Origin of the sequence: Rhizorhapis sp. (assembly GCF_035276005.1) — a bacterium.
Taxonomy (GTDB): Bacteria; Pseudomonadota; Alphaproteobacteria; order Sphingomonadales; family Sphingomonadaceae; genus Rhizorhapis.
Window position 1 is genome coordinate 1 of record NZ_DATEMB010000052.1, and the last position, 53,042, is coordinate 53,042.

Genomic DNA, 53,042 nt, shown 5'->3' on the forward strand with positions numbered 1-53,042 from the left:
CTGCTTGATGCCCGCCATTGCCGCCTCCGCGCTGTGCAGCGCCAGTTCCGGGCTGCCGCTCATCTGATAGCGCTCCGCCGTTGCCAGCGCCGCCCGCGCCGTATCGCCGCGCCGCTCATAGACCACGCCTAGCTGATACCAGGCAAAGGGATTGTCGCGGTCGCGGACCACGGCGGATTTCAGCACCCTTTCGGCCTCAGGCAGATTAACGTCGTCCTCCGTCGCGATCAGTGCGTGCCCTAGCAATGCTGCGATAAGCGGCTGGCTGCCGGTCTCCGCAACGGCGCGGCGGAGCGGCGCAATAGCCTCTTTGGGCCGCCCCGACTCCAGCAATATCTGTCCCTCAAGTTCCAGGAAATAGGGATCGTCCGGCGCTTGGCCGAGCAAGCCCTTCACCTCCTCCATCGCCTTGTCGGGATAGGCCGACTTGTGCCAGGCATAGGCGCGGGCATAGCGGGCGGGGATGCTCCCATCGCCCTCAGGATAGCTGCGCAGCGTCTGCGCCGGATCGGAGACAAAGCCCACCAGCTTCGCCTTCACCCGCTCAAATCGCGCCTCCAGCTTCGGGTCCATGGGTTTGTCCCAGGCCGGGTCCTTGTGATAAACCTCGTTCAGCACCGCAATGCGCTCCCCGCTCAGCGGGTGCGTGCGGGCATAGCTGTCGGTCTGCGGAATGGCGAGGCGGAACTCCTGGTTCTGCAGCTTCTTGAAAAAGGCGATGCTGCCCCGCCCGCTGACCCCAGCCTTGCTGAGGTAACGCGCGCCGGCCAGATCGGCGGAGCTTTCCTGATTGCGCGAAAAGGCAAGATATTTGCCCATCGCCGCCTGCTGTCCCGCCGCCATGATGCCCATGCCGGCCTCGCCCCCGCCCGCCGCCATCGCCGCGGCGCCTAGCAAAAGGCTGAGCAGCGTGATGCCGGTCGCCGCCTTCATCCCTTCGCTGGCGCGGACGACATGCCCGCCCTCGATATGGCCCAGCTCATGCGCGATCACGCCTTGCAACTGGTTGACATTGTCGGCCTTGGCCAGAAGCCCGCTGTGGATCCAGACGATCTGTCCGCCCGCGACAAAGGCGTTGATCTCAGGATCGTTGATCAGCAGCACCTGCACATTATGCGGGTCTAGCCCCGCCGCCTGGATCAGCGGCGCCGAAATATCGTTGAGCAGCGCCTCCGTCTCGGCATCCCGAAGGATCTGCTGCGCCATCGCCTGCGGCACGAACAGCAGAAAGGAAAGCACCAGAACAAGAAAGCCGCGCAGCATCCGCCCCCTATCGGACAAAAGCCGCCGCCGATCAACGGAAAGGGACCAGGCCATCCGCGCTTCATCGCAGGCATGGGGTGAATGGGGGATGAAAGGGGTGGCTTTATGGGTCTTGTGTGCCGCGCAGCGGTGTCATCCGCGTGCTGCCTAAAGCGGGAGAAGGAGAGTCCTCACCGCTTTCTCACAAACTCCGCCCGCAGCACCAGGCCCTTGATGCCTTCATATTTGCAGTCGATCTCCTGCGGGTCACCTGTCAGGCGGATCGACTTGATGAGTGTGCCGCGCTTCAATGTCTGGCCAGCGCCCTTGACGGTGAGGTCCTTGATCAGCGTCACCTGATCGCCATCGGAAAGCAGGTTGCCCACCGCATCGCGGACTTCGACTGTTCCCGCCGCCGCACTCTTCGCCGCCAGTTCGGACGCCGGAACCCATTCGCCCGACTCTTCGTCGAACACATAATCCTCGTCGCCGCTCATCCCTCATCCCCCATTCTGAGCGCTGCGATGAACGCCTCCTGCGGGATGCTCACGCTGCCATATTCCCGCATCCGCTTCTTGCCTTCCTTCTGCTTCTCCAGCAGTTTCTTCTTGCGGGTGATGTCGCCGCCATAGCATTTCGCGGTCACGTCCTTGCGCAACGCCGCGATGGTTTCGCGGGCGATCACCTTGCCGCCGATCGCCGCCTGGATGGGGATCTTGAACAGGTGGCGGGGGATGAGGTCCTTGAGGCGCTCGCACATATGCCGCCCGCGCGCTTCGGCCGCGCCCCGGTGCACGATCATCGAAAGCGCGTCGACGGGCTCATTGTTCACCAGGATGTTCATCTTGACGAGGTCGCCCTCGCGCATGCCGATCTGGTGATAATCGAAGCTCGCATAGCCGCGGCTGATCGACTTGAGGCGGTCGTAAAAGTCGAACACCACCTCATTGAGCGGCAGTTCATAGGTCACCTGCGCGCGGCCGCCGACATAGGTCAGGTTCTTTTGAATGCCCCGCCGGTCCTGGCAGAGCTTCAGGATCGAGCCCAGATATTCGTCGGGCACATAGATCACCGCCTCGATCCACGGCTCCTCGATAGTGTCGATATGGTTCGCCTCGGGCATGTCGGCGGGGTTGTGAAGCTGCTTCAACGACCCGTCGTTCAGGTGAATGTCATAGACCACCGAAGGCGCGGTGGTGATGAGGTCGAGGTCATATTCGCGGGTGAGGCGCTCCTGAATGATCTCAAGATGGAGCAGGCCCAGGAAACCGCAGCGGAAGCCGAAGCCAAGCGCGGCGCTGGTTTCCATCTCGAAGCTGAAGGATGCGTCATTGAGGCGCAGCTTGGCGATGCTGTCGCGCAGCTTCTCGAAATCATTGGCGTCGACCGGAAAGAGGCCGCAGAAGACCACCGGCTGCACTTCCTTGAAGCCCGCAAGCGGCTTGGGCGCGGGGTTCTTGACGGTGGTGACCGTGTCGCCGACCATCGCCTGCGCCACTTCCTTGATCTGCGCGGTGATGAAGCCGATCTCGCCCGGCCCAAGCTCCGCCACCTGCTCGATCTTCGGCCGGAAGCAGCCGACGCGGTCGATCAGATGCTCGGTGCCGCCCTGCATGAACTTTACCGGCAGCCCCTTCTTGATGACGCCGTCCATCACGCGGACCAGGATGACGACGCCGAGATAAGGATCATACCAACTGTCGACCAGCATGGCTTTGAGCGGCGCGTTGCGGTCGCCCTTTGGGGCAGGAATTTTTACGACGATCTGCTCCAATATGTCGTCGATGCCGATCCCGGATTTGGCGGACGCGAGCACGGCTTCGGAAGCGTCGAGGCCGATAATGTCCTCGATCTCGTGCCGGACCTTTTCGGGTTCCGCGGCGGGAAGGTCTATCTTGTTGATAACAGGTACAATTTCATGGTCATGCTCGATCGACTGATAGACATTGGCGAGCGTCTGCGCCTCCACCCCCTGCGCGGCGTCGACGACCAGCAGCGCGCCCTCGCACGCGGCGAGGCTACGGCTTACCTCATAGGCGAAGTCCACATGCCCCGGCGTGTCCATGAGGTTGAGCTCATAGGTCGCGCCGTCCTTCGCCGTATAGTTGAGGCGCACCGTCTGCGCCTTGATGGTGATGCCGCGCTCCTTTTCAATGTCCATATTATCAAGCACTTGAGCCGACATTTCCCGGTCCGAAAGGCCGCCGCAGCGCTGGATCAGCCGGTCGGCAAGGGTCGACTTGCCATGGTCGATATGGGCAATGATTGAAAAGTTGCGAATGGCATCAAGGTCGGTCATCCGCGCCCGATAGCAGCAAGGTCCGCTCATGTCAGCATTTCCCTTGCACGGCCCGCGCACCGCGTTAGCATCCTGCAAAAGGCAAGCGGGAGAGCTTCATGCGGCATGTGGCGGTGATCGGATCGGGACCAGCGGGCTATTACACCGCGGAAGCATGCCAGAAGATATTCGGGGAAGAGGTAAGGGTCGACATCTTGGACCGGTTGCCTGTCCCCTATGGCCTCATCCGCTTCGGCGTCGCGCCGGACCATCAATCGATCAAGGCGGTGTCCCGCCGTTATGAGGCGGTCGCGCTTTCCGATAATGTCCGCTTTGTGGGCAATGTCTGCGTCGGGCGGGATGTTACCATCGGGGAGCTGCAGGACCTGTATGACGCGGTGGTGCTGGCGACCGGCGCGCCCAAGGACCGGCCGCTCGAAATCCCGGGAGGCAACCTTCCGGGCGTGGTGGGCAGCGCGGAATTTGTCGGCTGGTATAATGGCCATCCCGAATTTGCGGGGCTGGAGCCGCGCCTCAATGGGCCGGGTGCGGTCATTGTGGGGAACGGCAATGTCGCATTGGACGTCGCGCGCATCCTTGCCAAGACGCAGCAGGAATTTGCCGGCAGCGATATTGTCGCCCATGCGCTGGAGCAACTGAACCGCTCGGCGATCCGGCATATCACGATATTGGGCCGCCGCGGGCCGCACGAGATCGCCATGACGCCCAAGGAACTGGGGGAGCTTGGCCATCTGGAACGGGCTGCCCCCCGCGTCGATCCGGTCGATCTGCCGGAGGACGGCGCCGACGCACTGCTGGAGCCGGGAATGCGCAAGTCCGTGGGGCACCTCCGCGACTTCGCCGCCAACCCGGTGGCCAAGCCCGTCATCATTGAGTTCGACTTCTTTGCAATGCCGGTGGCGATAGAAGGCGACGGCAAGGTCGATCGGGTGATCGTGGAGCGCACCGTCCTCGACGATCAGTTGCGCAGCCATGGCACGGGCGAGCGCTACAGCGTGGATTGCAGCCTGGTGGTGAGCTGCATCGGCTATTCAACGCCGCCGATCGAAGGCGTACCCTATGAACATGGCCGGGGCCGCTTCGCGAGCGACGAGGGACGGATCCTGCCCGGCCTTTATTGCGTCGGCTGGGCGCGGCGGGGACCGACCGGCACCATCGGCACCAACCGCCCAGACGGCTATATGATCGCGGAGAAAATCGCCGAGGATATCGGCGCGGACAGCGGCAAGGCAGGACGTCCGGGCCTTGATGCGCTGCTGGCCGAGCGCGGGGTAGAGATCGTGACGTTCCGCGACTGGCAGAAGATCGAACAGGCCGAGGTGCTGCGGGCGCGGGAAGGTGCGCCGCGCGAGAAGTTCATTGCGATTGAGGAGATGATCCGGGCGAAGGGGTGAACCGTATGTTGAATTTCTGGAAATATTTGCTATATTCGATGCAAGGATTGGGCTTTTCCTGGTCGACGTAGGGGTTTCGGTTTGCGCCGAGACCCCTTCGTTTTCAGGGAAACACCTTCCAATCCTGCACCTTCCCCCAAACCACATCCGACGCACGATTGGGCTGTTCGGGACGCAATGCGCGGAGGGCCAGTGGGCGAGCTATCAGATCGGAAATTTGATGGCCAGCATGGTTGGCGGCTTTGGGCACAAAGATTGGCTCAAAGCCGCAGCGTGTAAAATCTACTTTTCTATAACCCCAATGCGCATTGTTCTGAGTGATTTTGCGAAATTCCAATTCAAGCGATGCATCTTCAACTTTTCCGCGCCCCTCGAATAATACGTGCATGAGCTTCCCACGTTGCCCTTCTGTGATCATTCGATCGCATAGTTTCTCCATACAAAAGTGCATGGCTACCTGATAAGGATTCCATGGATTTGCATAGCGATCCCGATGTTTATTTTTGTCGATCACAGACACGATTACTTGCATGGGGATCGATGAGATTAAATTATTCAAATCATCGTAGAATTTTTCTCTAAGATCAGGTCGGTGGCGCAAAAAACCGAACGGCGGCAACTGTTTTCGCACTTCCCGTTCTGGAGAATTGCGACGTCATGTCCAAAATATTTGAATTTCAGTTCGCGGACTCCAGGCTCGACATTTCTGCTGTAATCATTTTTTGAAAAGACACAGAAAACGAGAGCGAATACAGGAAATTCGGTATCAATGTTCTCCATACCGTGATCGCCACTTTCGTCAGCGAAAATGATGAAATCGGAAAAATCGTCCAATTGGGGCTCCTTTGGATTATGCTATTGCGGCGCAAAGTAGCGAGGCAAATATCAATCGGGCCTCACCGCTCACCATGCCCCAGCGCGAGATAATCGTCCGACTGCATTTCCATCAGGCGTGATACTGTCCGCTCGAACTCGAACGCGCCATCGCCCTCCGCATAAAGCCCCGCCGGTTCTGCGTCCGCTCCGGCCAGCAGTTTCACCTTATACTCGTAAAGCGCATCGATCAGCGTCTTGAACCGCGCCGCTTCGTTGCGCATGTCGGGGCCGAGTTTTGGAATGCCGACGATGATGACCGTGTGATATTTGCGAGCGATCGCAAGGTAATCGGGGGCGCCGCGCGCATCGGCGCAGAGGCGCTTGAAGGAGAAGACGGCGACCCCTTTAAGCGATTTGGGAACGAACAGCTTGCGGCCGCCATGGACGTCGATCTCTTCGGCGGGCACATGGGCGCGGTCTTCCGGGGGATAGTCGGTGAGGCGGAAGAAGGCGCTGGCGAGCGCCGCGGTCGTTTCAGGGCCATTGGGGACATACCAGGTGTCGACGCCGCCCAAACGCTCCAGCCGGTAGTCGGTGGGGCCATTCAGCGTCATCACGTCCAGCCGGTCCTCGAGAAGGTCGATGAAGGGCAGGAACAGCTCGCGGTTAAGGCCATCCTTGTAAAGGTCGCGCGGCGGGCGGTTGGAGGTCGTCACCACTGTCACCCGCGCATCGAGCAGCGCGGTGAACAGCCGGGAGAGGATCGCGGCGTCCGCCATGTTGTTGACGACCATCTCGTCAAAAGCGAGCAGCCGCGCCTCATCGGCGATGGCGGCGGCCACTGGCGGAATGGGATCGCCATTTTCGGATTTCCGCGCGTCGCGCAGCCGCTCATGCACTTCGAGCATGAATTCATGGAAATGGACGCGGCGCTTGCGGTGGATCTTCAGGCTATCGAAGAACAGGTCCATCAGCATGGACTTGCCGCGCCCGACGCCGCCCCACATGTAGAGCCCGCGCGGCGGCGGCGGTGTCTTGCCCAGCATGCGCCAGAGCACCGAGCCGCGGGGCGGGACCGCTTCAAGCTCCTGCTGAAGTGCGTTCAGCCGCTCCGCCGCCGCCTGCTGATCCCGGTCAGGCCGCAACTCTCCGGCGGCGACAAGGGCGTGATAGCGTTCGAGCGTGGATGGCACCGGCGAATCAGATCTGCCGCTCGACCACCATTTTCTTGACCTCCGCAATGGCGCGCGCGGGGCTCAATCCCTTGGGGCACACATTGGAGCAGTTCATGATGGTGTGGCAGCGATAGAGGCGGAAGGGGTCTTCCAGCTCATCCAGGCGCTCGCCGGTCATCTCGTCGCGGCTGTCGGCCAGCCAGCGATAGGCCTGCAGCAGGATTGCGGGGCCAAGGAACTTGTCGCTGTTCCACCAATAGCTGGGGCAGCTTGTGGAGCAGCAGGCGCACAGGATGCACTCATAAAGACCGTCCAGCTTTGCGCGGTCCTCCGGCGACTGCAGCCGTTCCTTGCCCGAGGGCGCGGGCGTGACGGTCTTCAGCCAGGGCTGGATCGAACTGTACTGCGCGTAGAAATGGGTGAAATCGGGAACCAGGTCCTTGATGACGTCCATATGCGGCAGCGGGGTGATGCGGACGTCGCCCTTGCAATCCTCGATGGCGGTCGTGCAGGCAAGGCCGTTCTTGCCGTTGATGTTCATCGAGCAGGAACCGCAAATGCCCTCGCGGCAGGAACGGCGGAAGGTGAGCGAAGGGTCCTGCTCGCTCTTCATCTTGATGAGCGCGTCGAGCACCATCGGCCCGCATTCGTCCAGATCGATCTCGAACGTGTCGTAGCGGGGGTTTTCACCCGAGTCGGGATCGTAGCGATACACCTTGAACTTTTTGACCCGCGATGCGCCATCGGCCTTATGCACCGCGCCCTTACCGGTGATCCTGCTGTTCTTCGGCAATCTGAATTCGGCCATGTCCTGTCCTCGTCTGCTGTAGGTGCCGATAATCAAACAGACGGCGAAGGCAAGCCTTTCTTTGGCCTGGGCACGGAATCGGCGCGTCGCCGTCTGAAGAGAACGCAAGCTTTGCTTCCCATGTCGAGGCTAATTGCCTATGGCGCGTTATCGAGCGGCGGCAGCTTTGGCCGCGGAGAATGACTCGTGCCGAAGGGCGCAACTCGGGGGATAGGAACGGACGTGGCAGCCAACGGCGCCATAGCGATCGGCAATTATGACTTCCGCTCCAGCGGCACTGTAGCGAAGTCGATCGAAATCGCGACAGCCGCTGTGGAAGCTGGCCTGCCGGCGGAACTCTGGGTGATGCGCGCCAGCGGGCCGCTGCGGGAACGAGTTCCCTTGAATGTTCCTGTCGTGGAGGTAGGAAGCGGCTGGAAAGCGAAGAGCCGTGCTGCCGACCTGGCTCTTTCTGTGCTGTCCCTGGGCAAGGCGTTGCGGCAGCGCCGACCGTCTCTGTTTCTCAGCGGCGGCAATCATTTGCATCTGCCTGCCCGGTTCGCACTGGGCATCAGCGGGCAGCGCGGGCGGATTCGCTACGGTGTGCGGGCCAGCAATTCCTCGGCCCGCCCTGGTCGGCGCGCGCACCATGCAGAGATGCTCTTCTGGGACCGCATCAAATATCAAGGCACTGATTTTGTGGTGGCGGTGTCGAGGGACTTGGCGGAGGAAGTAAGATGCTCGCTTCCCGCGATGGACGTCGAGTTTATTCCCAATGGGGTGGATATCGGCCGGGTCCGGCAACTCGCCTCCGAACCTTTCCAGCATCCCTTTCTTGCGGAGCGGCAAGGAAACCGTCCGGTCATTGCGGCCATGGGGCGTATTTGCCAACAAAAGGGCTTCGACATATTGATCAAGGCCCTGGCATGCCTGCATCCAGATGTTCGTGCCCGCCTCCTGGTTATTGGGGACGGCAAGGAGTCGGATATCGACAAATTACGCGGCCTTGCCAAAGAACAGAATGTAGCCGAAGATGTTGATTTCATCGGCTATCTGCCTAATCCCTTTGCAGCGATGAGCAAGGCCGATCTTTTTGTAAGCGCTTCAAGGTGGGAGGGAGCCAGCAATGCGCTGAACGAGGCGCTGGTTTGCGGCTTGCCAATCGTTGCGACTGATTGCCCGACCGGTAATCGCGAAGCGTTGAAGGACGGCGAATATGGCACCCTCGTGCCCATTGAAAATCCGCCAGCACTGGCGAAAGGGGTGCTGACGGAGCTTTCCATCGGGAAACGGAAGGGCGTGAAGGAGAAGGTAAGCGTGGAACTGGACCTGCGTTCCCGCCTGAACGACTGGGTGAAGCTGCTGGCTTATGAGCAGGCTGTTGCGGGGAAATAATGCCTTGAAACCGCGCTTTGGCTGGCATGCCAAAAGCTATAATCCGAAGATGGCCAGCATCCGGCTCCGCATGCTGATGCCGATCAGCTTCCTGCGGGGATGCGGCATGGATGTGGAGCCTTATAGCAGCGAGGTCGGCCCTCAAGGCTATGATGTTCTTCTATTCTCGAAATCCTTTTCGGACGAAGCCGTGCAGATTGCCCGGGAGGCGCGGCGGCTGGGCAAGCCAGTCGTCTATGACATTTGCGACAATCTTTTCGAGGCCAGGGTTCGGCTGGACACGCCCGGACGGTTGGACCGTGTCCGGGAGATGATGATGCTCGCGACGCATATCACCTTTTCCACAGATGTTCTGGCACGGCAGGTTCAGTCGGTTGTGCCCGGCATCGTGGGCAAGAGTCACGTGGTCCCCGACCTCATCGAGGATCTGTCCGATCAGAGGCAGATTGAGAACAGTTCCGGTGAACAGCGGCAACTGGCGCAGCTTGAGCGGTTTCTTTCCAGCCACAAGGGCGCTCTGCACTGCGTCTGGTTCGGCAAAAGCCAGGGCAAACTTTCGGGCTTCGCACATATTGATGCAGCCGTCCGTCAACTGGAGATCTTCGCGCGGTCGTATCCGGTAACGCTGACCATTATCAGCAATGCCCGCTGGCGTTACTGGAAAGCCGCTTTGGGGTGGAAGCTGCCAACCCATTATATGCCCTGGTCGCTTGGCACTTTCCAGCGATCGCTGAAATCGCATGATGTAGCGATCGTGCCGGTCGAACGAAATCAATATACCGTCGGAAAGACCATCAACCGCCCCGCCACGGCCATCGCTGCCGGATTGGGCGTGGTAGCCGATTCGATCGATGCCTATGAGGAATTGAGGCCTTTCATCGCGCTCGATGACTGGCAGGAAGGGCTCCGCCGCTATGTGGAGAAAAGCCCGAGGGAAGACGCGCGGCTGGAAGCGGCGCGGCAGCACCTCTACCGGCAATATGGGACCGAAACCGTCGGGCAGATGTGGAAGGCCCTGCTCGAGCAGATAAGTGGCCAATGGCAGGATGTCGCCCCGGCTGCGTCGCGGGCTGCTTTTTGACACATCCACGTCCTCTGATATGAGGGCAGCCGCCAGTCCGGCCTTGCGGACGATCGATGACGGAAGCCATTTTGTGACCCAAGCCATCCAGCTTCATTTCGCCGGATTTAATGACACGCGCATCTGGGGCATGGAGAATGCGGAGCGGGTGCGGCGGCTTTTCCGGGCGGCGAAGCTGCGGCCCGGTGAAGCGGGCGATCCGGTGCTTTGGGTGAACCTGGAATTCGCGTTCGACCCGCTCTGGTTCCAATATCTATTGCAGCGGCCCGGTACGCTCTTGATGGCGAAGGCACGGCCCGTGCTGGCGCTGCTGCCATCGGAGAGCGAGGCGATGGCGCTCGACGCGGTGCTGGCCGGGGAAGGGGACGTTCCGCCCTCTCTCACAATCATCGATCATGATGAGCGGCCGGAAATCTACAATGATTCACTGCGGAAGCTGGAGTGTCCCTTCGTGGAGCTGCTGACCCCCGCGACCGTGCGCTCCATCGAGCGGCAGAGCTATTATGGCGCCTATAAGGGCGTCACCGACATCCTGACCAAATATCTCTGGCCCGAACTGGCGCTGGTGCTGACGCGTCTTGCCGCGCGGATCGGCATGACTCCCAATATGGTGACGCTGATCGGGGCGGCGCTGTGCGTCTGGGCGACGGTGCTGTTCTGGCAGGGCAATTATTGGCAAGGGGTGGCGGCCGGGTTCGTCTTCATGGTGCTGGACACGGTCGATGGAAAGCTCGCCCGCTGTACCATTACATCGTCGGGCTGGGGCAATGCCTTTGACCATGGGATCGACCTCGTCCATCCGCCCTTCTGGTGGTATGCCTGGGGGGCGGGGCTCACCAAGGTCGGCCTGGGCCTCGGCCACAAGCATTTCCTGGCGATGATGGCCGTCATCGTCGCGGGCTATGTTGTTCAGCGGCTGATTGAAGGCGCATTCATCAAGTCCTTCGGGATTCATATCCATGTGTGGCGCAAATTCGATTCCGACTTCCGCCTCATCACCGCCCGGCGTAATCCCAATATGATCATCCTGGTAATCGCGCTGCTGCTCGGCCGGCCCGATGTGGGGCTGGAACTGGTGGCATGGTGGACGGCGCTTTCCTGTCTGGTTCACGCCGTCCGTCTGGCGCAGGCCTATGCCGCGCGGGCGAGGGGGGGCAGGGTCACAAGCTGGCTGGAGCAGGGCGCATGAACGAGACCATCCGGAAGTTCGGCTATCCGGCAACGCTGATCCGGGAATATGCCCATTGGGCCGTGCTGCTGCGGCCCGCGCAATTGACGCTCGGTTCGTTGGTGCTGGCGGCCAAGAGCGAAGTGACGGCGTTCGACGAACTGCCGCCCAAGGCTTTTGCGGAGCTGAAGCAGGTCACGGGCGATATCGCGACGGTGCTTGGCAGGGCGGTATCGCATACCAGGCTTAACTATCTGATGCTGATGATGGTGGACCCGCACGTCCATTTCCATGTTTTCCCCCGCTATGAAGCGGAGCGCAGCGGCGGCGGGCTGACGCTCGCCGACCCAAGCTGGCCGGGGCCGCCCGACCTTGGGAAGGCTCTGAAGCTGGATGATGAGCAGATCGCGGCGCTGGTTGAGTGGCTGCAGGGGTTTTGGGTGGGGTGACGGTGTGATGGTCATCTGAGCTTGTTTCCGTCGTCCCTGCGCAGGCAGGGACCCCGCTTTTTCTTCAACTATGCCAAAGAGAAACAGGTCCCGGCTGCGCACGGACGACGGTTCAGCTTTTCCTGAACGACCGCAAAAACCCCAATGTCGTTTTCACCCCTGGGCCAGCCGGTAACGCCCTTCGTCCACCCATTTGGCGGTCAGCGCCTTGGCGATCTCCACATCCTGCGGGAAATCCACTTCGGCCCATTCAAGACCATGGATGGAGACGGTGCCGATCTCCTGCTCCATGGCCAGCATGTCGATGGCGCGCAGGTACCAGCGCTCGACGCCTTCGGGAGTGCGCATCATCTTTTCGACCTGCGCCCGGAATGTCGCCGGACCTTCGCCCCGGAACGCCAGCATGCCGATGGACTCGGCATTGGCGACGTCCGCGCCAAGCCGCTTGCCGATCGACATCAGCTTTTCGCCCTCGCGATGGACTTTCATGTCGTCCTCGTCATAGGCGGCTTTGACGTCGACGGTGACGGTGATCGGCCAGCGTGAACCGTCGATCAGCTTTGCTACGATCTCGTCCGATATGATGGTATCGCCGTTCAGGATGATGAAGTCCTGATCCATCGCCTCGCGAGCGATCCAGCAGGTGCCGAGATTGTCGGCGACCTGGAAGAAGGGATTGAAGATAGTTTCGATCTCCACTCCGTTCACGCGGGCCAGGTGCGATTCCACGCGCTGGGTGCGAAAGCCCGTGACGACGGAAATATGTCGGACGCCATTGGCTCTCAACGCCTCGATCTGCCATTCGATAAGCGTGCGGCCGTTAAAGTCGATCATGCATTTGGGCATATCGGAAGTAAGGGGCAGCAGGCGTGATCCCTGTCCGGCGCTTAGAATGATGGCTTTGCTGATCGTCATTGCAATTCCCGAGCAGAATGGACGCCGTCAGAGGGCTTTGCAGGGGCTCCTAATGGCGGTCAATGGCGAAAATACGGCGACAAGCGGCACATCCTCCACTATGTCGGCTGGCGTCATCCATCCTTTCCGCAGACGGCCTGCAAAGACGAACACACGAATGCCATCCCCGATAAAACGGCCCTGGATCAAAAGCGAAAGCCCGCTCGGCCGCATCTTGCAGAACACGGCATGGCTGCTGGGCGGCAAGGGCGTGGGCGCCATTTTGAGCCTTGGCTATCTGGCGATTGTGACAAGGACATTGGGCCCCTCCGGCTTTGGGCATTTCGCACTGATCCTCAGCACCGCGCAGGCGATAAGCACGATCGTCAGCTTCGAAAGCTGGCAAGTCATCGTCAAATATGGGCAGGAGCATCTTCGCGAGGGCGACGGCGGCAAGTTGGGCCGCCTTGTCGGCTTTTGCATCGCAATCGATATTGCCGGCGCGCTGACGGGCTGCGCCATCGCAGCGGCAGCGGCCTTGCTGCTGGGACCGCATTTCGGCTGGTCGAGCGCCATGTCTATGCAGGCGGTCGCTTATTGCGCGGTCATCCTGCTCACGATCCGTTCGACGCCCACAGGCCTGCTGCGTCTTTTCGACCGTTTCGATGCGGGCGCCCTTGCCGAAACCATGATCCCGATCGCCCGCATGGCGGGAGCGGTGATCGCCTGGCTGGCATCACCCGGCATCACCGCGTTCCTCATCGCCTGGGCGGCGGCAGAACTGGTCTGCGCGGTCACCTATTGGAGCCTGGCGCTCAAAACTGCCAAGGACCGGCTGGGCCGCTGGAGTCGGGCGAGCTTCCTTCAGGCGCGGCATGAAAATGCGGGGATAATGAGTTTTCTCACCGCCACCAATCTCAGCACGACCGTCAGTTCCCTCAGCAAGCAGCTTTCCGTCCTGCTGGTTGGTTTTTTCGTGGGCGCTGCGGGGGCTGGGCTTTACCGGCTGGCGCATCAGCTCAGCAATTCGCTGACCAAGATCTCGGGGCTGTTGTCCCGCGCCATTTTTGCGGAACTGGCGAAGGTGCATGCTGGTCAGAACGAAAAGGATGTTCGAAAGCTCTTCCGGCGAACCAACCGGCTGGCGATCATTGCGGGAGCGATCATTATCATGCTGATACTGACGCTCGGCAAACCGCTTTTGCTGCTGATGGCGGGGCCGGCGTTCGGCGGGGCCTATCCCCTGCTTTTGTTGCTGGGCATCGCTGCGTCGATCGACCTGGTGGGCGTCAGCTTCGAACCGCTGCTGATGGCGACCGGCCACCCGCGCAGTATAGTCGCCATAAGGCTGCTCAATGCGCTGTTTCTGCTGGCGGCGCTCGCGGTCCTGCTGCCACGGCTTGGCGCTACGGGCGCTGCGACCTCCAATATGATCGTGGCGGTCACCGGCTTCCTGATGATGGGAGCGGCGGCGCGGCATTATTCGCGAAAGAAGCGGGGGGCAGCTTAGCTATCGGGGTCATTATCATTGTTGCCTTCCCACAAGAAAGCGTGGTCCCTGTCTGCGCAGGGACGGCGGCATCCTAAACCGGCAGTCGCTCCCGCAATATCGCTTCGGCCAGTTCCAAATCCCCGGGCTTGTCCACGTCAATACATGCCTCCGCCTGTGGCATGGCCACGATCCTTGCCGAAAGGCCAAAGCGCCTGCCTGCCATCGCTACCGCCTGATATATGGTCAGCAGCCTCAAGACAGCGCCGATCAGCAGCAGGGGGCCAAAAGCGCCCACGATCTTCATGCCTTTCTTGCGGTCCTGCTCGACGCTTTGCCAGAGTGCAAGCAGCGGCTTGACCTTGTTATTGGCAAACCAGAAAAGATTGGCCCCCGACCACCAGCCGCCCCGGAATTTAAGCCAGGTCCGCCTTGACTGTGGATAGCTGGCAAGCAGCACGCGCCTTTCGACCATTGCCACGGCGACGTCGGCGCCGGACGTTCCGGTGATGAAGCTGTCGATCATGGCGGACGTCAGCAGCGCATTGTCGGCTGTCGTCACCAGAACGGGGTAGTTGCCGCCCGCCAGCACAGCAGCAATGGAACTGCTGATGCCCGAGCCGCTGGTGACAAAGGCAATGCGCGGATCGGCGGCCATCCAACCGCTGTCTTCATGCTGCTTCAGCAGGTCCGTGTCCTGCGCCAATACCAATAGCCGTCCGATGCGCGGATGGGAGGAAAGCGTCCGCGCGACGCGGGAGAGCATGGTCTCTCCCCCCACGCGAACAAGCGCCTTCAATGCAACCCCCGCCGCCTTTGCCATGGGATCGCCACCGGGCCTGCTTCCCGCCAGTATGACCGCGGTGATTGTGTCAGGCGGGGTTTGGCCCGGCTCAAAATACATTGGACCTCATGATCGACTCCTTTTGTTCCATGCACTCGCCTGCACCTGCGCCTTGACTTGGGCGCCGTCGGCAGACAAGGCGTATCGTCAACCAAAAGTGGACATCACACCAAGAAGTTGAAAGTCAACTGTGACGCAGATGCTGAAAATCCGCCTTCCCGATGGTAGCGTGCGCGAAGTCGCGCCTGGCACTACCCCGGCGGATATTGCCGCGGCCATCGGACCAGGTCTTGCCAAGGCGGCCATCGCGGCGAAGGTCGACGGCGAATTGCGCGACCTTGGCCGCCCGCTTGAGAGCGATGCCGATCTTGCGCTGGTGACCGCGCGGGACGAGGCGGATGCGCTGGAACTGGCGCGGCACGATTTCGCCCATGTGCTGGCAGAGGCTGTCCAAAGGCTGTTTCCGGCTACGCAGATCACCTTCGGTCCGGCGACCGACGACGGTTTCTATTATGACTTCGCGCCCAAGGAGCGGCCCTTTACCGAAGAGGACCTGCCCGCCATCGAGGAAGAGATGCGGCGGATCATTGCCGCCGACAAGCCGCTTCGCCGCGAAGTGTGGGCGCGGGAGGACCTGATCGCCCGCTGGAAGGCGGCAGGCGAGACGTTCAAGGCGGAATGGGCGGCGGAGCTTCCCGAGGGCGAGGAGATTTCCGTTTACTGGTCGGGCGGGGACTGGTTCGACATGTGCCGGGGGCCGCATCTGGCCTCTACGGGCAAGCTCGACCCGCAAGCCTTCAGGCTGACGCGGGTCTCGGGGGCTTATTGGCGCGGCGACCAGAAGAATGCGATGCTCTCGCGCATCTATGGCACGGGCTGGCTAAACCGGAAGCAGCTTGAAGCGCATCTGACTCGGCTCGAGGAAGCGGCCAGGCGCGACCATCGCAAGCTCGGGCAGGAGATGGATCTGTTCCACCTTCAGCAGGAGGCGCATGGCAGCGTTTTCTGGCACCCCAAGGGCTATATGGTCTGGCGTGAGCTGGAGGCCTATATGCGCCGGGCGATCGACGGAGCGGGCTATCGCGAAGTGAAGACGCCCCAGATCATGGACGCGCGCCAGTGGGAGCAGTCTGGCCACTGGGGCAAATATCGCGAAAATATGTTCGTTATCCCCGACGAAGTGCCGAATGTCGAGGACGAAGGGCCGGTCATTTCGGGCGAGGCCGACTGGATGGCGCTGAAGCCGATGAACTGCCCGGCGCATGTTCTGATCTTCAAGCAGGGTATCAAGAGCTATCGCGACCTGCCGTTGCGCATCTATGAAAATGGCTGTTGCCATCGCAATGAGCCGCATGGCGCGCTGCACGGCCTGATGCGGGTGCGCCAGTTCACGCAGGACGATGCCCATATCTTTTGCCGCGAAGACCAGATCGTCGACGAAGTGCGGAAATTCTGCGCGCTCGCTGATCGCATCTATCAGCAGCTCGGCTTTGAAGGCTATTCGATCAAGCTGGCGCTGCGGCCGGACAAGCGATTCGGCTCGGATGAAATGTGGGACCAAGCCGAGGCGGAACTGCGCGATGCGGTGGCCGCGGCGGGGCTCAATACGGCCGAATATGGCTGGGAGGAACTGCCAGGCGAGGGCGCCTTCTATGCGCCCAAGCTGGAATGGCATCTGACCGACGCGATCGGCCGCACCTGGCAGGTCGGCACGATCCAGTCGGACCGCGTGCTGCCCGAAAGGCTGGACGCCCACTATATTGCCGAGGATGGTGAGAAGCACCGGCCGGTAATGCTGCACCGGGCGATTTTCGGGTCCTATGAGCGCTTCATCGGCATCCTCATCGAGCATTATGCAGGCAAGTTCCCGCTCTGGCTGGCGCCGGTGCAGGCCGTGGTTGCCACCATCGTGTCCGAGGCCGATGGCTACGCGCTTGCGGTGGTGGAGAAGCTCAAGTCCGCCGGTCTCCGGGTGGAGGCCGATCTTCGCAATGAAAAGATCAACTATAAGGTGCGGGAACATAGCCTTGCCAAGGTTCCGAACCTGCTGGTGGTCGGCAAGCGGGAAGCGGAGGAGGGCAAGGTCGCGCTCCGCACGCTGGGGGTCGAGGGCGGGCAGTCCATCCTGACCCTCGAAGAAGTGGTCGCGCGCCTTGTACAAGAGGCCTTGCCACCCGATATGAGGGCCGCCGGTTGACAGGAAGAGTTGCACAGTGGCAACGGAAGGCCGATTTCCGCCAGCACGGAGGCGGCTTTCTCTTTCGCCATTGCCGCAAAGATTGTAAATTTCGCCGAGTCATCAATTTTCGATAGGAGATACTGCTATACGTCCCCCGATGATCCGCCGCCCTCTGGCGCCGCCGCCTCCCAAAAATGGTCCGCGTTACAATGAGTTCATCGCTTCGCCCAAAGTCCGGGTGATCGATGAGAACGGCGAAAATCTGGGCGTGATGTTTACGCAGGAAGCGATCGAGCAGGCTGCCGAGGCCGGGCTGGACCTGGTTGAAGTCTCCCCCAACGCGGACCCGCCCGTCGCCAAGTTCCTGGACGTCGGCAAATATAAGTACGAAGCCCAGAAGAAGGCGAATCTGGCGCGCAAGAGCCAGAGGACGCAGGAGATCAAAGAGATCAAGATGCGCCCGAACATCGACGATCATGATTATGATACGAAGATGAAGAAGGTGCACAGCTTCATCGCGGAAGGCGACAAGGTGAAGATCACCCTGCGCTTCCGCGGGCGTGAATTGTCGCACCAGCAGCTTGGCATGGCGCTGCTCCAGCGCGTCGCCGAGGATACGGTAGATGATGCGAAGGTCGAAGCCTATCCACGGATGGAAGGGCGGCAGATGCTGATGGTGCTGGCGCCGAAATAGGCCTGCTCCGCCATATTGTTATGGAATAGCGCCATCCCCGCGAAAGCGGGGATCCAGCCTCGCCAAAATCTGTGCTTTGAGCCAGGAGTAGAAATGGGTTCCCGCTTCCGCGGGAATGACAAGCTTGAACGCAGGCGCGAAGCTACCCAGCCGTCTTTTCCCGGTAATGATCCGGGAACAACTGCTTCAATGCAGTCACCTTCGGCCGGTCCCAACGCAGGATATAGGGATGGCGGGGATTGGCCTTCATGAAGTTCTGATGAGAGGCTTCCGCCGGAATGAACCCGCGATAAGGTTCGATGGCAGTAACGATCCTGTCGTTCCAGAGACCCGACTTTTCCAATTGTGCCAGATAAGCGCGCGCTGCCCTCGTCTGGCTGGCGTTCAGCGGAAACAGGGCGCTGCGATATTGGGTGCCGTGATCAGGCCCTTGATAATTGAGGGTGGTGGGATCAGCGACTACGGAAAAGAAAATCCGCATGAGGTCGCCATAGCTTACGGCCTTTGGATCATAGGTCACGCGCACGGCTTCCGCAAAGCCGGTGCGGCCGGTGCTCACCTCGTCATAGCTGGTGGTCCGGCCCTTGCCGCCGCTATAGCCGGAAACGGTGCTTGTGACGCCCTTCACATGGGAAAAAACGCCTTCTACTCCCCAGAAACAGCCTCCCGCAAAGATGGCGGTCTCCTGCTTGCCGAGGGAAGGGGCATCAAGTTGCGGCGGGGGAGCGAGCACCGCCTTTTCCGCAGCAATTACCGGAGGAATGGCGATGTCACGGGCCGCCCACACGCCGCCTGTCAGCAGCACCCCAAGCACTGCTGACAGGCCGAGCGCACGCGGGGTCACGACTCGAGCGCAGCTATGACCGGCGCGCCCTCGCTATAACGGGACGCGGGTTCTTCTCCGCCAAAGGAGAATACCAGCACAGCGCCAAGAGCAAATCCGCCCAGAAAATTGCGGAACAGTTCCGATTTCAAAAAAGCGGCCATGGCGCACCTTCCAGTCGTCTTCTTGGCTAATGGGGAGCCTTGATGGGCTATCCAATGAAATAGACCATAGCGCATGAAGCGCCGCTGAATGGGTGACGGGGATCACAGCCTGTAAAAAATAATGCCATTACCCGTCGTCCCTGCGCAGGCAGGGCCCCAGCTTTTCTAGCAGCCTTCGCAGGGACGACGGATCGATTGCTTTTTATCCCATGCGGCTTCGAGAATCCTAAAACATGAATCTGGTGCTGATCCGGAAATCGCGTCCCGCGAGCGGCGCATAGTCCTTCAGGAAGCTGGCGTGCCGGCGCGCCTCGACATCGAAGATGTTATTGGCGGAAAGGATTATCGTGGTCCCATTGTCCGCAATCGGTTTGAACGAGATTGAGGCGTTCACCAGCGTATAGTCATCGGTCGGCGTTTCATTAAGGGCGAGCCGCTTCTGGTCCCAGACATGCTCGACTTCCAGGCGGCCTTGCAGCCGCTCACCCTGAGCCTCCAGCCCAGCAAGCATGCGCAGTGGCGGGATGCGGGGAGCGGGACCGACATTCACGATGCGGGCGCGAACATAATCAGCGAGGCCGTCCAGATTGAACGCAAAGCCGCCAAGCTGTGCCAGCTTCACTGACCCCTCGGCTTCAAAGCCATAATAGCGTGCCTTCCCCTGGCGGTATTGGAAGACCGGCAGGTCGTCTTCTATGAGGCCGGTGCGTTCGTCATAAATATAGTTGTCGAACCAGCTATGATAAGCGGACGCACTGAAGCTATACCCTTCGCCCGACCCATGCAGCGTGGCTTCGACACCCCAGCTTTTCTCCTTTTCAAGATTGGGATCGCCGACCTCGAAGGATTGGGTTCCGGCATGCGGGCCGTTGGCGAACAGTTCCTCGGCCGAGGGCGCCCGCTGGCTATGCGATCCGTTGATGCCAAGGCGCCAGCCGTCGGCAAGGGCGTAGCTAGCGCCCAGAGAGCCGGAGAAGGAATTGAAAGTCTTTTTAAGAGAGGGATTTCCAATGTCGCTGTCCGCCGAAGCACTGACATCGCTATATTCATAGCGAGCGCCCGCTTCGGCGCGCAGCTTTCCGAAATCCACCGATTGCAGGGTGAAGAGGCCCAATTGCCTTGTCTCATTCTTCGGCAGGAACTTCTCTTCGCCCTCCACGTCGAAATGGCGGATCAGCATCTGGCCTCCGACTGCGCCTTCCCAGCCACCGCGCTTGGCCTGCAGCAGTTCAAGGCGCGCTTCGAGCCCCTGGTTGAAGAAGGTGGTGCCGACCTCGCCGGTCTCTTCAAGTTCGCTGTGCTGATAATCGGCAAAGCCCGCGCGGAACCGGATCTTGTCCAGGATGCCGCCGCCTGCATCAATCTCTGCGCGCAGGTCAGCGCGGGTCTGCTTCATGTCAAGGCGGACCTCTTCCGCCTCGACCGAGGGATCGAGGGAATATCGGACCGGCACCCCGTAAAGGCTGTCGAAATGACTGACGGAGAAGCCGAGATTGCCGCCATCCGTGATGAGCGCCAGGCCGCCTGCCACATTCCATGTCTCACTGGCGCTGTTGGGCAGCTTGCCCTTGAGGTCAGCGAGTGCCGCTATGGCCGGATCGCTGCTCGCGGCAGCCTCGGCACGCAGAGAGGGGGTCAGGATGTGGGTTCCGGTGTCGAGGTCGTCGGTCTTGCTGTAGCTGCCATCCAGATGGAAGACGAGTTTGTCGGAGAGAGGCGCGTCCAAGGCAGTGGCGATCGAACGTTCATCGGCGGCGGAGCCATAGGTTGCTATCCCCTCCAGATGGATGGGCTCGTCCGGGACCAGACGGGGAATGCGGCTGTCGACCACATTCACCACGCCGCCAATCGCCGCCGAACCAAAGAGCAGCGCTGAAGGGCCGCGAAGCACTTCGATGCGGTCGGCGGTCAGCGGGTTGATGACGACGGCATGGTCGACCGATGTGTTCGACACGTCGAAGCTGCCGATGCCGTCTGTCAGCACCCGTACCCGCTCTCCCTGGAAACCGCGAAGGATCGGCCGCGAGGCATTGGGGCCGAAGGAGGTGGCGGAGACGCCCGGCTGGCTGGTCAATGTGTCGCCAATGGTGGGTTTCAGATCGCGGACCAGGTCGACGCCGCTGAGGACGGAGGTGCCGGACAATATATCCTGCTGGCTTCGCAGGAACACACCGGTGACCACGATGTCGCCGGACTTTTCGCTGTGATAATCATCCTGGGCCAGTGCGGGCTGAATGGTTAGCAGGATCGCGGTTCCGGCAAGCAGGGCACGATAAAGCATTGGGACCTCATGACTGTGGGGTTCTGAGGTCCATTAGGCGAGATGTTACAACATATCAATAGGGCTGTGTGCTATTTTACACAGGACGTTCCCGGCCGTGAGCGCGGATCAAATAGCGGCGATCAGCCCCGTCAGTGCGCCCACCGGTATCCATATCAGCGGCAGGAATAATACCGTTCCCCAGAGCTTCAACTGATCCAGCCGGAACCGTTCGGCAATGCCCATGGCGCTGGATTCGCGCTGTGATTGCACCTCCCACCGCCGTTCCATAGTGCGGCAGGCCGGCACGACGGCCGCGATCAGAAGGGCAATGCCCAGATGGTAGAGAAGGGATGTGGCGCCCGAGGCCACCACGGTGGAAATCACGAAAATCTGAAGGCCAGTGAATAGAACCAGCGCCGCTGCGATGTTGTTGCTCATCCTGCGGTGCCAGTAGCGGGCGGAATGTCCGGGCACGCCCGGTACGGGAAAATATCCTGCCATATGCAACCCCCGGTCTGTTTTTGTGGCGGGGAGGTTTTCACGAGTGGCCGCTCGGATCAAGCATAAATATTTGGGCGGCTTCGCGCTGTTGCTTTGTGGCTCTCGGCGGAGGCGGGCTGATACAATTTGTTACACAGTCTTTCTGAATTCTGACGAACCCATTCCCTGGGGGTTCATGATGTTTCGCCGATAACTGCTCCTGTCAGCGGCCCGCCCTTGTCCCTCCAGGGCCACTGAACCGAATAAGGAGTAGAATGATGCGTAAAGTCATTTTGTTTGGCCTGATGGCTGCGACGGTCCTGCCGGGCATGGCGGCTGCGCAGACGCGGGAACTTGCGCGCGACCGGCAGGAGATACGCGAGGAACAGCGCGATCTGGGCCACGCCCAGCGTTACGGCGATCGCCAGGACATCCGCGAGGAACGCCGCGACCTGCGTGAAGCCAAGCGTGAATATCGTCAGGACTGGCGCGAATATCGCCGCGAGCACCGCAATGTCTATGCGCGGGGTGACTGGCGTTCGCCCTATCGCTACCGCAGTTTTGGCCCAGGCGTGCGGATCGAGCAACGCTATTATGCGCCACGCTATGTGATCGGCGATCCGTGGCGATACCGTTTGCCAGCAGCCCATGGCCCGCTGCGCTGGGTCCGCCATTATGACGACGTGCTGCTCGTCAACATGCGGACTGGCCGAGTTGTTGAGGTGCACCGCAACTTCTTCTGGTAAAGAGCATTATGCCTGTTTGAAAATGACCCGGGAGCCCTGCTTCCGGGTCTTATGTTGCGCCGGATATTTCGGATTTGCTCGGCGCTTGCAAGAGTGTTAGTCGAGCAATACACAACGATCTGGAGCATCCCATGCGTTCGAAATTACTTTCCTTCCTAGCCCTGTCTTCATCGCTTGCCATGGCGGGCCCAGCCGCCGCGGTTGCCCAGCAGAGCGCGCCGGCAAAGAAAGCGTTGACCGAGGACGAACGGCTGACGGCGTTGTTCCACGAAAGCGATGAGGCAAATCTCAGGCGAAATCCGATCAACGCTCTTTTCCGTGGCGACCTTCGTTATGCCGATCGTCTTGGCGATTATGTCTCGAAGGAATATTTCGATGCCGAACGCGCGGCGGCCGAGCAGGAATTGGCGGCATTGCACCAGATCGGCCGCGCCAAGCTGAGCGACGTCAACAAGATCGCCTATGATGTGTTCGAGCGTGACAAGAAGCAGGCGCTGAAGGGCCTCAGTCCCGATATATTGCCCCTGACGGCGGTGCGGCCGATCAACCATTTTACAGGCATGCACACTTTCTATCCGACTTTTGCCTCGGGGCAGGGGGCAGCGCCGTTCAAGACGCTGCAGGATTATGAGAATAACCTGAAGCGGCACCGCGATTTCCTCGCGATGATCGACAAATCGATCGAACGTTTCCGCGAGGGAATGGCGTCGGGCGTGGTCGAAACGAAGATGACGATCAACAATGTCATCCAGCAACTCGACACACAGCTCGCGCAGTCGCCCGAGCAGTCGCCTTATTATGGGCCCGTCAACAAATTCCCCGATGGCATTTCCGCCGCCGACCAGGCGCGGCTCAAGACCGAATATCGCGACATCATCGCGAACGGCATCTATCCGCAATATCGCAAGCTACGGGATTTTCTGAAGGATGAATATCTGCCGGTGGCGCGGGACGGCGTCGGCCTTTCCCACATGAAGGGTGGGGACAAGCTTTATGCGTTCCTTATCGAGGATACGACGACCCTCCCCCTGACGGCCGATTATGTGCACCAGCTTGGCCTGTCCGAAGTCGCCCGGATTAAGGGGCAAATGGAGCAGATAAAGCAGGAGGTCGGCTTCAAGGGCACGCTGCAGCAATTTTTCCAATTTGTCCGTACGGACCCGCAATTCCATCCCAAGTCGCGCGAATGGATGACGCAACGTTTCTTCGAGATCGGGAAGCAGGTCGACGCGCTGGTGCCACAGCAATTCTCCGCGCTGCCCAAGGCCAGGCTAGACATCCGCCCCTATGAGCCTTTCCGCGAGAAATTTGAGGCGGGCGGCTCCTATCAGAGCGGCACGCCCGATGGATCGCGGCCGGGGGTCTTCTATTTCAACGCCTATGACCTGCCCTCGCGCAGCGTGCCCGGCATGACCACGCTCTATCTGCATGAAGGCGCGCCGGGTCATCATTTCCAGATCAGCCTGGCGCAGGAAAATGAGGTGCTGCCTGCCTTCATGCGCTTTGGCGGCAATACCGCCTATGTCGAAGGCTGGGCGCTTTATGCGGAAAAGCTCGGCTATGATTTCGGGCTCTATAAGGACCCATATCAGCGCTTTGGCCATCTGGATGATGAGATGCTGCGCGCCATGCGGCTGGTGGTCGACAGCGGCCTGCACGCCAAGGGGTGGACCCGCGAACAGGCGATCAAATATATGCTCGACAATAGCAGCATGGGCGAAACTGACGCCACGGCGGAGGTGGAACGCTATATCGCCATTCCGAGCCAGGCGCTGGCGTATAAGGTGGGCGCGCTCACCATCCAGCGGTTGAAAAAGAAATCCATGGATGCGCTGGGCGCGAACTTCGATCCGCGCGAATTCCATGCGCAGATATTGATGACCGGCGCCTTGCCCATGACGGTTCTGGAAAAGAAAATCGACGCGTGGATCGCGTCGAAGAAGAAAGCCTGATTGCTTGTCCCCCAGTGGCCGCGCCGTCCTCCCTCGCAAGCCGGACGACGCGGCCGATGACGCACTAGAGGCGTGTCATCAGTCCGAAAGGGGGTGGACCAGAAAAACTAACGCATGAAGGCCGAAAAGGTTCTACGCTCGGGCGGGAATATTGATCCGTAATGATGGGAAGAGATTAGGCAAGTTTGTCTTTGGGGGAGATGCTTCATGAACTCCGTTCGCCCTGAGTCCCTCGAAGGGCGTTTCTTTCTTCAAGGAAAAACTTGGCTTCGACGAGTTCAGCCCGAGCGGGCTTTGGAGCTATGCCCTTGCCAGCGCCTCAGCGATCAACTTCCGGCTGTTCTCCACACCATAAAGCGCGATGAAGCTGCCCATGCGGGGGCCTTGCTCTGCGCCTAGCAAGGTTTCGTAGAGCGCCTTGAACCAGTCGCGTAGATTTTCGAAACCATAGCTTTCGTTCTTGCCGAGCGCATAGACGATGTTCTGAATGTCCTCAGCGCTGGCAGTGGCCGGAAGCGCGGCTAGTTCGGCATCCAGTTGCCGCAGCGCTGCAGCCTCATTCTCTGCCGGTGCCCGGCGCTTCAGGGTCGGCGCCACAAAATCACGATGATAAGCGAGGGCATGGCCGATGAGGCGGTCGAGGTCGGGATATTTTGCCGGGCTGGCGTCCGGCACATAATTGGCGAGATAGCCCCAGACCTGCTCCTTGCCGGCGTCGCCCATGACTCCGACCAGGTTGAGCAGCAGGCCGAAGGTCACTGGCATGGTTCCTTCGGGCACCTTGCCGCCATGGATGTGGTGCACCGGATTGCCGAGCTTCTTGTCCAGTTCCTGCGTGGGATAAGAGGCGCGGAACTGCCAATATTCGTCGACTGCGCGGGGAATGACGCCCAGATGAAGCTGCTTTGCCTTTTTGGGTTCGCGATAGGCGTAGAAGGCGAGGCTTTCTTCCGGTCCATAGGTCAGCCATTGTTCGAGGCTAAGGCCATTGCCCTTTGACTTGGAGATCTTCTCGCCTTTTTCATCGAGGAACATCTCATAAGTGAACCCTTCGGGCGGGCGGCCGCCGAGCGCCCGCGCGATCTTCGAGCTTTGAGTGACCGAGTCGATCAGGTCCTTGCCCGACATTTCATAATCGACGCCCAGCGCCACCCAACGCATGGCCCAGTCGACCTTCCATTGCAGCTTGGCGCCACCCGAAAGGATCGACTGTTCGATCAGCTCGCCTTCATCTTCAAAGCGGACCAGGCCCGTCTCAGCGTCAAGCACCGCCATCGGCACCTGCAGCACGCGGCCACTGCTAGGGCTTACCGGCAGGACCGGCGAATAGGTTGCCTGCCGCTCCTTGCCGAGCGTCGGCAGCATGATGTCCATGATGTCCTGATAATGCAGCAGCACCTGCTTCAGCGTCTCGTCGAAGCGTCCGGCGCGGTAGCATTCGGTCGCCGACAGGAACTCATATTCAAAGCCGAAACGGTCCAGGAACGCCCGCAGCATCGCATTATTGTGGTGCGCGAAGCTTTCATATTTCCCAAACGGGTCGGGAATGGCGGTGAGCGGCTTTCCCAAATGCTCGCGCAGCATATCCTGATTGGGCACATTGTCCGGTACTTTGCGCAGGCCGTCCATATCGTCGGAAAAGGCAATAAGCCGCGAGGGAATGTCCGACATCTCCTCAAAGGCGCGCCGCACCATGGTGGTGCGCAGCACTTCGTTGAACGTGCCGATATGCGGCAAGCCCGAGGGGCCATACCCGGTTTCAAACAGGACATAGCCTTTTTCCGGAGCGCCTCCGGCATAGCGTTTCAGCAACCGGCGCGCCTCTTCATAAGGCCATGCCTTTGACTGCATCGCTACGTCGCGCAATTGGCTCACCGATGTTGCCCTTTCGTTCCCAATAGGCTTAAAGCGGAAGAAGTGACACTCCCCCTAGCCTTTCCTGCGCTGCATGCAAGCCATGGCGGTATTTACCTGCGCGAGCCCGGCGGGGAGACGCGGGCGGTTTCGAAGGGCGAGGCGGTCGGGCGCGCTGCTGAGACGCCGGTGATCTTCATGAACGCGCCGCTGATGGGGCAAAGGCTGGGCTATCCCGATCTGTCGGGACTGGATTTGCTGGAGCTATGGGCATTTGTGCATCCGGCCCGGTTCGTGGTTCCCACTCCCAAGGGCATGGCGCGGGCGTTGGATCTTTCCAGTCGGCCTGGCGAAGGCAGGGGTGACGAATTGGGCGAAGCCGATATTCCAGCTCTCTATCACGCCGCTGCCGGAGCCCTGCTCGCCATATTGGAATCGCCGGAATGGGCGGAGCGGGAGGGCGCCTGGACGAGCGCGCAATCGCTCTATCGCCTGCGGTGGCCCTGGGCGCAGCTTGTGGTGCCGCGGCTCAAAAAGCCGGAGCGGGCGGAGCGGTGGCTTTTCTCCAAGCTTCCCGAATGGGAGGAAAAATCCGCCCGAGGCCAGCCCCGCACCGTCAGCCTTGGTGAAGATGAAGTCGTCCAACGCCTTGGCCGTCTCACCGGTGAGGGGGCCGAGCAGCGCCTCGGCCAGCGGGCCTATGCCGAGGCGGCGGCGGCCTGTTTCGCGCCGCGCGCGTATCGCGATCAGCCCAATCTGCTGCTTGCTGAGGCGGGAACGGGGATCGGCAAAACGCTCGGCTATCTGACACCCGCCTCGCTCTGGGCGGAAAAGGCGGACGGGGCGGTCTGGATTTCCACCTACACCAAGGCGCTGCAACGTCAGCTCGACAGGGAGACGCAGCGCATTTTCCCCGACCCAGCGATGCTTCGGCGGAAAGTGGTGATCCGCAAGGGGCGGGAAAATTATCTATGCCTGTTGAACCTTGAGGATGCGCTGCAGGGCGGTTTTGCTGGGAGGGCGGCGGTGCTCGCGCATCTGGTGGCGCGCTGGGCGGCATTCAGCAAGGATGGCGACATGGTGGGCGGCGACCTGCCGGGCTGGTTGCCCACGCTCTTTCGCCGCAACGGTTCCACCGCGCTAACGGACCGGAGGGGGGAGTGCGTCTATGCGGGATGCCCGCATTACCGCAAATGCTTCATCGAACGGGCCGCCAGGGCCAGCGCCGACGCGGACCTCGTCATTGCCAACCATGCGCTGGTCATGGTCAATGCCGCGCGCGGGCGGGAGATGGGCAACCGGCCAGCCCGAATCATCTTTGATGAGGGGCATCATCTTTTCGATGCGGCGGATTCGACCTTCGCCGTCGCGCTGACGGGACAGGAAACGATCGAGCTGCGCCGGTGGGTGATAGGTCCCGAAGGCACGTCGCGTGGCCGCCGCCGGGGTCTTGCCGCCCGCCTGTCGGACGTCGCCAGCTATGATGAGGAGGGCGGGCGCGCGATCGAGGCTGCGCGCAATGCCGCCATGGCGCTCCCCTCCGACGAGTGGCTGAAGCGGATCAGCGCCGGCGAGCCTTTCGGCCCAGTGGAGGCGCTGCTGGCGGCGGTTCGGGGCACCGTCTATGCCCGGGACGCCCAAGACGCCGCTGACGCGGGCTATGGTCTTGAAACGGAAATGGCGGAGCTGGACGGTGCGCTGGTGGAAGCAGCGCAGGCGGCGGCAGAAGCGCTCGACAACCTGCTTCGGCCGCTGACAAGGCTCGGCAAGCGGCTGGAAGCGGTCATCGAGGACGCCCCCGATTGGCTCGACGGCGCGGCGCGGGCGCGGATCGAGGGGGCGCTGGGATCCTTGAGCTGGCGCTGCGACATGGTGACGGGCTGGCTTGCGCTTCTCTCGCGCGTGGGCGGCCCGGCCGATCCCGATTTCGTCGACTGGCTGGCGATCGATCGCTTTGAAGGACGCGAATATGATATTGGCTTTCATCGCCACTGGCTCGATCCGACCCGGCCTGTGACGGAGGTGGTGATGAGGCCTGCCCACGGAGTCATCATCACCTCGGCAACGCTGAAGGGTGGGGGCGACTGGGACACGGCGGAAGCGCGGAGCGGCGCGCAGCATCTTCCCCGCCCTCCCGCCCGGTTCGAGGCGCCAAGCCCGTTCGACTATGCGGGGCAGGCCGAAGTGCTGATCGTTACCGACGTCAAGAAGGGCGATATCGCCGCCATGTCGGGCGCCTATGCGCGGCTGATCGAGGCGGCGCAGGGGGGCACGCTGGGGCTTTTCACGGCTATCCGGCGATTGCGCGCCGTTCACGCGCGCATTGCGGACCGGCTCGCGGAAGCGCGGCTGCCGCTTTACGCGCAACATGTCGATCCGATGGACACCGGCACGCTGGTCGATATCTTCCGCGATGATCCGCGCGCGTCACTTCTCGGCACCGATGCGCTGCGGGACGGGGTCGATGTGCCCGGCCATTCGCTGAGGCTGGTTGTCATGGAGGGGGTGCCCTGGCCCAAGCCGACGGTGCTGCACGCTGCGCGCCGGCTGGCGGGCGGAGGGAGCGCCTATGATGACCGCCTGATCCGTTCACGGCTGGCGCAGGCCTTCGGCCGCCTCATCCGCCGGGCTGATGACAAAGGGACATTCGTGATCCTTTCGGCGGCCATGCCCTCCCGGCTGCTCTCGGCCTTTCCGGACGGCGTGCCGATCCGCCGTGTGACACTCGACGAAGCGATAATTTCTGTAAGTTCGCGTCTTTCATCCGACACATCTTTCGTGCATCAGGCCGGCAATGCTTCGTTGGTGGAGAGGTGATGAAAAGGCTGACCCTTCTGCGTCACGCGAAATCGAGCTGGGATGATCCGGTATCGCGTGACTTTGATCGTCCGCTGAACAGGCGCGGCGCCCGGGCGGCTATGACCATCGGCCATCATGCGCGCGATCGGGAGCTCCGCTTTGATCATCTGATTGCGTCTCCTGCTGCTCGCGTGGTTGAAACGCTGGACCATTTTTTTGAAGGCTATGGGCAGGTGCTGGAAGTCAATTGGGACCGGCGCATCTATCTGGCCTCTTCCGCCACCTTGATGGACGTGCTGCGCGACGCGCCGGACGGCAGCGAAAGCCTGTTGATGGTGGGGCATAATCCGGGGATGGAGGACCTGATCCTGTCGTTGGTTCCCGACGACGGCAGATCGGAATTGCGGAACGACGTGGAGGTCAAGTTCCCGACAGCGAGCCTTGCCGTGCTTGAACTCGATATCGATCGCTGGGAGGAGGCCGGGGCGAATAAGGCAGCTCTGATCAGCTTCGTGCGGCCGCGCGATCTCGATCCGGCTTTGGGGCCGGATCAGCATTGAGGTTTGTGATGACTCGTCATTCCCGCGTTCGCGGGCATGACGGAATGAATGCAGAACGGCCGGTATTACGCCGCCAGCGCCGCCTTCAGCCGGGCGCGTATCTTTTCTAGCTGAGGCACCAGATTGTCCGCTGTGCCAGCCGGTTGGGGGGCCTTGGCCATATCGGCCCGGTCCACCGGCGCGCTGTCTTCTGCTGTCTCCGGAGCCAGGGTTCCGCCATTGGCCAGCACCTTGCGGGCGCCCTTGACGGTAAAGCCTTCCACATTCAGCAAATGGTGGATGCGGCGTGCCATGGCGACGTCGGCCGGGCGATAGTAACGCCGGTTGCCCGAGCGTTGCAGCGGTTTAAGTTGCGGAAAGCGGCTTTCCCAATAGCGCAAAATATGCTGCGGCAAATCCAGTTCATTTGCCAGTTCGCTGATGGTGAGGAATGCCCCGTCCGCCTTTTCCATGGACTTAGGCTGCACCAATTTGGTACGGTACGTCAACCTTGGCGTCGGTGAAGCGTCAGCCTGCGTCGGCGATCCGGTCCCGCATGGACTGCGAAGCGCGGAAGGTCAGCACCCGGCGCGGCTCGATCGGCACTTCTATCCCGGTCTTGGGGTTCCGGCCGATCCGCTGCGATTTATCGCGAAGGACGAAAGTGCCGAAGCCGGAAATCTTCACATTTTCGCCCTCTGCCAGGGCGCTGCTGATATGGTTCAGAATGGATTCGACCATCTGAGCCGATTCCGAGCGGGAAAGCCCGATCTGCCGGTTCAGCGTTTCCGCCAAATCGGCACGCGTCAATGTTGATTGCGACGACATCCTATCCCCCACAAGCATGAGCGGCCTCCCAAGCCGCGCGTTTCCCCAATCCCCTACATATTAGTGTCATATTTGCGCTGTTTTTGCAAAGGCGCATTGCAGCTAATACAATCAGTTAGCGTAACGGTCCCCATTTGGGACGCTGGCCCAAGTATCAATAGCGCAGGACCGATGCGCCCCAGGTGAAGCCGCCGCCCATGGCTTCCAGGACCACAATGTCCCCGGATTTTATCCGTCCGTCCCGCACCGCTGCGTCGAGCGCCAGGGGAACCGATGCGGCCGAGGTATTGGCGTGCTGGTCAACGGTCACGACGACCTTTTCGGCAGGAAGGCCGAGCTTCCTTGCGGTTGCGTCCAATATGCGCGCATTGGCCTGATGGGGAACGACCCAGTCCACATCCTTGGGCTCCAGACCCGCGAGGCCCAACACTTCGCTGAGCACTCCGGCAAGCTTGCCAACCGCATGCTTGAACACTTCCTGGCCGCGCATCCGCAGCTTGCCAACTGTGCCGGTGGTCGATGGGCCGCCGTCCACGTAGAGAAGGTCATTATACCGCCCGTCAGCGTGCAGCCTGGTCGCCAGCACGCCGCGCCCGTCCTCTGCCGGGCCAAGCACGATTGCTCCAGCGCCATCGCCAAAGAGCACGCAGGTGGTGCGGTCGTCCCAGTCAAGGATCCGGCTGAAGGTTTCCGACCCGATGACCAGCGCATTGGTGGCCGAACCCGCACGGATCATGCTTTCCGCAACAGATACCGCATAGAGGAAACCAGAGCAGACAGCGGCGACATCGAAGGAGACGCAATCGACGATGCCGAGGGCCGCCTGAACCTTGGTGGCGCTGGAAGGGAAGGTCTGGTCCGGTGTTGCGGTGGCGAGGACGATGAGGTCAATGTCCTGCGGCGTAAGGCCCGCCGCTTCAATCGCCCTGACGCTTGCGTCGGTGGCAAGGGACGCCGTGGTTTCATCTTCAGCGGCTATGTAACGGGTATGGATGCCGGTACGTTCGACGATCCATTCATCGCTGGTTTCCACCCTTTGCGCCAGTTCCGCGTTGGTGACACGGGTCCGTGGAAGGGATGATCCAGTGCCCAGAATGGCGGCGCGGCGCGTCATGATGCAAGCGACTCCGATGGAAAATGCGCCCGGAAGTTCGCAAGGTCTTCCGTGATTCGCTGTGTTATGTTCTGGCGCAGCATCTTGGCCGCGACATTGACCGCGTTGGCCACGCCCTTGGCGTCGGCGCCGCCATGGCTTTTGACGACCACGCCATTAAGGCCAAGGAATACCGCACCATTATGGTTGTTCGGGTCCAGATGCACTTTCAACATATGTAGTGCGGGACGCGAGAGAAGGAAGCCCGCCTTGGAACGCAGCGAACTGGTGAAGGCGCGCTTCAGCAGGTCAGTCACGAACCGTGCCGTCCCCTCAGCGGTCTTGAGCGCGATGTTGCCGGCGAAACCCTCCGTCACAATGACATCGGTTTCGCCCGAACCGATCTTGTCGCCTTCGGTGAAGCCGTCGAACTGCATCGGCAAAGTGGTTGCGGCGCGCAGGACTGCGGCGGCATGGCGGATATCGTCGGTTCCCTTGAGTTCCTCGGTGCCGATATTGAGCAGGCGCACGCGCGGCCGGTCGAGGTCAAGCGCGACACGGGCATAGGCCGCACCCATCACAGCGAACTGGATGAGATTCTGCGCATCGCATTCGGTATTCGCGCCCAGATCGAGCATGACGACGTCATTGTCCCCAAGCGTCGGCAGCAGCGCAGCGAGCGCTGGCCGCTCGATGCCGGGCATGGTGCGAAGGGCAAGTTTCGACATCGCCATCAGCGCGCCGGTGTTGCCAGCGGAGACAGCGGCACCTGCTTCGCCTGCCTTAACGGCGTTGATGGCGAGGCCCATGGAGGATTTTTTGGATTTGCGGAGGGCTTGGCTGGGCTTGTCGGTCGCGGCGACGACATCCTCGGTATGGAACACCTCCGACGCCTTGCGCAAATTGGGATGGCTGTCGAGCGCGGCCTTGATCCGCGTCTGGTCGCCGTAGAGATTGAACTGAAGGCCCTCATGGCGATGCCGGGCCAGCGCTACACCGGCCATCATGACGCGAACGCCATCGTCGCCGCCCATCGCGTCGATTGCGATCCGCGGCGCTGCCCCCACGCTGTTCAACTCCCCTGGAAGCGTGCCGTCGGCTTAGGCCCCGACGGCGATGATCTCACGGCCATTATAGTGGCCGCATGCGCCGCACAGATTGTGGGGGCGCTTCAGTTCTCCGCAATTCGGACACTCCTGATAAGCTTCGACGCGAAGCGAATCATGGGAGCGGCGCATGCCGCGCTTGGACGGCGTAGTTTTCCTCTTGGGGACGGCCATGTCGGTACCTGTTCCGGTTTCTCAAACTTCAAAATTCATGTGCGACAGGCCGAAAACGCGCCTTTTTGCCAAACGGCCCCTTGCGGCCGCAGGCCAGTGCGGCCAGTCCATCGCGAGCGAAAGGCGCGTATAGCGTTTTTTCGAGCGGTTGCAAGCTAATCCTTGCCCTTTGGGTTCCTGCTTGCCAAGGTCCGCCGCGTTCGAAACGACCCAAAGGAATCCGTATGTACTTGCCGATCACGCTAACCTTCGCCGCGGCAGCCTCGCTGCTCAACATATGGCTCGGCATGCGGATTGCGCGGCTGCGGTTGCAGCATAAGGTGCTTCATGGGGACGGCCAAAATGACACATTGTCGCGGCGGATGCGCGCTCAGGCCAATTATGTCGAATATACGCCCTTTGTGCTGATCCTGACGGGCGCCATCGAACTGGCGCTGGGAAGTGCCGACTGGCTGTGGCTGCTGGCGCTTGTCTATATTGTCGGCCGGGTGCTGCATGCCTTCGGAATGGACAAGGATTTCGTCTCCAAATTGCGGCAGGTGGGAATCCTGGTGACTTGGCTTACTATCCTCGGCCTTGCCGGCATGGCGCTTTATACCGCCTATGGAGCCCCCTCGCGTGAGCTTCCACCGGCGCTCGGGATGCAGGTTTGATTCCCTGCACTAGCGAGCCATTCCGGCAGGCTCATCCCGGACCTGAAGGGAAAATGGCGGAGACGGAGGGATTCGAACCCTCGGTACGACTAATCATCGTACGACGGTTTAGCAAACCGCTGGTTTCAGCCACTCACCCACGTCTCCGCATTGGTTATGCGCCGCGAGTGCGCATTGGCTGTCGAGGTGAGCGGCTATAGCGGGGTGCGATGGTCTTATCAACCGGCTTGGCGGCCAGCGCGGCTCCGGCGCGAGTTTTTTCTTGGTGGTGCTGCAAAATTCCACGATTCCCGAGGGTTCAAGACCGTTTCTGGGCGGTCTGGCGCAAAATCGACTCGGGTCAGCGCCCGTTCATTGCCGTTTCATGTGCCGGGGAGATAATTGGGCCCAGGAATTTTTCGGGGGATATGAACATCATGCGTCCTATAGCCATCGGCCTTCTCGGCGTCTTTACCCTGCTCTCTCTGGGGCTTGCGCCGGTGCAGGCGCAGATGCGTTCGATTGATCCCAATAACGCGATCGATGCCGATCTGGCACCCGTGCCGCCAGCGGACAGCCCCAGCACCCCGCCTGCCTCCCCGACTCCGCAGGACATGCCGGTCGACGGCAATGTCTATAATGAATCCGCCACGCAGAACGGCACGGCGGGGGCCGTTCCTCCCGCAACCGATCCAGCCCAACCGGCGGCACAGTCGCGGGTTTATCAAAAGGACGATCTGATCGGCGCAGCAGAAGGAGTGTTCGGCAAGGGCGCCGAGGGTCTTGCAGGGATCATCGAGAAGATCCTGAAGGACCAGGGGGAACCCAACGCCTATGTCGCGGGCCGCGAGGCGAGCGGCGCTTTTGTCGTCGGACTTCGCTATGGTTCGGGAACGCTGTTCCACAAGGTCGAGGGGCAGCGAGAGGTTTACTGGACCGGGCCTTCGGTAGGCTTCGACGTGGGCGGCAACGCGTCTAAGACCTTCGTGCTCGTCTATAATCTTTACGACACCCAGGACATCTTCAAGCGCTATCCGGCGGGTGAAGGCGCGGCCTATCTGGTGGGCGGCTTTACCGCGAGCTATCTGCGGCGCGGCGATGTGGTGCTCATCCCGATCCGGCTTGGCGTCGGCTACCGATTGGGCGCGAATCTTGGCTATATGAAGTTTACCGAGAAATCGAACTGGCTGCCCTTCTGACTGGGCGCGTTCAGACCAGTCCCAGGCGGGTCAGCTCCCCCAGCAGGCGGGCGGGCATTTGGGCGACGTCATCCTCTCCGCCCTCCAAGTCTGGCGGCGCGTCCTTGGCGGCGAGATAGCGCCAGCCCTGATGCGCCCGCCGGGGCGTAGAGCGGACCGTGATGAGGCGCGGCTCGAGCCTGATCCAGATGCGCCCCTCGGGTGCGTCCGCAAAACCCATGATCGGGCTCCGGCCCACAATGCGGTGGTTCAATATCCAATAGAGCGAGCCACCCGCCATCTCTGCCTGGCGCTTTGGAAGATAGCGCGTGGTGAGGTGCGCTTCGCCAGGTCCCGCATGGGATTCCAGCCAGGAGCGCAGCTCGCCCGCGCTCTCGCATTGAAAGGCGATCTTGGTCATGTGGAGGGGCATGGAGACAAGATGGCCGCAGCAATCAGCGGGATCAAGATCGTTGTCAGAGACCCACCATGCCGCTTGCGACGGCGAGGCCCAGAAAGGCGAAGAAGCCCATTGAATCGGTGATCATCGTTACGAAGACCGAAGATGCGACAGCAGGATCCTGGTCGAACCTTTCCAGCAACACCGGCACCATCACGCCCGCACAGCCCGCCACCACGATGTTGATCAGCATGGCGCAGGCTACGACCAACCCAAGCTGGTGATTGCCAAAGACAATCCCCACGCCAAGGCCGATCAGCATGGCGATGGTAAAGCCATTCAGCACCGCCACCCGGATTTCCCGCCAGACGATACGCCAGGTATTGGATTGGGTAAGCTGGTTCATGGCAAGCGCGCGAACGCTGACCGCCATCGTCTGTGTTCCGGCATTGCCGCCGATGGAGGCTACAATCGGCATCAGTACGGCCAGCGCAACCATCTGTTCGATGGCCCCTTCAAAAAAGGCAATGATGGTCGATGCCACAAGCGCGGTGCCGAGATTGGCGACCAGCCAGCGCACGCGGCTTTTGTAGCTGTCTCGAATGGGCTCGTTAATGTCGCCTTCGCCCGCGCCGGACAGGCGAAGAATGTCCTCGCCGGCCTCTTCCTGGATGATGTGGACGACGTCGTCCACCGTGATCATGCCGACGAGCCGCCCGTTGCCGTCCACCACGGCGGCCGAGATGAGCGCATATTTCTGAAAGCGGAGCGCCACCTCTTCCTGGTCCATGTCGACCGGGATGAGCGTCTGTTCCCGCTTCATCACGTCCGACAGCGGAATGCCGCGCGGACAGCGGAGAATCCAGGAAAGCTGGCAAGTGCCGATGGGCTTATGCTGCTCATCGACGATGAAGATTTCCCAGAAATCAGTGGTAAGGTCGCTATGCTCGCGCAGATAGTCGATGACCTGGCCGACGGTCATATATTCCGGCACCGCGACCAGGTCGCGCTGCATCAGGCGGCCGGCCGATTCTTCGGGGTAGGAGAGGGCGTCCTCGATGGCGGCGCGGTCCTCCGGGTCCAGCGCCTCCAGGACCGCCTGCTGGTCCTCCTCCTCCATGTCCTCGATGATCGCGACGGCATCGTCGGTATCGAGCTGGGTCGCGATCTCCGCGACCTGTTCGGGCGCGAGCGCACCGATCAGGTCGTCGCGGACATAATCGTTGAGCTCAGCAAGAACCTCGGCCGTCACCAACTCCCCAAGTGCGGCGGCGAGCGCTGCGCGGCGGTCCGAAGGGGTGAGTTCGAACAGGTCGGCGATGTCCGCCGGATGCAGCGGCCGCACAAGGTCGCGGGCTTCCTCGTCCTGCCCTTCTTCCACATGGTCGAGAACCGAGGAGACGAATTCCGGCTTCAGCCGGTCGTCTTCGTCCAGACGGGTTTCAGGGGGCAGCTCCTCGTCTTCGGACGGCGGCTGCGTGACATCGGTATCGCTCATCGCCGCCTCCTTGTTTTTGCGCCCTTGAAGTACGCACCCTTTCGCCCAGGCAACATATAATTGCAATGGCCCGGCTTTGTTCAATCAAATCCGGCTTTCTGGTGATTGGGGCTTCCATCGGGCCGGGTAGGCTCTATATCGGCGGGCAATCCCATTTCTTATACTCTGCGTTAGGAGACGATCGTGGCCGGCGATACCCTCATCATGACCCTGGAAAGCGGCGATGTCGTCATCAAGCTCCGCCCCGACCTCGCGCCCAAGCATGTCGAACAGATCAGCGCGCTTGCCAATGAAGGCTTTTATGACGGCGTCGTGTTCCACCGGGTGATCCCCGGCTTCATGGCGCAGGGCGGCGATCCGACCGGTACCGGGATGGGCGGTTCGCAGCGTCCCAACCTGCCCGCCGAATTCAACAGTGAGTCGCATGTTCGGGGCGTTTGCTCAATGGCGCGCTCGGCCAATCCCAACAGCGCCAACAGCCAGTTCTTTATCTGCTTTGACGATGCCACCTTTCTCGATCGCCAGTATACGGTGTGGGGCGAGGTAACCGAGGGCATGGAGCATGTGGATGCCCTGCCCAAGGGCGAGCCGCCCGCAAATCCCGGCAAGATCGTCAAGATGCGGGTGCCGGAGTAACTCTTAACCGGCTGACCCAAGGCCGGAATGTCGGCCACTTTATTCCAGCCATCCGTCATTCCTGCGAAAGCGGGAACCCATCTCCGGTCTTGGTTCGCCGTCAGAATGTGAGACGAGTTGGGTCCCCCTTCGGGGGGATGACGATGAAAGAAACCTCTGCCACCAAGGGGCTTGCATTCAGGAGCTACTTGCCCTTCAGCGACTGGATGCAGCTCGACTGGTCGACATCCGCGCCCGATGCGAGGCGCGTGTCGACATGGGCCACGACGGCTTCCTTCCGTCTGCCCGGTGCATAAAGATAGGCGTCGAGCACGCAGCGGCCATTGGTGAACTGCAGCTTGCGAACGCTGCTTTCCCGTACGTCAAGACGAGGCTCGCCGAACAGCGCCACCAGCTTGCGCGCGTCGGCACCAGCCAGTCCTTCTGGCGCCCTGCCATAGAAGGCGGCGCTGCGGGCGCGCGCGGAGGTGTCGGTTGGCGCCCGGGCGGCGGGGGCGGAGACGCAGGCGGATAGGGCGAGCAGCAGCGCAGGCAGCGGCGAAAGGGAGCGAGGGACAGTCATCGCGCTTTCATTGCGTAAGGGCGCATGCGGGTCAATTCGCTATTGCCCGGAATAGTAAGAACAATCGATAAGGCGTTGTCGAAAAATGAGCGATGAATATGGTTCGAAGAGAACAGGAGTTTCCGTGACCCAAGCCACTCTGGATATTGTCGGCATCGGCAATGCAATCGTCGATGTCATCGCCCAGTCCGATGACGCCTTTCTCGCCAGCCACGCGCTGAGCAAGGGCGCTATGCAACTGGTCGACGCCGAAACGGCGGAGCTCATCTATGGCGAGATGGGGCCAGGGCTGGAGGTGAGCGGAGGCTCGGCCGCCAATACGCTGGCGGGCATGGCGGCGCTGGGTATGAAATGCGGCTTCATCGGGCAGGTGTGCGATGACCAGCTCGGTGCCGTCTTTGCGCATGACATCCGGGCGCTCGGCATCCACTATGCGACGCCCGCCAGCAATGGCGGAGTGCCGACCGCCCGTTGCCTGATCCTGGTGACGCCGGATGCGCAGCGGACGATGAACACCTTCCTGGGCGCATCGCAATTTCTTCCGGCTTCGGCGCTGGACCCGCAACTGATCGCTTCGGCACGGGTGCTTTATCTTGAAGGCTATCTCTGGGATCCCGAAGAGCCGCGCAAGGCGATGCGGTCAGCGATCGACATGGCGCGCAATGCCGGGCGTGAAGTGGCCTTCACCCTGTCGGACAATTTCTGCATCGCCCGCCACCGCGACGATTTCATGGCGCTGATCGACAATGGCAAGATCGACATCCTCTTCGCTAATGAAGGGGAGATCAAGTCGCTCAACGAAACCGACAATTTCGAGGCGGCGGTTGCCGCCACCGCCGGAAAGGTGGGAACGCTGATCGTGACGCGGAGCGAAAAGGGCGCCATCGCTATCCAGAAGGGCATGCGCTACGAAGTCGCCGCCGAACCAGTGCCGCAGGTGGTGGATACCACTGGTGCAGGGGACCTTTTCGCCGCCGGTTTCCTCGCCGGCCATCTGAGCGGCCAGACGGTTGAAGAGAGCCTGTCGATGGGCGCGGTCGCGGCGGCGGAAGTCATTTCCCACTATGGGGCGCGGCCGGAGGCGGACCTGAAGCAGTTGATGGCCAAGCGCCTCGGAAAATAAGGGGGCGCCTCAGCACCCCCATTCGTCCCGAGCGAAGTCGAGGGACGCTGGCGCGACATGTCTCGACTTGGCTCAACACGAACTGAACGTGGTGCAGATTAAGACCACGTCGCTTAACAAGCCCCCCCCGTGATGAGGAGGGGGCCTGTTATCTCAAGCCGCGGCCTTTGCCTGCTTGGCCGCTTCAATGGCTTCCAGCACGATCCGTCGCGCTTCATCGGCGTCGCCCCAAGTGCCGATCCGCACCCATTTTTCGGACTCGAGATCCTTATAGTGGGTGAAGAAATGCTCGATCTGCTGCATCACGATTTCGGGAAGGTCGTCCTTTTCCCCCACCTTGCTGTAATAGGGGAAGGTGCCGTCGACGGGCACTGTCAGCAGCTTTTCATCGCCGCCCGCTTCATCCTCAAGCTTCAGAACAGCGATGGGGCGGACGCGGACGACGCAGCCCGGAACGAAGGGGGAGCGAGCCACCACCAGCGCGTCCAGCGGATCGCCGTCGGGCGAGAGGGTGTGCGGCACAAAACCATAATTGGCGGGATAGCGCATTGGGGTATGCAGGATGCGGTCAACGAACAGCGCACCGGATTTCTTGTCGAATTCATATTTGACGGGTTCGCCGCCCACCGGCACCTCGATAATCACATTGAGGCTGTTGGGCGGATCGTCTCCGACCGGAATCAAGTCGATATTCATTTCAAGCAAATCCTGTCTGTATCAGTGTTTCAGCCGCTCGCCTTCAGGAGCAGGTCGATGCCGCTTTCACCCTCGCCTATTTTTTGCAGGTGCGGATAAACCAGTCCGCCGGAATATTGAAGTTCAATGTTACGAAATTTATCGCCCGAGCGCACCAGCAGCACAATTGGGCTTTTGCGCCCCTTATTATCCGAAATGGCGGCTTTGATTCGTTCGGCAGAATAGGCGGTGCCATTGACCGCCACGATGTTCATCCCAGCCGCAAGGCCGGCGTTGAAGGCGGGGCTGTCCCACACAATGGCAGTCACTTCCCCGGACTTGGAAAGATTGAGACCCGGTCCGAAGCTCAGGTCCACTGCCCCCGTCCGGTCCTCGCCATGCTTGACGGTGCTGTTGGGCTGGTCGGTATAAACCAGTCGATAGCCGCCCTTGGCAAAGCCGCCCTTGGGGGCTTCGCCATTGGTCTGGCTGACCCGGCTGCGAAGAAAGCCTGCCCAGTCATAGGGCGCCAGGCTGTTCAGCGCCGCTGTCACAGCATCAAAATCATAGGTGGAGACACCCCAGTCCCCGTCGCGGCCGCCGAAAAAGACTTTGGCGAAGTCATTCATCGATCTGCGGCCCCGGGTGAGTTCCCGCAGCAGGCCGTCAGCCTCCAGCCAGATCAGCAGCCCCTCATTATAATAGTCCTCCGACCGCTGCCAGCTTGTCCAGGGCTTTGGCCTGCGGGCAGAGATAATGGGGTCATAGGTCGTGTCTTCGAGCGGCCGCCATTCCCGGCCCTTGCGCTGGTCGAGGCCCGCCGCAATGGCAGCGATCGCGTCAAGCGTCTGTTCCTTGCTATAGAGGCCGGAACGGGCGCCCAGGACATAGCCCCAGAATTGCGTCTGTCCTTCATAGACCCAGAGCAGGCTGTCCTGCATCGGCGTCCTGAAGTCCGGCGTCCAGATGCCCTGCGGCCGCCGGTATTTGCCGTTCCAGCTATGGACCAGTTCATGCGGCAAGATGTTCCGCCGCCCCGGCCCCTTGTCCCAGCCGGTGAAATATTCGCGGTCAACGCTGTTCTCCGAACTGCGATGATGCTCCAGGCCAATGCCGCCGAGCTGATCGGTCAGGGCGAGCAGAAATTCGTAGCGGTCATAATGTTCCGTCCCGAACAGCGCGCGGGCTTCCTTGACCAGGCGCTTGTGCGCGTCCAATTGGGCATTGGTGTAGGCGAGGTCGCCCGCCTCGTCGGCCACCATATTCAGGCGCACTTTGGGCGTTAGCGCCACGCTCTTGAAATTGCGGCCGGCAAAGACCGGCGAATCGACGAGCGTGTCATAATCCGTAGTTTCATAAGTGATGGTGGCACCGGACGTGCTCGCCGGGCGAAGCGCCGTTGCCGCCTGCCAGCCGGCGGGGTAGGTGACGCTCGCCTGCACGGAAATGTTACGGACATAATAGCCTGCGGGATAAAGCGACACCGATGGCCATTGCAAATTCAGCATCGAAGGTGTGGCCACGATCCGTCCCTGGCCCTCCTCCGTCGCTGAGACGAACTGGAATTCCAGATCCAACTCCCTTGCGCCCTGCGGCACCTCCAGATGGAAGGCGAAGACGTCGACTGGATCGCGCCTCCAGGGCACCGGCTTGCCGCCCGCGCTGATCTTCAGTCCGGTGAGCTTGTCGACCTGCCCGCGGGGCCCGTGATTGCCGGGCAACCATTCGGGATAAAGCAATGTCATCGGCCCGGCCGAGGCGACAGGAATGACCTGGCGTATGCGGAAGATATTCTGGTTGATGTCTGTCGCATCGACCATCAGCCGCATGGTGCCGGGATAGGCTATGTCCTGCGCAGCCGGGATGGTTTCGGCGATGGGTTGGCCGGTGGGCTTGCTGTTCTGGGCGGAGGCTGGAGCAATAAGGAAGGCGGCGATGGCCAAAGCCGGCGCAAGACGCATACGGGTTTTTCTCCGTTTTGTTTCTGTGAGCAGAATGACGGCGCAAAGAGAGGAGGTCCAGCAAACAATTTCGTCCTCCCCGCGAAGATGACATGTCCGCCCGACCAGGAACTGAAGCATTCCACTTTCGCCAAAATGCCGCTAGACGCCCTCCGATGAGCAGGATCGAGACACCCCGCCCCATTCGCGGCACGCAGGACATGATCGGTGAAACGCAGGCGCGCTTTGCCCATGTGATGGGCGCCTTCGAACAGGTGCGCCGCCTGTACGGTTTTCAGCGTGTCGAGGTGCCGGTGTTCGAAGCAACGGCGGTGTTCGCGCGGTCGCTGGGTGAGACCACCGACGTCGTGTCGAAGGAAATGTACACCTTCCCCGATCGGGGCGGCGACAGCCTGACGCTCCGGCCGGAATTCACCGCGGGCATTGCGCGCGCCTATCTCACCGAGGGCTGGCAGCAATTCGCGCCGCTCAAGATTGCAGCCGCCGGTCCCGTCTTTCGTTATGAGCGTCCGCAGAAGGGCCGTTATCGCCAGTTTCACCAGATCGATGCGGAGATCGTCGGCGCGGCCGAGCCTGCCGCCGATATAGAGCTTCTGGTCTTCGCCGATCAGTTGTTGCACGAGCTTGGCATTGCCGATGGCGTGACATTACAGCTCAATACGCTTGGCGATGCGGAAACGCGGGAAGCCTGGCGGGCCGCACTGGTCGATCATTTTGAGGCGCACCGGGCGGAGCTTTCCGAGGACAGCGTGGAACGGCTGACGCGAAATCCCCTCCGCATCCTCGACAGCAAGGACTCGCGCGATCGTCCCGCCGCCGATAGCGCGCCGGACATTGACGCATTTCTGACAAGCGAAGCCGCCGACTTTTTCGCGAAGGTGACGCAAGGACTTGATGCTGCGGGCGTGCGATGGACCCGCAATGCCCGGCTGGTGCGCGGGCTTGACTATTACCGCCACACCGCCTTCGAATTTGTGACCGATCGTCTGGGCGCGCAGGGAACGGTGCTTGCGGGTGGCCGCTATGACGGCTTGATCGAGGCCTTGGGCGGGCCCGAAACGCCGGGCGTCGGCTGGGCGGCGGGCATCGAACGGCTGGCCATGCTGATCGAGGCGCCTCAGCCCGAAACCCCGGTCGCGCACCTCATCCCCATGGGAGAGGCTGCCGAGAAGGCCGCGACGGGCCTGCTTGCCGATCTGCGCCGCGCCGGGATCGCCGCCGACATGGGCTTTCGGGGCAATATGAAGAAACGCATGCAGCGGGCGAATGCAAGCGGCGCCGCCTTTGCCGTTATCATTGGCGAGGACGAACTGGCGCGAGGTGAAGCCGCCGTGAAGAATCTGGCGAATGGAGAGCAGCATATGGTCGCGATCGGAAAGGTCGCGGGGCTGCTGGCGCACTGATGCAGGTCTCTTCTGAGCGCATCCGCGCCATAGAGGCGCGTCATGATGAGGTGCAGGCTCAGTTGGCCCGCCCCGACCTTGCGCCAGAGGAATTTGTCCGCCTGTCTAAGGAATATGCGGAGCTGCAGCCGGTGGCGAAGGCGGCGCATGATTTGCGCCGCCTTCGGCAGGAGCTTTCCTCGCTTGAATATATGACCGGCCCGGAGGGCGACCCGGACATGCGTGAGATGGCCGAGGAGGAAATCCGCTCCATCCGCGAACAGCTCCCGGAGGCAGAGCGGGCGTTGGCACTGCAACTGCTGCCCAAGGACGCGGCGGACGCCCGTCCCGCCATGCTGGAGATTCGTGCCGGAACCGGCGGCGATGAGGCGGCGCTTTTCGCGGGCGACCTTTTCCGCATGTACACGCGCTATGCCGAGGAGCAGGGCTGGAAGATCGAGCTTATCTCCGCCAGCCCGTCAGATGTTGGCGGCTATAAGGAAGTCGTCGCCAGCGTCGCCGGCACAGGTGTGTTCGCCAAGCTGAAATTTGAAAGCGGCGTCCACCGTGTCCAGCGCGTGCCCGTTACCGAAAGCGGCGGGCGAATCCACACCTCCGCCGCGACGGTCGCCGTCCTGCCGGAGCCGGAGGAGGTCGATGTCGACATCCAGGACAAGGACCTGCGCATCGACGTTTTCCGGGCCTCGGGCTCGGGCGGGCAGCATGTGAACACGACGGACAGCGCGGTGCGCATCACGCACTTGCCGACCGGTCTGGTAGTATCCCAGCAAGATGAAAAGTCGCAGCACAAGAACAAGGCCAAGGCGTTGAAGGTGCTCCGGGCCAGGCTCTATGAATTGGAACGCGACCGCGCGGCCAGCGAGCAGGCGGGCGCGCGCAAGGCAATGGTGGGTTCGGGCGATCGGTCCGAACGCATCCGCACCTATAATTTTCCGCAAGGCAGGGTGACCGACCATCGGATCAACCTGACGCTCCACCGCCTACCGGAGATATTGGAAGGGCCGGGACTGCAGGAGATTGTCTCTGCGCTCATTGCAGAGGATGAGGCCGCCCGGCTGGCACAGCTGGACGGGGCGGGGTGATCTCCTTTCTCCTGTTGTCGTCATTCCCGCGAAGGCGGGAATCCATCGCCCGACGCGGAATCAGGTGGTTGGTTCAGGCGATGGGTCCCTGCCTTCGCGGAGATGATGGTCAATCGGAATGAACGCCTCCCAATTTCTCCGCGCCGCTACGCAGCGCCTGTCTGGCAAGAGCGACAGCCCGCGCCTGGATGCTGAGCTATTGCTCGCTCATGCCCTGGGCATGGGGAGGAGTGAGCTGTTGCTAAAGTTGCGCGATCTTGAAGTGCCCAGCCAGTTCCACGCCCTCATCGAACGGCGGGCCGCTGGGGAGCCTGTTGCCTATATCACTGGCGAGCGCGATTTCTGGACCATAACCCTTCACGTCACGCCAGCGGTTCTCATTCCCCGGCCGGATACCGAGACCCTGCTCGACGCGGCGGTGGCCCATTTTGGCGACCGGCCGCCAATGCGGGTGCTGGATCTTGGCACTGGTTCGGGCGCGCTTCTTCTCGCCGCTCTTGACCAATGGCGGCACGCCACCGGAATCGGCGTCGATATCTCGCAGGACGCCCTGGCCATTGCCCAGGCAAATGCCGAGCGCCTTGACCTTGCCTCCCGCGCCCATTTCCAGAAGGGGAATTGGGCCGGGGGGATAGCCGAACGGTTCGACCTGATTCTCATTAATCCCCCCTATATCAGCAGCCATGCGATGCTTCCGCGCGACGTGCTGCACCATGAACCTCATGCCGCGCTTTTTGCCGGGGAGGAGGGGCTCGACGACTATCGCCGCATCGCACCGCAGCTTCCCGCTCTGCTCGAACCAGGGGGGATGGCGGCCATAGAGATCGGCTTTGATCAGGGACGAAGCGCGGCCCGGCTGTTTGAACAAGTGGGGCTTCATGTCCGCTGCCAACAGGACCTTGCCGGTCGCGATCGATGCCTTGTCATTACACCTTGAGGCTTCAATATTGGGACAAGCGGGCCTATATTGACTGCAGCGCCCGCTTTTTCGTGGCCGCCAGAGATTTCACTTGGTTTCTACCGACGGACGGTTTAACAGCGCTCTTCAAGGGGGCGGCGTCATCCAGCGTAAAATGGATTTCCCCGCACCTGCTCCCAAGGTCATGAAGGCGCTGATGTCCGGCGGCTCTGGCAACAGGACGGTCGGCATTGCCCAGGCAATCCGGCCCTTTTGGGGAATATGCATCCAAATCCGGGAGCGGCGCTTTTCGGGATGTTATTGAAAACAAGGACGTCACTTTGATCAATAATCGGCAGGCCGGCCGCCGTCGCGGCCGGAACAATTCCCGTCCCCAGGGCAATGGCCGGGGCGGAGACTCGGGTAACCGCATCGACAATCGCGCCCGCGGCAATGCGGCCCAGCTTCTTGAGAAATACAAGAATCTGGCGCGTGACGCGCAGACGCAGGGCGATCGGGTCAATGCAGAATATTATCTGCAGTTCGCCGACCATTATTTCCGTGTCCTCGCCGACAATCGCGCCCGCCAGGAAGAGCAGCAGAACTGGCGCCGGAACCGCGACGACAACCGCTTCGATATGGATGAAGAGGAAGATCTGGAGCTCGAAGGCGAAGGCGTTGGCGGCGATACCGAAGAGGCGCAGCCGCGATCGGGTGAAATGGAGGAGCGCGGCTTTGAGCGCGAACCTCGTTTTGAACGGGAAGCTCGTTTCGAACGCAGGAACGAACGTCCTGACCGGCGGAATGACCGGCAGGGTGAGCGTGGCCCGCGCCGTGGCCGTGGCCAGCGGGAAGAAGCGCCGCCTCCGGTAGAAGCGGAAGCGCCTGCGCCGGTCCAACGGGCGCCCGAGACGCTACCGGCTGAACCCGTTGCTGTGGAGGAGGCGGCGGCCAAGCCGAAGCGTGCTCCGCGTCAGAAGCGCGCTCCCAAGGCGCAGGCGGCCGAGGAAAACCATGGCATGGACGCGGCAATTCTGCCGCCGTCCATCTCTCGCGCAGACAATGACAGCGGCGAGGAAGTGGCTGCACCGCGCAAGCGGACCCGCCGCACGCGGACAACGGCTGAAGCTGCAGAGTAATTCAGCGCACAAATCCCTCCGTTCATCGCAGGGTCAAAAAGCATCCGTAAACAAGAGGGCGACGCCGAACCGGCGCCGCCCTTTTTGTTGCGGCAGAGGCGCGTTGTTGTAAGTCCTCTCAGGGAAAGAGGAAAAAGGAGAAACAGAAAAATGCACTTCGCTCGCGTTCTGCCCTTGCTTCTCGCTGCCGCGCCTGCGGCTCTCTTTGCCCAGAGTGGGCCAAGCGCCCAGGGCGATGTCTCGGTCACCATCTACAATGACAATCTCGCGCTGGTGCAGGACGTGCGGCAGCTCAACATTCCGGCGGGGACAACGCGGCTGGAATTCCCCGATGTGTCGGCCCAGATTCGCCCTGAAACCGTCTCCTTCAACGCGGCTGGCGCGTCCATTGTCGAACAGAACTTTGATTTCGATCTGCTGTCCCCTGACAAGCTGATGGAAAAGGCGGTGGGGCAAATCGTCACCATCGTCCGCACCAATCCCGCCACCGGCGGCGAGACGCGCCAACAGGCGAAGGTGCTGGCCGTGAATGGCGGCGTTGTCCTTCAGATCGGCAACCAGATCGAAGTGCTGCGCGACGATGGCCTGCCGGTACGGGTTATTTTCGATAAGGTTCCCCCCAATCTCCGCCCGCGGCCCACCCTATCCGTCACGGTCGACAGCGAACGGACCGGCAGCCGCCCTGCCTCGCTTCGCTATCTGACGCCGGGTCTTGGGTGGAGCGCCGACTATGTTGCGCTTTATGATGAAAAGGCTGCGCGCATCGATGTGCAGGGCTGGGTGACGCTCACCAATAATAGCGGCACCACCTATAATAATGCCGATACGCTGCTGGTCGCAGGCAGCATCAATCAGGGGCGGAATGGCCGCGTCCGCCCGATGATCTATCCGCCGCAGCCCGAAATGAGCAACATCAGGGAGGCTGGGACTGAAACGGCGGCGCGCGAACAGCTTGGGGATTATTATCTGTATCCGATCAGCGGGCGCACGACCATCGCCGACCGGCAGACCAAGCAGGTCAGCTTCCTGGATGTGCAAGGTGTACCTGCCCGCCGCACTTATGAATATCGGGTGGGCTGGCTTCAGACGATCGAGGAGCCGCAAAGCTTCAACACCGTCCTCAAATTTTCTTCCTCCAGCAAAGGGGGCCTTGGCGATGCGTTGCCTGCTGGGACCGTGCGCTTCTATATGAAGGATGCGGGCGGCGCGCCGCAGTTCATCGGTGAAAACCGGATCGGCCATACACCCATGGGAAGCGAGCTGGCGCTGGCGACCGGGCAGGCTTTTGACGTCAAGGTAAAGACGGTCGTGGAGAAGCGCGAGCGGCTCTCCCCCACCAAATGGCGCTCGACGATGCGCTATGAGATCAGCAACGCAAAGGCGCAGCCGGTGCAGGTGGACCTGACGCAGTCGGGGCTCGATTTTTATCTTACCGACACGCGAATCGTCGAAGAAAGCCAGAAGAGCGAGCGGGTGAGCAGCAACGCCACGCGGTGGACTGTCGATGTGCCGGCCAACGGCAGCGCCACGGTGACGGCGACTTTCGAGACGCGGTATTGAGATGAGGCGCCATATCAGATCCTCCCCGGCACGGGGAGGGGGACCGCATGTAATGCGGTGGAGGGGGCTGGCCTCTCTATGCTGCATCCAGAGGATATCCCCCTCCACCATTCTTCGAATGGTCCCCCTCCCCGTGCCGGGGAGGATGTTGGCCGCCCTCCTCCTGACCGCCGCGCCCGCCGCCGCGCAGAACAGCATTACATCGCCCGCGCCTGATTCGACCTCCGTCACCATCTATCGCGATCCGGATCGTGGGGATGGAGGCATTAATCTGGACTGGCTGAACGGCTTCGCGCTCATCACCGAGCACAGGCGGATCGCTGTGCCCGCGGGCGAATCGCTCATTCGATTCGAAGGCGTGGCGAACGGCATGATCGCGGTCAGCGCTGTGGTGACTGGCCTTCCCGGCGGGGTGATCCAGAAGAACAGGGATGCCAAGCTGCTGACGCCTGCATCGCTGCTCGACGGGACGCTCGGCAACCGGGTGCACATCCGGCGGACCAATCCGGCCACGGGCAAGATCACGGAAACAGAGGCAGTGATTCGCTCCGGGCCGGACAATGCGGTCGTGCTTCAGACGGACGAAGGCTTTGAAGGGCTGCGCTGCTCCGGCTTGCCTGAAACGCTGGTCTATGATTCGCTTCCGCAGGGGCTTTCGGCGAAGCCCACCCTGTCGGTCACCACCCGAAGCGATCAGGCGGTCAATGCCGACGTCACCATCACCTATCTCGCCACGGGTTTCGACTGGGCGGCGAATTACGTCGCTCGAGTGAATGAGGATGGGAAGGCGCTGGATTTGTTCGGCTGGCTGACGGTCGCGAACAGCAACGACGTCAGCTTCGCCGATTCGCAGCTACTCGCGGTGGCGGGGAGGGTGAATCGTGAAAGCGATTTTCAAACCCTTGTCGCGCCCGAGCCTTCCCCCGTCCTCAATCTGCGCTGCTGGCCGATGGACAGCACCAGCACCGCGGAGATGCGGATGTATGAGGGCGCCGTTGCCGGTAATGCTTTGCCACCTGCGGCTCCTGCTCCAGTGATGGCACGTATGGCCGCGGAGGCCATGGACGTTTCGGTCACTGCTCAACGCCGCAAGGCCGTGCAGGAGGAACTGGGCGACCTGAAGCTCTATCGCGTGCCGATGCGGGTTGATCTGAATGCCAATGGCCAGAAGCAGGTGGCGCTGCTCGAAAAGCGGGGCATTCCCTTCACCCATGTTTATGGGGCGACCCTCTGGCCGGAAAATGTGACCGAGCCTGCGCCGCTCCAGATCTTGGTTCGGATGCAGAACAAGGAGAAAGCGGGACTGGGCGTTCCACTTCCGTCCGGGGGTCTTGCGCTGTTCGAAAATGTGGAAGGCCAGGACATGCTTCTTGGCGAAGACAAGCTCCGTGACCATGCCGTCGGCGAGGAGGTGGAAGCCGAAGCGGGCGCCAGTCCCCAACTCCAGTACCGGCTGGAATGCACTGGCTGCGGCAAAGGGGAGAAGGCATCCTACCGCTTGACGGTCACCAATGCCGGCAAGCGCAAGGCGCCGGTCGAGATTCGACTGCAGCAATCGGACGCCTTCACCTATTCGGGAGTGAGCGCGAAGCTGGGGCGGAAAAATAGCGATCTTCTATGGAAGTTGACGGTTCCGGCGAATGGCACGGCTCGACTGGACTACACGCTGACGCGGCGGTGAGGAGGGGAGAGGAGGCTTGACCCATTGCTCTCATGCTGATGCTATTCCCAATGCATAGCTGGGAGGACCATCGATGGAGCATTTCAGGCTGCCGCTCTCGGGCGACGTTACGCAAAGCATCAATCCCTGGACCTGGGTATGGGACGGTAATCAGTTCGGCAATGTCACGGTCAATCTGGGGCTCAGCCGCGACCCGGACATGGAACGGTCGATCCTTCAGCAGGTCGGCAGTTATGGCCGCCAGATCGGCCAGATCACCGATGCGGTAAAAATATTGGTGGCGCGCCTCGACCGCAGCACTTTGACGCCGGAAGAGCAGCGGTGCATTGAACTTTTCGAAGTTCAGGCAGAGATGGTGGAGCTTGTGAAGCGCAAGGCGGCACTGGAAAAATCAGCGCCCTTATAAGCTCAGACCGGGGGGAGCGGTTTGGGCCGATGATTGTCGTCCAGGGCAACAAAGGTGAACAGCCCGCTCGTCACGCGTATCTCTTCCCGGCCACGGCCACGGCTTGCGATCACGTCCAGGCCGATAGCGAGCGAGGTACGTCCCCGACGCTTCACCTCCGCATAGATGGAGATGATGTCGTGCAGCAGGATGGGTTCGATGAACTCCATCGCCTCGATCGCAACCGTGGCCACCGGCCCCTGCGCCTCGCGCGCGGCGATGATGCCGCCCGCGATGTCCATCTGGCTCAGCACCCAACCGCCGAAAATATGACCATTGGCGTTGATGTTGCTTGGCTGCGGCACGGTCCGCAAGACCGGATCGCGCACTGCCGAGAGGCTTTTCCCCGAATCAGTCATCAATGTCCTTCTCATTTTTCAGCGGGTCGTGAATCTGCTCATCATGTCCGGTCCCGCTCGACATGAAGACCAGCCCCATCAGCGCCGCCGTCAGCATAACGGTAAAACCGATGCCCGCCGCCGAGGCAATGAGCATGTGAACGGACGGTACCCCGTTCCACCACCAAAGCAGCCCCACGCCCACGATCACGCAGATGAGCGCCGCAAGACCCATCCACCGCATGATTCGCCAGTAACGGCCCCATGCAAAGGCGGCATATTCGGGATCGTCCAGGTCCGGCTTCCTATCATTCATTCCTTCCCTTTGGGGATGAGCCGTGGGATCATCAAGGTCCAGGATAAAAGAAAAGGAGGGATTCGTATGACCATAGCGGCAATCCTGCATGACAAGGGAACGGAAGTGGTTCAGGTCGGCAGCGGGGAGACGGTGAGATCGGTCATAGCGCTGCTGGCGGAACGGCGGATTGGCTGTGTGCCGGTGATGGAGCGGGGCAAGGTCGTCGGAATGTTCTCCGAGCGCGATGTCGTCCGACAGATCGCCACGCAGGGATCGTCCGTGCTTGACGTCCCTGTAGGGGAGGTAATGACATCCCCGGTCCATACGGTGGCTCCCGGCATGTCGGTGCTCACCGCCCTGTCGCTGATCACGCAGCGGCGTATGCGTCACTTGCCGGTCTGCGAAGGGGAGCGGCTCATCGGCTTTGTATCGATCGGCGATCTCGTCAAATACCGGATCGACAAGATCGAGGCGGAGGCTTCAGCTCTGCGGGATTATATCCAGAGCGCCTGATTCGCCTTGGGGAGGGGCGGGCACTTGTTTGCGCCCCAGAAGGCGAAGCAGTTCGTCCGCCGTCTCGCGCGCCAATCCAAAGAGGATCACGGCGTAGGACAGGGCTCCGGCAAGCACCATCAGGGCAAGCGTGAGGAATGCCGGCATCGGAGGCAGTATCTTCCCAACCAGCAGGACAATTCCCGCCATCAGGGCCGAACTCGCCACAGCGGGTAGCGCCGACCGGCCAATATCGGCATAGCTCACCCCCATGGGCTTTCCTGCCATCCGAATCGTCACCAGTGTCAGCAGTGGAAAGGCCAGTGCCCAGGCCCAGGCAAGGCCGGCCGCGCCGAAAGGAATTCCGATGAGGAACGCCGCCGGCATCAGCACCGCTCCGACGCCAGCGATTCGGGCAGTGGTTCCCGGCCTGCCAAGTGCGTTGCTGGCAGGGGCGAACATCACCTGTACCGTCATGAACGGCATGGCGAGCGCGAGAATCGAAATGAGCGGCGCCATTTCTATCCATTTGCGCCCAAGCAGGGTCTCTATCAGCGGCCCTGCCGTTACGGCCATGCCGACGTAAAGCGGGCAGGCGATGAGAAGAATAAGCTTCACAGCCTTGCAGAAGGACCAGGCAAGCCGTCCCACGTCGCCCTGCATCCGCGCATAAGCGGGAAAGGCCACGTCGTTGAGAGCCGGGATGAACTTGGCTGCGAATATCTGGGTCAGGAACAGCGCTTCCGCATAAAGTCCCAGTTCATGCGGAGGCAGCATCCGCCCGCCGATGAATATGTCCGCCTGGCTTTGGAACATCCAGAAAAGCTGGCTTCCCAGTAGGGAGGCTCCAAAGCCGATAATGCCGCCTGTGCCGCGGAAGTCGAAACTCGGCCAGATGAACAGGCGAGTTGCCAGCATATAGCCGACGGCTTTCACCCAGAAGCCCGCGATGGGGGCAAAGACCAGCGTCCAGACGCCCCAGCCCGATAGCGCGCCGCCGATCGCCACCGCCGCGGCCGCAGCAGCAGCGATCAGATTCGCTAACGCAGGGCGCCTGAAATCGAGCGACCGGCCCATCAGCACCTCGGGCAAAGCAATGAAGGGTGTCGCGAGATAGAGCAGGGCCTGGATGCGGAGCAGATTCGCGACCAGCGGCTGGTCATAATAATCCGCGGCGAGGGGGGCCATCACCGCCACCTGCAGAATCGCCAGCGCGCCATTCAGCAAAAGCATCAGGCCGAATGCCTGGCGGAGCCTGAACTGCTCCAGCGTCTCTGACTGAACCAGCGCGCTGATGAGGCCATAGCCGTTGAGGAAGGTGAGGAAGGTCAGAATCACCTGAGTCATGGCGAACAGGCCGTAATCGGCTGGCGAAAGGATTCGGATCACCGCCAGAGTCGAGGCCCAACTGATCAGTTGAGCGACGATCTGACTGCCCGAACGCCAGAAAACAGCATTTTTTATCCGCCTGCCGAAGCCTGATTCGTCTGCATCTGCGTCCGCCACAGCCATGAAGCCCTGTTTCACCTCTTTGAAAAACCGCTGAAAACCGTGCTTAACGGCCAAATCCGAAAAATTCTGAAACAAAAATGCAAAAAGGCGTTGACGGTGCGGGAAGCCCCCCATATATGCCCTCTCACCGGACGGGGCGGCGGCCTAGCGGCGCTGCTCCCACGGTCGTCTCTACAGAAACGGCAACGTTTCCCCCGATAGCGATAGCGGGGAAAATAGAGACGTCGGCTCTTTGACATCGTAAATTTAGATGAAGGGACATGTGGGCGGCGGCCCCGGGTCCAACGGCTTCAAGGCGTTGGTAACTCGGTCAAATTTAAGCCGTTCCTATATGTCCTACACACCATGTAAGATTTGTGCAGGAACGGCTCCTTGAAATGAGCTCGTTGATTTGGGTTATTCCACCTGGATCAGCGGGGACATCAAACTTGAGAGTTTGATCCTGGCTCAGAACGAACGCTGGCGGCATGCCTAACACATGCAAGTCGAACGAGATCTTCGGATCTAGTGGCGCACGGGTGCGTAACGCGTGGGAATCTACCCTTGGGTTCGGAATAACAGTTAGAAATGACTGCTAATACCGGATGATGACGTAAGTCCAAAGATTTATCGCCCAAGGATGAGCCCGCGTAGGATTAGCTAGTTGGTAGGGTAAAGGCCTACCAAGGCGACGATCCTTAGCTGGTCTGAGAGGATGATCAGCCACACTGGGACTGAGACACGGCCCAGACTCCTACGGGAGGCAGCAGTGGGGAATATTGGACAATGGGCGAAAGCCTGATCCAGCAATGCCGCGTGAGTG

51 protein-coding genes, 1 tRNA gene and 1 rRNA gene are annotated in these 53,042 nt (G+C 61.2%); 25 read left to right on the top strand and 28 right to left on the bottom strand.

Annotation, left to right across the window (positions count from 1 at the left end):
• From VJS46_RS10945 to lepA, 3 genes are all read right to left on the bottom strand, one after another.
• The coding region (locus tag VJS46_RS10945) for a M48 family metalloprotease (protein WP_324060130.1) at nucleotides 1-1,263 on the bottom strand (1,263 nt) is incomplete at its 3' end.
• 170 nt (nucleotides 1,264-1,433) lie between these two features.
• Complete coding sequence (locus VJS46_RS10950; protein ID WP_324060084.1) at nucleotides 1,434-1,739, bottom strand: alkylphosphonate utilization protein; 306 nt, start codon at nucleotides 1,737-1,739, stop codon at nucleotides 1,434-1,436.
• On the bottom strand, nucleotides 1,736-3,541 hold the full coding sequence (lepA, locus tag VJS46_RS10955) for a translation elongation factor 4 (RefSeq protein ID WP_324060131.1): 1,806 nt from the start codon (nucleotides 3,539-3,541) through the stop codon (nucleotides 1,736-1,738). Before lepA ends, VJS46_RS10950 begins: the two co-directional genes overlap by 4 nt.
• A gap of 98 nt (nucleotides 3,542-3,639) precedes the next feature.
• Between lepA and VJS46_RS10960 the strand changes: the two genes are divergently transcribed.
• Entirely contained in the window at nucleotides 3,640-4,935 is a 1,296-nt protein-coding gene (locus tag VJS46_RS10960) for an FAD-dependent oxidoreductase (RefSeq protein WP_324060085.1), read from the top strand.
• A 103-nt stretch (nucleotides 4,936-5,038) separates the two neighbouring features.
• On the opposite strand, the gene VJS46_RS10965 is transcribed toward VJS46_RS10960, so the two are convergent.
• The 4 genes from VJS46_RS10965 to VJS46_RS10980 form a co-directional block, all read right to left on the bottom strand.
• The gene (locus VJS46_RS10965) at nucleotides 5,039-5,449 is read right to left on the bottom strand and encodes a DUF3800 domain-containing protein (protein ID WP_324060086.1); all 411 of its coding nucleotides are present in this window, start codon (nucleotides 5,447-5,449) and stop codon (nucleotides 5,039-5,041) included.
• A 41-nt stretch (nucleotides 5,450-5,490) separates the two neighbouring features.
• The gene (locus VJS46_RS10970; protein ID WP_324060087.1) at nucleotides 5,491-5,769 is read right to left on the bottom strand and encodes a DUF3800 domain-containing protein; all 279 of its coding nucleotides are present in this window, start codon (nucleotides 5,767-5,769) and stop codon (nucleotides 5,491-5,493) included.
• Between the two features lie 62 nt (nucleotides 5,770-5,831).
• Complete coding sequence (zapE, locus tag VJS46_RS10975; protein ID WP_324060088.1) at nucleotides 5,832-6,944, bottom strand: cell division protein ZapE; 1,113 nt, start codon at nucleotides 6,942-6,944, stop codon at nucleotides 5,832-5,834.
• A 7-nt stretch (nucleotides 6,945-6,951) separates the two neighbouring features.
• Nucleotides 6,952-7,734 carry a succinate dehydrogenase iron-sulfur subunit gene (locus tag VJS46_RS10980; protein WP_324060089.1) on the bottom strand — a complete coding sequence of 261 codons (783 nt, stop codon included), beginning with the start codon at nucleotides 7,732-7,734 and terminating at the stop codon, nucleotides 6,952-6,954.
• 222 nt (nucleotides 7,735-7,956) lie between these two features.
• On the opposite strand from VJS46_RS10980, the gene VJS46_RS10985 reads away from it, so the two are divergent.
• The 4 genes from VJS46_RS10985 to VJS46_RS11000 are packed head-to-tail and all read left to right on the top strand — an operon-like array spanning nucleotide 7,957 to nucleotide 11,806.
• Entirely contained in the window at nucleotides 7,957-9,108 is a 1,152-nt protein-coding gene (locus VJS46_RS10985) for a glycosyltransferase (protein WP_324060090.1), read from the top strand.
• Nucleotides 9,109-9,112: 4 nt separating this feature from the next.
• Nucleotides 9,113-10,189 (top strand): hypothetical protein, encoded by a 1,077-nt coding sequence (locus VJS46_RS10990; protein WP_324060091.1) that lies wholly within the window; start codon nucleotides 9,113-9,115, stop codon nucleotides 10,187-10,189.
• A gap of 19 nt (nucleotides 10,190-10,208) precedes the next feature.
• Nucleotides 10,209-11,378, top strand: coding sequence for a CDP-alcohol phosphatidyltransferase family protein (locus VJS46_RS10995; protein WP_414708004.1), 1,170 nt, complete (start codon nucleotides 10,209-10,211; stop codon nucleotides 11,376-11,378).
• Entirely contained in the window at nucleotides 11,375-11,806 is a 432-nt protein-coding gene (locus VJS46_RS11000) for an HIT family protein (protein ID WP_324060092.1), read from the top strand. Before VJS46_RS10995 ends, VJS46_RS11000 begins: the two co-directional genes overlap by 4 nt.
• Before the next feature lie 153 nt (nucleotides 11,807-11,959).
• Here VJS46_RS11000 and VJS46_RS11005 read toward each other — a convergent pair whose 3' ends face one another.
• On the bottom strand, nucleotides 11,960-12,721 hold the full coding sequence (locus tag VJS46_RS11005) for a phosphocholine cytidylyltransferase family protein (protein ID WP_324060093.1): 762 nt from the start codon (nucleotides 12,719-12,721) through the stop codon (nucleotides 11,960-11,962).
• Between the two features lie 157 nt (nucleotides 12,722-12,878).
• Between VJS46_RS11005 and VJS46_RS11010 the strand changes: the two genes are divergently transcribed.
• A complete protein-coding gene (locus VJS46_RS11010; RefSeq protein WP_324060094.1) occupies nucleotides 12,879-14,210 on the top strand; it encodes a lipopolysaccharide biosynthesis protein in 1,332 nt (443 codons plus the stop codon).
• Between the two features lie 73 nt (nucleotides 14,211-14,283).
• On the opposite strand, the gene VJS46_RS11015 is transcribed toward VJS46_RS11010, so the two are convergent.
• Entirely contained in the window at nucleotides 14,284-15,093 is an 810-nt protein-coding gene (locus tag VJS46_RS11015) for a nucleotidyltransferase family protein (protein WP_324060095.1), read from the bottom strand.
• Between the two features lie 139 nt (nucleotides 15,094-15,232).
• Here VJS46_RS11015 and thrS point away from each other — a divergent pair, with 139 nt between their 5' ends.
• On the top strand, nucleotides 15,233-17,230 hold the full coding sequence (gene thrS / locus VJS46_RS11020; RefSeq protein WP_324060096.1) for a threonine--tRNA ligase: 1,998 nt from the start codon (nucleotides 15,233-15,235) through the stop codon (nucleotides 17,228-17,230).
• 139 nt (nucleotides 17,231-17,369) lie between these two features.
• Nucleotides 17,370-17,906, top strand: coding sequence for a translation initiation factor IF-3 (infC, locus tag VJS46_RS11025; RefSeq protein ID WP_324060097.1), 537 nt, complete (start codon nucleotides 17,370-17,372; stop codon nucleotides 17,904-17,906).
• Nucleotides 17,907-18,048: 142 nt separating this feature from the next.
• Here the strand turns inward: infC and msrA are convergent, their stop codons facing one another.
• The 4 genes from msrA to VJS46_RS11045 all read right to left on the bottom strand — a co-directional run bounded on the left by msrA (nucleotide 18,049) and on the right by VJS46_RS11045 (nucleotide 21,657).
• On the bottom strand, nucleotides 18,049-18,711 hold the full coding sequence (gene msrA, locus VJS46_RS11030; RefSeq protein ID WP_414708007.1) for a peptide-methionine (S)-S-oxide reductase MsrA: 663 nt from the start codon (nucleotides 18,709-18,711) through the stop codon (nucleotides 18,049-18,051).
• 35 nt (nucleotides 18,712-18,746) lie between these two features.
• The gene (locus VJS46_RS11035) at nucleotides 18,747-18,893 is read right to left on the bottom strand and encodes a hypothetical protein (protein WP_324060098.1); all 147 of its coding nucleotides are present in this window, start codon (nucleotides 18,891-18,893) and stop codon (nucleotides 18,747-18,749) included.
• 226 nt (nucleotides 18,894-19,119) lie between these two features.
• Entirely contained in the window at nucleotides 19,120-21,174 is a 2,055-nt protein-coding gene (locus tag VJS46_RS11040) for a TonB-dependent receptor (RefSeq protein WP_324060099.1), read from the bottom strand.
• Between the two features lie 108 nt (nucleotides 21,175-21,282).
• On the bottom strand, nucleotides 21,283-21,657 hold the full coding sequence (locus tag VJS46_RS11045; protein ID WP_324060100.1) for a hypothetical protein: 375 nt from the start codon (nucleotides 21,655-21,657) through the stop codon (nucleotides 21,283-21,285).
• Nucleotides 21,658-21,914: 257 nt separating this feature from the next.
• Between VJS46_RS11045 and VJS46_RS11050 the strand changes: the two genes are divergently transcribed.
• Nucleotides 21,915-22,382 (top strand): RcnB family protein, encoded by a 468-nt coding sequence (locus tag VJS46_RS11050; RefSeq protein ID WP_324060134.1) that lies wholly within the window; start codon nucleotides 21,915-21,917, stop codon nucleotides 22,380-22,382.
• A 131-nt stretch (nucleotides 22,383-22,513) separates the two neighbouring features.
• A complete protein-coding gene (locus VJS46_RS11055) occupies nucleotides 22,514-24,334 on the top strand; it encodes a DUF885 domain-containing protein (protein ID WP_324060101.1) in 1,821 nt (606 codons plus the stop codon).
• Nucleotides 24,335-24,634: 300 nt separating this feature from the next.
• Here the strand turns inward: VJS46_RS11055 and VJS46_RS11060 are convergent, their stop codons facing one another.
• Nucleotides 24,635-26,209: a lysine--tRNA ligase gene (locus VJS46_RS11060; protein WP_324060102.1), complete on the bottom strand. Its 1,575-nt coding sequence runs from the start codon at nucleotides 26,207-26,209 to the stop codon at nucleotides 24,635-24,637.
• Nucleotides 26,210-26,251: 42 nt separating this feature from the next.
• On the opposite strand from VJS46_RS11060, the gene VJS46_RS11065 reads away from it, so the two are divergent.
• Nucleotides 26,252-29,005: an ATP-dependent DNA helicase gene (locus VJS46_RS11065; RefSeq protein ID WP_324060103.1), complete on the top strand. Its 2,754-nt coding sequence runs from the start codon at nucleotides 26,252-26,254 to the stop codon at nucleotides 29,003-29,005.
• Nucleotides 29,005-29,547, top strand: a complete 543-nt coding sequence (locus tag VJS46_RS11070; RefSeq protein WP_324060104.1) for a histidine phosphatase family protein — start codon at nucleotides 29,005-29,007, stop codon at nucleotides 29,545-29,547. Before VJS46_RS11065 ends, VJS46_RS11070 begins: the two co-directional genes overlap by 1 nt.
• Before the next feature lie 65 nt (nucleotides 29,548-29,612).
• Here VJS46_RS11070 and VJS46_RS11075 read toward each other — a convergent pair whose 3' ends face one another.
• From VJS46_RS11075 to rpmF, 5 genes are all read right to left on the bottom strand, one after another.
• The gene (locus VJS46_RS11075) at nucleotides 29,613-29,999 is read right to left on the bottom strand and encodes a MerR family transcriptional regulator (protein WP_324060105.1); all 387 of its coding nucleotides are present in this window, start codon (nucleotides 29,997-29,999) and stop codon (nucleotides 29,613-29,615) included.
• A 55-nt stretch (nucleotides 30,000-30,054) separates the two neighbouring features.
• Nucleotides 30,055-30,354, bottom strand: coding sequence for an integration host factor subunit alpha (locus VJS46_RS11080; protein ID WP_324060106.1), 300 nt, complete (start codon nucleotides 30,352-30,354; stop codon nucleotides 30,055-30,057).
• A 154-nt stretch (nucleotides 30,355-30,508) separates the two neighbouring features.
• The gene (locus VJS46_RS11085; RefSeq protein ID WP_324060107.1) at nucleotides 30,509-31,468 is read right to left on the bottom strand and encodes a beta-ketoacyl-ACP synthase III; all 960 of its coding nucleotides are present in this window, start codon (nucleotides 31,466-31,468) and stop codon (nucleotides 30,509-30,511) included.
• On the bottom strand, nucleotides 31,465-32,481 hold the full coding sequence (plsX, locus tag VJS46_RS11090) for a phosphate acyltransferase PlsX (protein WP_414708008.1): 1,017 nt from the start codon (nucleotides 32,479-32,481) through the stop codon (nucleotides 31,465-31,467). The genes VJS46_RS11085 and plsX overlap by 4 nt, the downstream gene beginning before the upstream one ends.
• A gap of 66 nt (nucleotides 32,482-32,547) precedes the next feature.
• Nucleotides 32,548-32,727 carry a 50S ribosomal protein L32 gene (rpmF, locus tag VJS46_RS11095; RefSeq protein WP_324060109.1) on the bottom strand — a complete coding sequence of 60 codons (180 nt, stop codon included), beginning with the start codon at nucleotides 32,725-32,727 and terminating at the stop codon, nucleotides 32,548-32,550.
• Nucleotides 32,728-32,951: 224 nt separating this feature from the next.
• Between rpmF and VJS46_RS11100 the strand changes: the two genes are divergently transcribed.
• Nucleotides 32,952-33,380 (top strand): MAPEG family protein, encoded by a 429-nt coding sequence (locus VJS46_RS11100; protein ID WP_324060110.1) that lies wholly within the window; start codon nucleotides 32,952-32,954, stop codon nucleotides 33,378-33,380.
• A 54-nt stretch (nucleotides 33,381-33,434) separates the two neighbouring features.
• On the opposite strand, the gene VJS46_RS11105 is transcribed toward VJS46_RS11100, so the two are convergent.
• A tRNA-Ser gene (locus tag VJS46_RS11105) sits at nucleotides 33,435-33,527 on the bottom strand.
• A 260-nt stretch (nucleotides 33,528-33,787) separates the two neighbouring features.
• Here VJS46_RS11105 and VJS46_RS11110 point away from each other — a divergent pair.
• On the top strand, nucleotides 33,788-34,558 hold the full coding sequence (locus VJS46_RS11110) for a DUF1134 domain-containing protein (protein ID WP_414708005.1): 771 nt from the start codon (nucleotides 33,788-33,790) through the stop codon (nucleotides 34,556-34,558).
• A gap of 10 nt (nucleotides 34,559-34,568) precedes the next feature.
• Here the strand turns inward: VJS46_RS11110 and VJS46_RS11115 are convergent, their stop codons facing one another.
• Nucleotides 34,569-34,970, bottom strand: a complete 402-nt coding sequence (locus VJS46_RS11115; RefSeq protein WP_324060112.1) for a DUF1489 domain-containing protein — start codon at nucleotides 34,968-34,970, stop codon at nucleotides 34,569-34,571.
• A 43-nt stretch (nucleotides 34,971-35,013) separates the two neighbouring features.
• Nucleotides 35,014-36,435: a magnesium transporter gene (mgtE, locus tag VJS46_RS11120; RefSeq protein ID WP_324060113.1), complete on the bottom strand. Its 1,422-nt coding sequence runs from the start codon at nucleotides 36,433-36,435 to the stop codon at nucleotides 35,014-35,016.
• 183 nt (nucleotides 36,436-36,618) lie between these two features.
• Between mgtE and VJS46_RS11125 the strand changes: the two genes are divergently transcribed.
• Nucleotides 36,619-37,071 (top strand): peptidylprolyl isomerase, encoded by a 453-nt coding sequence (locus VJS46_RS11125; protein WP_324060114.1) that lies wholly within the window; start codon nucleotides 36,619-36,621, stop codon nucleotides 37,069-37,071.
• A gap of 184 nt (nucleotides 37,072-37,255) precedes the next feature.
• On the opposite strand, the gene VJS46_RS11130 is transcribed toward VJS46_RS11125, so the two are convergent.
• Nucleotides 37,256-37,633 (bottom strand): hypothetical protein, encoded by a 378-nt coding sequence (locus tag VJS46_RS11130; protein ID WP_324060115.1) that lies wholly within the window; start codon nucleotides 37,631-37,633, stop codon nucleotides 37,256-37,258.
• 85 nt (nucleotides 37,634-37,718) lie between these two features.
• Here VJS46_RS11130 and VJS46_RS11135 point away from each other — a divergent pair, with 85 nt between their 5' ends.
• Nucleotides 37,719-38,756 carry an adenosine kinase gene (locus tag VJS46_RS11135; protein ID WP_324060116.1) on the top strand — a complete coding sequence of 346 codons (1,038 nt, stop codon included), beginning with the start codon at nucleotides 37,719-37,721 and terminating at the stop codon, nucleotides 38,754-38,756.
• A gap of 153 nt (nucleotides 38,757-38,909) precedes the next feature.
• Here the strand turns inward: VJS46_RS11135 and ppa are convergent, their stop codons facing one another.
• Nucleotides 38,910-39,452, bottom strand: coding sequence for an inorganic diphosphatase (ppa, locus tag VJS46_RS11140; protein WP_324060117.1), 543 nt, complete (start codon nucleotides 39,450-39,452; stop codon nucleotides 38,910-38,912).
• Nucleotides 39,453-39,481: 29 nt separating this feature from the next.
• Entirely contained in the window at nucleotides 39,482-41,392 is a 1,911-nt protein-coding gene (locus VJS46_RS11145) for a peptidase M61 (RefSeq protein WP_324060118.1), read from the bottom strand.
• 155 nt (nucleotides 41,393-41,547) lie between these two features.
• Between VJS46_RS11145 and hisS the strand changes: the two genes are divergently transcribed.
• The 7 genes from hisS to VJS46_RS11180 all read left to right on the top strand — a co-directional run bounded on the left by hisS (nucleotide 41,548) and on the right by VJS46_RS11180 (nucleotide 49,561).
• Entirely contained in the window at nucleotides 41,548-42,795 is a 1,248-nt protein-coding gene (gene hisS / locus VJS46_RS11150; protein WP_324060119.1) for a histidine--tRNA ligase, read from the top strand.
• Nucleotides 42,795-43,877, top strand: coding sequence for a peptide chain release factor 1 (gene prfA, locus VJS46_RS11155; RefSeq protein ID WP_414708006.1), 1,083 nt, complete (start codon nucleotides 42,795-42,797; stop codon nucleotides 43,875-43,877). Before hisS ends, prfA begins: the two co-directional genes overlap by 1 nt.
• Nucleotides 43,878-43,995: 118 nt before the next feature.
• Entirely contained in the window at nucleotides 43,996-44,814 is an 819-nt protein-coding gene (gene prmC, locus VJS46_RS11160; RefSeq protein WP_324060120.1) for a peptide chain release factor N(5)-glutamine methyltransferase, read from the top strand.
• 302 nt (nucleotides 44,815-45,116) lie between these two features.
• Entirely contained in the window at nucleotides 45,117-45,914 is a 798-nt protein-coding gene (locus VJS46_RS11165) for a DUF4167 domain-containing protein (protein ID WP_324060121.1), read from the top strand.
• A gap of 150 nt (nucleotides 45,915-46,064) precedes the next feature.
• Nucleotides 46,065-47,474 carry a DUF4139 domain-containing protein gene (locus tag VJS46_RS11170; RefSeq protein ID WP_324060122.1) on the top strand — a complete coding sequence of 470 codons (1,410 nt, stop codon included), beginning with the start codon at nucleotides 46,065-46,067 and terminating at the stop codon, nucleotides 47,472-47,474.
• A 145-nt stretch (nucleotides 47,475-47,619) separates the two neighbouring features.
• A complete protein-coding gene (locus VJS46_RS11175; protein ID WP_324060123.1) occupies nucleotides 47,620-49,155 on the top strand; it encodes a hypothetical protein in 1,536 nt (511 codons plus the stop codon).
• A gap of 73 nt (nucleotides 49,156-49,228) precedes the next feature.
• Nucleotides 49,229-49,561 (top strand): hypothetical protein, encoded by a 333-nt coding sequence (locus tag VJS46_RS11180; RefSeq protein ID WP_324060124.1) that lies wholly within the window; start codon nucleotides 49,229-49,231, stop codon nucleotides 49,559-49,561.
• Between the two features lie 2 nt (nucleotides 49,562-49,563).
• On the opposite strand, the gene VJS46_RS11185 is transcribed toward VJS46_RS11180, so the two are convergent.
• Together VJS46_RS11185 and VJS46_RS11190 are read right to left on the bottom strand one after the other, a co-directional pair.
• Nucleotides 49,564-49,959, bottom strand: coding sequence for an acyl-CoA thioesterase (locus VJS46_RS11185; RefSeq protein WP_324060126.1), 396 nt, complete (start codon nucleotides 49,957-49,959; stop codon nucleotides 49,564-49,566).
• Nucleotides 49,952-50,254 (bottom strand): hypothetical protein, encoded by a 303-nt coding sequence (locus VJS46_RS11190; protein WP_324060127.1) that lies wholly within the window; start codon nucleotides 50,252-50,254, stop codon nucleotides 49,952-49,954. Before VJS46_RS11190 ends, VJS46_RS11185 begins: the two co-directional genes overlap by 8 nt.
• A 66-nt stretch (nucleotides 50,255-50,320) precedes the next feature.
• Here VJS46_RS11190 and VJS46_RS11195 point away from each other — a divergent pair, with 66 nt between their 5' ends.
• Nucleotides 50,321-50,749 (top strand): CBS domain-containing protein, encoded by a 429-nt coding sequence (locus VJS46_RS11195; RefSeq protein ID WP_324060128.1) that lies wholly within the window; start codon nucleotides 50,321-50,323, stop codon nucleotides 50,747-50,749.
• Here VJS46_RS11195 and VJS46_RS11200 read toward each other — a convergent pair.
• Nucleotides 50,717-52,240: a lipopolysaccharide biosynthesis protein gene (locus tag VJS46_RS11200; RefSeq protein WP_324060129.1), complete on the bottom strand. Its 1,524-nt coding sequence runs from the start codon at nucleotides 52,238-52,240 to the stop codon at nucleotides 50,717-50,719. The two genes, VJS46_RS11195 and VJS46_RS11200, sit on opposite strands and share 33 nt — an antisense overlap.
• A 424-nt stretch (nucleotides 52,241-52,664) precedes the next feature.
• Here VJS46_RS11200 and VJS46_RS11205 point away from each other — a divergent pair.
• Nucleotides 52,665-53,042: ribosomal RNA gene (locus VJS46_RS11205) — 16S ribosomal RNA — on the top strand; the annotation flags it as partial.

Bases quoted from the DNA above. Each gene is read 5' to 3' on its own strand.
- VJS46_RS10950 (WP_324060084.1), bottom strand. From the start codon at position 1,739: ATGAGCGGCGACGAGGATTATGTGTTCGACGAAGAGTCGGGCGAATGG.
- lepA (WP_324060131.1), bottom strand. From the start codon at position 3,541: ATGACCGACCTTGATGCCATTCGCAACTTTTCAATCATTGCCCATATC.
- VJS46_RS10960 (WP_324060085.1), top strand. From the start codon at position 3,640: ATGCGGCATGTGGCGGTGATCGGATCGGGACCAGCGGGCTATTACACC.
- VJS46_RS10980 (WP_324060089.1), bottom strand. From the start codon at position 7,734: ATGGCCGAATTCAGATTGCCGAAGAACAGCAGGATCACCGGTAAGGGC.
- VJS46_RS10995 (WP_414708004.1), top strand. From the start codon at position 10,209: ATGAGGGCAGCCGCCAGTCCGGCCTTGCGGACGATCGATGACGGAAGC.
- VJS46_RS11000 (WP_324060092.1), top strand. From the start codon at position 11,375: ATGAACGAGACCATCCGGAAGTTCGGCTATCCGGCAACGCTGATCCGG.
- VJS46_RS11005 (WP_324060093.1), bottom strand. From the start codon at position 12,721: ATGACGATCAGCAAAGCCATCATTCTAAGCGCCGGACAGGGATCACGC.
- VJS46_RS11010 (WP_324060094.1), top strand. From the start codon at position 12,879: ATGCCATCCCCGATAAAACGGCCCTGGATCAAAAGCGAAAGCCCGCTC.
- VJS46_RS11015 (WP_324060095.1), bottom strand. From the start codon at position 15,093: ATGTATTTTGAGCCGGGCCAAACCCCGCCTGACACAATCACCGCGGTC.
- thrS (WP_324060096.1), top strand. From the start codon at position 15,233: ATGCTGAAAATCCGCCTTCCCGATGGTAGCGTGCGCGAAGTCGCGCCT.
- infC (WP_324060097.1), top strand. From the start codon at position 17,370: ATGATCCGCCGCCCTCTGGCGCCGCCGCCTCCCAAAAATGGTCCGCGT.
- VJS46_RS11035 (WP_324060098.1), bottom strand. From the start codon at position 18,893: ATGGCCGCTTTTTTGAAATCGGAACTGTTCCGCAATTTTCTGGGCGGA.
- VJS46_RS11040 (WP_324060099.1), bottom strand. From the start codon at position 21,174: ATGCTTTATCGTGCCCTGCTTGCCGGAACCGCGATCCTGCTAACCATT.
- VJS46_RS11045 (WP_324060100.1), bottom strand. From the start codon at position 21,657: ATGGCAGGATATTTTCCCGTACCGGGCGTGCCCGGACATTCCGCCCGC.
- VJS46_RS11050 (WP_324060134.1), top strand. From the start codon at position 21,915: ATGCGTAAAGTCATTTTGTTTGGCCTGATGGCTGCGACGGTCCTGCCG.
- VJS46_RS11055 (WP_324060101.1), top strand. From the start codon at position 22,514: ATGCGTTCGAAATTACTTTCCTTCCTAGCCCTGTCTTCATCGCTTGCC.
- VJS46_RS11070 (WP_324060104.1), top strand. From the start codon at position 29,005: ATGAAAAGGCTGACCCTTCTGCGTCACGCGAAATCGAGCTGGGATGAT.
- VJS46_RS11075 (WP_324060105.1), bottom strand. From the start codon at position 29,999: ATGGAAAAGGCGGACGGGGCATTCCTCACCATCAGCGAACTGGCAAAT.
- VJS46_RS11080 (WP_324060106.1), bottom strand. From the start codon at position 30,354: ATGTCGTCGCAATCAACATTGACGCGTGCCGATTTGGCGGAAACGCTG.
- VJS46_RS11085 (WP_324060107.1), bottom strand. From the start codon at position 31,468: ATGACGCGCCGCGCCGCCATTCTGGGCACTGGATCATCCCTTCCACGG.
- plsX (WP_414708008.1), bottom strand. From the start codon at position 32,481: ATGGGCGGCGACGATGGCGTTCGCGTCATGATGGCCGGTGTAGCGCTG.
- rpmF (WP_324060109.1), bottom strand. From the start codon at position 32,727: ATGGCCGTCCCCAAGAGGAAAACTACGCCGTCCAAGCGCGGCATGCGC.
- VJS46_RS11100 (WP_324060110.1), top strand. From the start codon at position 32,952: ATGTACTTGCCGATCACGCTAACCTTCGCCGCGGCAGCCTCGCTGCTC.
- VJS46_RS11110 (WP_414708005.1), top strand. From the start codon at position 33,788: ATGAACATCATGCGTCCTATAGCCATCGGCCTTCTCGGCGTCTTTACC.
- VJS46_RS11115 (WP_324060112.1), bottom strand. From the start codon at position 34,970: ATGCCCCTCCACATGACCAAGATCGCCTTTCAATGCGAGAGCGCGGGC.
- mgtE (WP_324060113.1), bottom strand. From the start codon at position 36,435: ATGAGCGATACCGATGTCACGCAGCCGCCGTCCGAAGACGAGGAGCTG.
- VJS46_RS11130 (WP_324060115.1), bottom strand. From the start codon at position 37,633: ATGACTGTCCCTCGCTCCCTTTCGCCGCTGCCTGCGCTGCTGCTCGCC.
- VJS46_RS11135 (WP_324060116.1), top strand. From the start codon at position 37,719: ATGAGCGATGAATATGGTTCGAAGAGAACAGGAGTTTCCGTGACCCAA.
- ppa (WP_324060117.1), bottom strand. From the start codon at position 39,452: ATGAATATCGACTTGATTCCGGTCGGAGACGATCCGCCCAACAGCCTC.
- VJS46_RS11145 (WP_324060118.1), bottom strand. From the start codon at position 41,392: ATGCGTCTTGCGCCGGCTTTGGCCATCGCCGCCTTCCTTATTGCTCCA.
- hisS (WP_324060119.1), top strand. From the start codon at position 41,548: ATGAGCAGGATCGAGACACCCCGCCCCATTCGCGGCACGCAGGACATG.
- prfA (WP_414708006.1), top strand. From the start codon at position 42,795: ATGCAGGTCTCTTCTGAGCGCATCCGCGCCATAGAGGCGCGTCATGAT.
- prmC (WP_324060120.1), top strand. From the start codon at position 43,996: ATGAACGCCTCCCAATTTCTCCGCGCCGCTACGCAGCGCCTGTCTGGC.
- VJS46_RS11170 (WP_324060122.1), top strand. From the start codon at position 46,065: ATGCACTTCGCTCGCGTTCTGCCCTTGCTTCTCGCTGCCGCGCCTGCG.
- VJS46_RS11175 (WP_324060123.1), top strand. From the start codon at position 47,620: ATGTTGGCCGCCCTCCTCCTGACCGCCGCGCCCGCCGCCGCGCAGAAC.
- VJS46_RS11180 (WP_324060124.1), top strand. From the start codon at position 49,229: ATGGAGCATTTCAGGCTGCCGCTCTCGGGCGACGTTACGCAAAGCATC.
- VJS46_RS11185 (WP_324060126.1), bottom strand. From the start codon at position 49,959: ATGACTGATTCGGGGAAAAGCCTCTCGGCAGTGCGCGATCCGGTCTTG.
- VJS46_RS11190 (WP_324060127.1), bottom strand. From the start codon at position 50,254: ATGAATGATAGGAAGCCGGACCTGGACGATCCCGAATATGCCGCCTTT.
- VJS46_RS11195 (WP_324060128.1), top strand. From the start codon at position 50,321: ATGACCATAGCGGCAATCCTGCATGACAAGGGAACGGAAGTGGTTCAG.
- VJS46_RS11200 (WP_324060129.1), bottom strand. From the start codon at position 52,240: ATGGCTGTGGCGGACGCAGATGCAGACGAATCAGGCTTCGGCAGGCGG.